Source organism: Thalassospira sp. CH_XMU1420-2, from assembly GCF_037029325.1.
GTDB lineage: Bacteria > Pseudomonadota > Alphaproteobacteria > Rhodospirillales > Thalassospiraceae > Thalassospira > Thalassospira povalilytica.
Window position 1 is genome coordinate 1 of the sequence record NZ_JAYMEG010000005.1, and the last position, 57,671, is coordinate 57,671.

At 56.1% G+C, this 57,671-nt stretch carries 47 protein-coding genes (1 of these 47 running past the window's edge); 32 read left to right on the forward strand and 15 right to left on the reverse strand.

The features are described 5' to 3' along the window. Positions 1-207 precede the first annotated feature (207 nt). Both WA429_RS15325 and WA429_RS15330 read right to left on the reverse strand, forming a co-directional pair. Positions 208-2,169: an FAD-dependent oxidoreductase gene (locus tag WA429_RS15325; protein ID WP_287466501.1), complete on the reverse strand. Its 1,962-nt coding sequence runs from the start codon at positions 2,167-2,169 to the stop codon at positions 208-210. Between the two features lies 1 nt (position 2,170). Then, positions 2,171-3,007, reverse strand: coding sequence for an alpha/beta hydrolase (locus tag WA429_RS15330; protein WP_287466500.1), 837 nt, complete (start codon positions 3,005-3,007; stop codon positions 2,171-2,173). Positions 3,008-3,212: 205 nt separating this feature from the next. Between WA429_RS15330 and WA429_RS15335 the strand changes: the two genes are divergently transcribed. From WA429_RS15335 to WA429_RS15415, 17 genes are all read left to right on the forward strand, one after another. After that, entirely contained in the window at positions 3,213-5,507 is a 2,295-nt protein-coding gene (locus WA429_RS15335; RefSeq protein WP_287466499.1) for a bifunctional salicylyl-CoA 5-hydroxylase/oxidoreductase, read from the forward strand. 6 nt (positions 5,508-5,513) lie between these two features. Further along, the gene (locus WA429_RS15340; RefSeq protein ID WP_114113810.1) at positions 5,514-6,272 is read left to right on the forward strand and encodes an SDR family NAD(P)-dependent oxidoreductase; all 759 of its coding nucleotides are present in this window, start codon (positions 5,514-5,516) and stop codon (positions 6,270-6,272) included. Beyond that, positions 6,269-6,769, forward strand: coding sequence for a MarR family winged helix-turn-helix transcriptional regulator (locus WA429_RS15345; protein WP_068518469.1), 501 nt, complete (start codon positions 6,269-6,271; stop codon positions 6,767-6,769). Before WA429_RS15340 ends, WA429_RS15345 begins: the two co-directional genes overlap by 4 nt. Then, a complete protein-coding gene (locus WA429_RS15350; protein ID WP_068518468.1) occupies positions 6,762-7,574 on the forward strand; it encodes an enoyl-CoA hydratase family protein in 813 nt (270 codons plus the stop codon). Before WA429_RS15345 ends, WA429_RS15350 begins: the two co-directional genes overlap by 8 nt. Then, complete coding sequence (locus WA429_RS15355) at positions 7,574-8,728, forward strand: acyl-CoA dehydrogenase family protein (RefSeq protein ID WP_287466498.1); 1,155 nt, start codon at positions 7,574-7,576, stop codon at positions 8,726-8,728. Before WA429_RS15350 ends, WA429_RS15355 begins: the two co-directional genes overlap by 1 nt. Before the next feature lie 22 nt (positions 8,729-8,750). After that, positions 8,751-10,376 (forward strand): AMP-binding protein, encoded by a 1,626-nt coding sequence (locus WA429_RS15360; RefSeq protein ID WP_287466497.1) that lies wholly within the window; start codon positions 8,751-8,753, stop codon positions 10,374-10,376. Then, positions 10,373-11,566, forward strand: a complete 1,194-nt coding sequence (gene kynU, locus WA429_RS15365) for a kynureninase (RefSeq protein WP_287466496.1) — start codon at positions 10,373-10,375, stop codon at positions 11,564-11,566. Before WA429_RS15360 ends, kynU begins: the two co-directional genes overlap by 4 nt. Before the next feature lie 2 nt (positions 11,567-11,568). Next, positions 11,569-12,414, forward strand: a complete 846-nt coding sequence (gene kynA / locus WA429_RS15370) for a tryptophan 2,3-dioxygenase (protein ID WP_287466495.1) — start codon at positions 11,569-11,571, stop codon at positions 12,412-12,414. A gap of 137 nt (positions 12,415-12,551) precedes the next feature. Beyond that, the gene (locus WA429_RS15375; protein WP_101247813.1) at positions 12,552-13,691 is read left to right on the forward strand and encodes an ABC transporter substrate-binding protein; all 1,140 of its coding nucleotides are present in this window, start codon (positions 12,552-12,554) and stop codon (positions 13,689-13,691) included. A 78-nt stretch (positions 13,692-13,769) separates the two neighbouring features. Next, on the forward strand, positions 13,770-14,687 hold the full coding sequence (locus tag WA429_RS15380; RefSeq protein WP_068518462.1) for a branched-chain amino acid ABC transporter permease: 918 nt from the start codon (positions 13,770-13,772) through the stop codon (positions 14,685-14,687). A 1-nt stretch (position 14,688) separates the two neighbouring features. Further along, complete coding sequence (locus WA429_RS15385; protein WP_068518461.1) at positions 14,689-15,675, forward strand: branched-chain amino acid ABC transporter permease; 987 nt, start codon at positions 14,689-14,691, stop codon at positions 15,673-15,675. Next, a complete protein-coding gene (locus WA429_RS15390; RefSeq protein WP_068518460.1) occupies positions 15,668-16,417 on the forward strand; it encodes an ABC transporter ATP-binding protein in 750 nt (249 codons plus the stop codon). The genes WA429_RS15385 and WA429_RS15390 overlap by 8 nt, the downstream gene beginning before the upstream one ends. 1 nt (position 16,418) lies before the next feature. Next, on the forward strand, positions 16,419-17,108 hold the full coding sequence (locus WA429_RS15395; protein ID WP_101247815.1) for an ABC transporter ATP-binding protein: 690 nt from the start codon (positions 16,419-16,421) through the stop codon (positions 17,106-17,108). Position 17,109: 1 nt separating this feature from the next. Continuing rightward, on the forward strand, positions 17,110-17,541 hold the full coding sequence (locus tag WA429_RS15400; protein ID WP_068518458.1) for an acyl-CoA thioesterase: 432 nt from the start codon (positions 17,110-17,112) through the stop codon (positions 17,539-17,541). Continuing rightward, positions 17,534-17,929, forward strand: a complete 396-nt coding sequence (locus WA429_RS15405; RefSeq protein WP_068518457.1) for a RidA family protein — start codon at positions 17,534-17,536, stop codon at positions 17,927-17,929. The genes WA429_RS15400 and WA429_RS15405 overlap by 8 nt, the downstream gene beginning before the upstream one ends. A 229-nt stretch (positions 17,930-18,158) precedes the next feature. Next, positions 18,159-19,610 carry a sigma-54-dependent transcriptional regulator gene (locus tag WA429_RS15410; protein WP_287466494.1) on the forward strand — a complete coding sequence of 484 codons (1,452 nt, stop codon included), beginning with the start codon at positions 18,159-18,161 and terminating at the stop codon, positions 19,608-19,610. Further along, positions 19,607-21,604 carry a HAMP domain-containing sensor histidine kinase gene (locus WA429_RS15415; protein WP_287466493.1) on the forward strand — a complete coding sequence of 666 codons (1,998 nt, stop codon included), beginning with the start codon at positions 19,607-19,609 and terminating at the stop codon, positions 21,602-21,604. Before WA429_RS15410 ends, WA429_RS15415 begins: the two co-directional genes overlap by 4 nt. A 41-nt stretch (positions 21,605-21,645) precedes the next feature. On the opposite strand, the gene WA429_RS15420 is transcribed toward WA429_RS15415, so the two are convergent. Then, positions 21,646-22,068: a VOC family protein gene (locus WA429_RS15420; RefSeq protein WP_287466492.1), complete on the reverse strand. Its 423-nt coding sequence runs from the start codon at positions 22,066-22,068 to the stop codon at positions 21,646-21,648. A 464-nt stretch (positions 22,069-22,532) separates the two neighbouring features. Between WA429_RS15420 and WA429_RS15425 the strand changes: the two genes are divergently transcribed. From WA429_RS15425 to fdhD, 7 genes are all read left to right on the forward strand, one after another. Then, positions 22,533-24,266, forward strand: a complete 1,734-nt coding sequence (locus WA429_RS15425; RefSeq protein ID WP_082817776.1) for an OFA family MFS transporter — start codon at positions 22,533-22,535, stop codon at positions 24,264-24,266. Between the two features lie 302 nt (positions 24,267-24,568). After that, positions 24,569-25,462, forward strand: a complete 894-nt coding sequence (locus WA429_RS15430; protein WP_206927160.1) for a LysR family transcriptional regulator — start codon at positions 24,569-24,571, stop codon at positions 25,460-25,462. Between the two features lie 122 nt (positions 25,463-25,584). Continuing rightward, on the forward strand, positions 25,585-26,058 hold the full coding sequence (locus WA429_RS15435; RefSeq protein WP_068518451.1) for a formate dehydrogenase subunit gamma: 474 nt from the start codon (positions 25,585-25,587) through the stop codon (positions 26,056-26,058). Beyond that, positions 26,055-27,611 (forward strand): formate dehydrogenase beta subunit, encoded by a 1,557-nt coding sequence (locus WA429_RS15440; RefSeq protein ID WP_287466491.1) that lies wholly within the window; start codon positions 26,055-26,057, stop codon positions 27,609-27,611. Before WA429_RS15435 ends, WA429_RS15440 begins: the two co-directional genes overlap by 4 nt. Positions 27,612-27,615: 4 nt before the next feature. Beyond that, positions 27,616-30,495, forward strand: coding sequence for a formate dehydrogenase subunit alpha (fdhF, locus tag WA429_RS15445; RefSeq protein ID WP_068518449.1), 2,880 nt, complete (start codon positions 27,616-27,618; stop codon positions 30,493-30,495). A gap of 95 nt (positions 30,496-30,590) precedes the next feature. Next, positions 30,591-30,815, forward strand: a complete 225-nt coding sequence (locus WA429_RS15450; protein ID WP_287466490.1) for a formate dehydrogenase subunit delta — start codon at positions 30,591-30,593, stop codon at positions 30,813-30,815. Beyond that, positions 30,812-31,621 carry a formate dehydrogenase accessory sulfurtransferase FdhD gene (fdhD, locus tag WA429_RS15455; protein ID WP_101247822.1) on the forward strand — a complete coding sequence of 270 codons (810 nt, stop codon included), beginning with the start codon at positions 30,812-30,814 and terminating at the stop codon, positions 31,619-31,621. Before WA429_RS15450 ends, fdhD begins: the two co-directional genes overlap by 4 nt. A 39-nt stretch (positions 31,622-31,660) precedes the next feature. Here fdhD and WA429_RS15460 read toward each other — a convergent pair whose 3' ends face one another. The 4 genes from WA429_RS15460 to WA429_RS15475 all read right to left on the reverse strand — a co-directional run bounded on the left by WA429_RS15460 (position 31,661) and on the right by WA429_RS15475 (position 36,122). After that, a complete protein-coding gene (locus WA429_RS15460; RefSeq protein WP_197460803.1) occupies positions 31,661-32,665 on the reverse strand; it encodes a LacI family DNA-binding transcriptional regulator in 1,005 nt (334 codons plus the stop codon). Positions 32,666-32,939: 274 nt separating this feature from the next. Next, positions 32,940-34,430, reverse strand: a complete 1,491-nt coding sequence (locus WA429_RS15465; protein ID WP_068518446.1) for a tripartite tricarboxylate transporter permease — start codon at positions 34,428-34,430, stop codon at positions 32,940-32,942. Positions 34,431-34,488: 58 nt separating this feature from the next. Continuing rightward, positions 34,489-34,914, reverse strand: coding sequence for a tripartite tricarboxylate transporter TctB family protein (locus WA429_RS15470; RefSeq protein WP_068518445.1), 426 nt, complete (start codon positions 34,912-34,914; stop codon positions 34,489-34,491). Positions 34,915-35,075: 161 nt separating this feature from the next. Beyond that, positions 35,076-36,122: an ABC transporter substrate-binding protein gene (locus WA429_RS15475; RefSeq protein WP_101247823.1), complete on the reverse strand. Its 1,047-nt coding sequence runs from the start codon at positions 36,120-36,122 to the stop codon at positions 35,076-35,078. A gap of 350 nt (positions 36,123-36,472) precedes the next feature. On the opposite strand from WA429_RS15475, the gene araD reads away from it, so the two are divergent. The 4 genes from araD to WA429_RS15495 all read left to right on the forward strand — a co-directional run bounded on the left by araD (position 36,473) and on the right by WA429_RS15495 (position 41,555). Then, positions 36,473-38,218, forward strand: a complete 1,746-nt coding sequence (araD, locus tag WA429_RS15480; RefSeq protein ID WP_068518444.1) for an L-arabinonate dehydratase — start codon at positions 36,473-36,475, stop codon at positions 38,216-38,218. Between the two features lie 92 nt (positions 38,219-38,310). Beyond that, complete coding sequence (locus tag WA429_RS15485) at positions 38,311-39,222, forward strand: dihydrodipicolinate synthase family protein (RefSeq protein ID WP_068518443.1); 912 nt, start codon at positions 38,311-38,313, stop codon at positions 39,220-39,222. 28 nt (positions 39,223-39,250) lie between these two features. Further along, positions 39,251-40,765 carry an aldehyde dehydrogenase (NADP(+)) gene (locus tag WA429_RS15490; RefSeq protein WP_287466489.1) on the forward strand — a complete coding sequence of 505 codons (1,515 nt, stop codon included), beginning with the start codon at positions 39,251-39,253 and terminating at the stop codon, positions 40,763-40,765. Between the two features lie 64 nt (positions 40,766-40,829). Further along, positions 40,830-41,555: a ribonuclease activity regulator RraA gene (locus WA429_RS15495; protein ID WP_287466488.1), complete on the forward strand. Its 726-nt coding sequence runs from the start codon at positions 40,830-40,832 to the stop codon at positions 41,553-41,555. A gap of 99 nt (positions 41,556-41,654) precedes the next feature. On the opposite strand, the gene WA429_RS15500 is transcribed toward WA429_RS15495, so the two are convergent. The 5 genes from WA429_RS15500 to xylF all read right to left on the reverse strand — a co-directional run bounded on the left by WA429_RS15500 (position 41,655) and on the right by xylF (position 47,560). Continuing rightward, the gene (locus WA429_RS15500) at positions 41,655-42,908 is read right to left on the reverse strand and encodes an ROK family transcriptional regulator (protein ID WP_287466487.1); all 1,254 of its coding nucleotides are present in this window, start codon (positions 42,906-42,908) and stop codon (positions 41,655-41,657) included. 162 nt (positions 42,909-43,070) lie between these two features. Then, the gene (locus WA429_RS15505; protein WP_228195694.1) at positions 43,071-44,252 is read right to left on the reverse strand and encodes a fumarylacetoacetate hydrolase family protein; all 1,182 of its coding nucleotides are present in this window, start codon (positions 44,250-44,252) and stop codon (positions 43,071-43,073) included. Beyond that, entirely contained in the window at positions 44,249-45,151 is a 903-nt protein-coding gene (locus tag WA429_RS15510; protein ID WP_287466486.1) for an ATP-binding cassette domain-containing protein, read from the reverse strand. Before WA429_RS15510 ends, WA429_RS15505 begins: the two co-directional genes overlap by 4 nt. Positions 45,152-45,162: 11 nt before the next feature. Next, positions 45,163-46,428 carry a sugar ABC transporter permease gene (locus tag WA429_RS15515; RefSeq protein ID WP_287466485.1) on the reverse strand — a complete coding sequence of 422 codons (1,266 nt, stop codon included), beginning with the start codon at positions 46,426-46,428 and terminating at the stop codon, positions 45,163-45,165. Between the two features lie 100 nt (positions 46,429-46,528). Next, a complete protein-coding gene (xylF, locus tag WA429_RS15520; protein WP_068517029.1) occupies positions 46,529-47,560 on the reverse strand; it encodes a D-xylose ABC transporter substrate-binding protein in 1,032 nt (343 codons plus the stop codon). A gap of 243 nt (positions 47,561-47,803) precedes the next feature. On the opposite strand from xylF, the gene WA429_RS15525 reads away from it, so the two are divergent. Both WA429_RS15525 and WA429_RS15530 read left to right on the forward strand, forming a co-directional pair. Continuing rightward, the gene (locus tag WA429_RS15525) at positions 47,804-48,565 is read left to right on the forward strand and encodes an SDR family NAD(P)-dependent oxidoreductase (RefSeq protein ID WP_068517030.1); all 762 of its coding nucleotides are present in this window, start codon (positions 47,804-47,806) and stop codon (positions 48,563-48,565) included. A gap of 91 nt (positions 48,566-48,656) precedes the next feature. Then, a complete protein-coding gene (locus WA429_RS15530; RefSeq protein WP_287466484.1) occupies positions 48,657-50,819 on the forward strand; it encodes a dihydroxy-acid dehydratase domain-containing protein in 2,163 nt (720 codons plus the stop codon). Between the two features lie 199 nt (positions 50,820-51,018). On the opposite strand, the gene WA429_RS15535 is transcribed toward WA429_RS15530, so the two are convergent. Genes WA429_RS15535 through WA429_RS15545 form a run of 3 tightly spaced genes read right to left on the reverse strand, consistent with a single transcriptional unit; the run spans position 51,019 to position 55,702 of the window. Then, the gene (locus tag WA429_RS15535; RefSeq protein ID WP_287466483.1) at positions 51,019-52,506 is read right to left on the reverse strand and encodes a TolC family protein; all 1,488 of its coding nucleotides are present in this window, start codon (positions 52,504-52,506) and stop codon (positions 51,019-51,021) included. Positions 52,507-52,520: 14 nt separating this feature from the next. Beyond that, positions 52,521-54,506, reverse strand: a complete 1,986-nt coding sequence (locus WA429_RS15540; RefSeq protein ID WP_287466482.1) for a MacB family efflux pump subunit — start codon at positions 54,504-54,506, stop codon at positions 52,521-52,523. A 2-nt stretch (positions 54,507-54,508) separates the two neighbouring features. Continuing rightward, positions 54,509-55,702 (reverse strand): efflux RND transporter periplasmic adaptor subunit, encoded by a 1,194-nt coding sequence (locus tag WA429_RS15545; protein WP_242512817.1) that lies wholly within the window; start codon positions 55,700-55,702, stop codon positions 54,509-54,511. A 165-nt stretch (positions 55,703-55,867) separates the two neighbouring features. On the opposite strand from WA429_RS15545, the gene WA429_RS15550 reads away from it, so the two are divergent. After that, on the forward strand, positions 55,868-56,650 hold the full coding sequence (locus WA429_RS15550) for a response regulator transcription factor (RefSeq protein WP_101247830.1): 783 nt from the start codon (positions 55,868-55,870) through the stop codon (positions 56,648-56,650). Then, positions 56,647-57,671, forward strand: partial view of a HAMP domain-containing sensor histidine kinase gene (locus tag WA429_RS15555; RefSeq protein ID WP_287466481.1) — the 5' portion only. Its footprint extends 403 nt past the window's final position; the window shows 1,025 of its 1,428 coding nt (coding positions 1-1,025); it begins with the start codon at positions 56,647-56,649; its stop codon lies off the right edge, out of view. The genes WA429_RS15550 and WA429_RS15555 overlap by 4 nt, the downstream gene beginning before the upstream one ends.

Here is a 57,671-nt window from a genome sequence, read left to right on the forward strand (position 1 = left end):
CTGCGCTCATAACTTGAAGGCTGAAGCTGTGAAGAAATCGCTCCAGTGGAGCGATTTTAAGCTGAAGGTCGAGCACGACCGTCAGGTCGCGCGCAGACTGCGCTATCGCCCCTTCGTCAAATCTTACCGCTGCCTGTTTGCAGGTTCTTTGCAAAGACAAGAGACAAGAGCAGCCAGAACCAAATCCCGTTGCCGTCGCCGCAATCCCTACTTGTCAGAGCGCGTCAAAAACATGGGCCCGCCCTTATGTCTTGGGAAGCCATAGCCATTGACCATCACAACGTCGATGGCATCCGGGCTGTTGGCGATGCCTTCGCTCAGGATCTTGTCGCCTTCATTGCGCATGGCCGCGAGGATGGTGTCGATGATTTCATCGTGGGAAAAGTCGCGGCGTGTGATGCTCTTCTTTTCTGACTCGGCAATGACCAGCGCATCGACTTCCGGGTCCGGCTGGGCTTTGCCATGTTCGTCATAACGATACCATCCAAGGCCGTTCTTTTTGCCAAAACGTCCCATTTCGCACAGGTAATCACCCAGTGCGACATAGCGTTCTGCCGGATCACGGAAGGGGGCAAGGCGTTTGCGCGTGGCCCAGGAAATTTCGAGACCAGCCATATCCTGCATGGCAAAAAGGCCCATCGGGAAGCCAAATTCGACCATGGCAGCATCGATCTGATGGGGAAGGGCACCGTCTTCGAGCATATATTCGCAATGCTTGCGATAGGCCGACATGATGCGATTGCCAATAAAGCCGTCACAGACGCCGGATGGAACGGCAATTTTGCCAAGAGCACGGCCAAAGGCAAAGGCGGTCGCAAGGCTTTTGGCATCGGCCTGCTTGGTTCGGACGATTTCAAGTAGCTTCATGATATGGGCGGGCGAGAAGAAATGAAGCCCGATCACGCGCCCAGGATTAACGCATTTTGCCGCGATTTCGTTGATATCAAGATAGGACGTGTTGGATGCCAGAACCGCATCGGGTTTGCAATGAAGGGACAGTTTGCCAAACACGTCGTGCTTGACCGCCATATCTTCAAAGACGGCTTCAACCACCAGATCGGCCGAAGCCAGGGCCGCATAGTCCGTACTGGTTGAAAGGGCAGCCATCAACTGATCAAAGCGGTCCTGAGTGATCAATCCGCGCTTGAGGCTTCCTGAAAGATGCTTTTCGACCGTGTTGCGGCCATTCGCACAGGCATCTTCATTGCGTTCGATGATCGTGACCTTAAAGCCCGCAAGCAGGGATGCGGTTGCAATGCCCGCCCCCATGATGCCGCCGCCGATCACGCCGACATCGGTAATGGGTGCGGGATCGACACCGGAAAGCTCGGGCAATTTGCCAACCGAACGTTCGGCAAAGAAGATGTGGCGAAGCGCCTTTGACTGATCGCTGTCGCGCAGTTTGACAAAAGTTTGACGCTCATAAGCAAGACCGTCTTTGGCGCCCTTTTCAAGGCCGGTACGCAGGACGTCAATGGCCGCAAGCGGTGCAATCTGGCCGCGGGCGTTTTTACGGGCGGATGCGACAATGTCGTCCCATGCGGAACTGTCGGGTACATCGACCGGCGGACGATCAACAAGGGCGACCGGCATCTCCCGATCAAGGATCGTCTGGGCAAAGTCCTTGGCGGCATCAAGCAGCGCGCCGTGGCAAATCGCATCGATCAGGCCAATTTCGTTGGCCTTGGTGCTTGAAACAGGTTTGCCGGACGTGATGATGTTGATGGTCTCAGTCACAGGGACCAGACGGGGCAGGCGAACAGTGCCGCCCGCACCGGGGATCAGGCCAAGATTGACTTCCGGAAGGCCAAGCTTGGCCGATTTGTCTGCAATCCGGTAATGACATCCCAGCGCGACTTCGAGCCCGCCGCCAAGGGCATGACCGTGAATGGCGGCAATAACCGGTTTGGTTGCTGCTTCGAGCCGTTTGATCACATCGGGAAGGATCGGGTCTTTGGGCGGTTGACCAAATTCCGTCACATCGGCCCCGGCGATAAAGGTTTTGCCGCCACAGATCAGGATCGCGATCCGGATGGCCGGATCATGATCGACTTGATCAAGGGCATCAACGATGCCGGCCCGCACCGGATGGCTGGTGGCGTTGATCGGCGGGTTGTTGATTGTGATGATGCCGATATGGTCTTCACGGGTCAGGGTGACGGTGGTCATATCAGTCATCCTCCCCGCTGATCGGTGTCAAAAGGCAGGCCGTCAGATCAGACTCGGGATCGGCAAGATCGGCAATGACATCGAAATGATGCTTGTCCGGGGCATGAACCGAACGGGTCGATGCGCCAAGCCCGGTCCAGATATTGGCAAGCAAATCATTCTGGCGGACAAATTCCGGACGTTCATCGGCACCAACCCAGCAGGTGATCGAGCAGGGCAGGGCTGGTTTGAGAAGGGCTGCACTTTCGGTTGCCGCTTCTTCTTCATCAAGGCCCAAGACATCATTCATCGACGTGTTCAAAAGCGGTCGCAAATCATGCAGGCCGGAAATTGACACCGTGTTTTCAACCCGTGCCATAACACCGGGTGCTAAGGGCGAGGTGTTTGAAACCATCCGGCTGACAAGATGCCCGCCCGCCGAATGTCCGGTCAGGTGAATGGGACCAGATATGCGGCCCGCAACATGATTGATTGCCAAGGCAACCTGTCGGGTGATCTGGGACAGGCGGGCATCGGGTGCGAGCGTATAGCTTGGCAGGCAAACAGCCCAACCCTTGGCGACCGCACCATTGGCAAGATGCGACCAGCTTGATTTGTCAAAGGCCTTCCAATAACCGCCATGAACGAAAACGACCAGGCCCTTTGGGGCGCCGACAGGCAGGAACAGATCGTATTTTTCGCGATCAGCCGTACCATAGGGAACATCAAGTTCGGCTCGGCCATCGGCAATCAGGGCATCGCGGAACCGGGAGGATTGTTCAGCCCACATGCCCGGAAAGGATCCGGCATCGGCAATATGGTCGCCATTGGCATAAGCATCATCCCAGTCGGTAATCATGTGACTTCTTCCCTGATATTCGATGTGGTGGCGGTTCGGTCCCGCGGTCAAAGGCGGGCTTGCGCATTCTGGTTATAGGACAAATTCTAGGCAACTTCACAGATATTTCAAACTTAAAATATTTGTGCTTGAAATAAAACAGAACGAGGCGTACCGTTTTATCAGTTTCCCGAAACAACCAAACAAATCAGGAAGGGAAAAGCTGGTGAGAGTAGCTTGTCTGGGTGGCGGTCCTGCGGGACTTTATTTTGCAATCTCGATGAAATTGCGCGATCCCGCCAATGAGGTGGTGGTGATTGAACGCAACAAGCCCGATGACACATTCGGCTGGGGCGTGGTGCTGTCTGACGAGACGCTGGATAACTTGGCCGAAAATGATGCCAAAAGTGCCGAGGCCATTCGTGCCAACTTTTCCTATTGGGATGATGTTGCGGTTCAGTATCGCGGCGAAAAGACTGTTTCGACCGGTCATGGTTTCTGCGGTATTGGCCGCAAAAAGCTTCTGATCCTGCTTCAGCAACGTGCGCGTGAACTTGGTGTTGAATTGCGGTTCGAGACCGAGGCCGAAAGTGCGGCAAGCTATGCCAAGGAATTTGATCTTGTGGTTGCCAGCGACGGGTTGAATTCCAAAACCCGCAGCGAGTTTGCCGATCAGTTCCAGCCCGATATTGATACCCGCAAATGCAAGTTTGTCTGGCTGGGCACGCATCAGAAGTTCGACGATGCCTTTACCTTCATCTTCGAACAGACCGACAAGGGCTGGGTCTGGGCGCACGCCTATCAGTTTGATGACGAAACCGCGACTTTTATTGTCGAATGCTCGCAGGAAACCTGGGACGCATATGGCTTTGGCGAGATGTCCAAGGAAGAGTCGATCGCAACCTGCGAGGCGATTTTCAAGGATCATCTTGGTGGTCATGCCCTGATCAGCAATGCCCATCATATTCGTGGTTCGGCCTGGCTGAGTTTCCCGCGCGTTCTGTGCAAAAGCTGGTCCCATGAAAATATCGTCCTGATGGGCGATGCCGCTGCGACCGCGCATTTTTCGATCGGGTCGGGAACCAAGCTTGCGCTTGAAAGTGCGATTGCGCTGGCCAATTACCTGCATTCCGAGCCCGATCTGAAATCGGCCTTTGGCAAGTATGAGGACGAACGCCGTCTTGAGGTGCTGCGCCTGCAGTCAGCTGCGCGCAACTCGATGGAATGGTTCGAAGAGATCGAACGTTACTTTGATTTTGACCCGGTCCAGTTCACCTATTCTCTTTTGACCAGATCGCAACGTATCAGCCACGAAAACCTGCGCATGCGCGATGCCAAATGGCTGGAAGGTGCGGAAAGCTGGTTCCAGCGCAAGGCAGGATTGCCGGCATCCGAACCGGTCCGTCACCCGATGTTTGTGCCGTTCAAACTGCGCGATATGGAACTGAAAAACCGCATCGTTGTTTCCCCGATGGCGCAATACAAGGCCGTTGATGGTTGCCCGACCGACTGGCATCTGATCCATTATGCCGAACGTGCCAAGGGCGGTGCGGGGCTGGTTTATACCGAAATGACCTGTGTCTCGGCCGATGGCCGGATCACGCCGGGCTGCCCGGGTGTTTATGATGGTGCCCATGAAGCGGCCTGGAAACGGATCACCGATTTCGTGCATGGCGAAACAGATGCGAAAATCTGCATGCAGATCGGTCATTCCGGACGCAAGGGGTCAACCCAACTGGGTTGGGAAGAAATGGATGCGCCGTTAAAAGACGGCAACTGGCCGCTTTTGTCGGCATCCGCCATTGCCTGGTCGGATCGCAATGCGGTTCCCAAGGCCATGACGCGCGAAGATATGGATACGGTCCGTGACCAGTTCGTTGCCGGGGCCAAAATGGCCGACCGCGCCGGATTTGACATGATCGAAGTCCATGCCGCGCACGGGTATCTTCTGTCATCCTTCATCAGCCCGGTCAGCAACACGCGTGATGATGAATATGGCGGATCGCTTGAAAACCGGATGCGTTACCCGCTTGAAGTCATCAATGCCGTGCGTGCGGCCTGGCCTACCAACAAGCCGATGTCGGTGCGTATTTCGGCCAATGACTGGGTCGGGGATGCCGGGGTCACACCCGAAGAAGCGGTTGAGATTGCCCGCATTCTTCAGGCCAATGATGTTGATATTTGCGACGTTTCGGCCGGTCAGACGACAAAGGATGCGCGCCCGGTTTATGGCCGCATGTTCCAGACGCCGTTTTCTGATCGTATCCGCAACGAAGCCAAAATGGCGACCATGGCAGTTGGCAATATTTACGAACCCGATCACGTCAATTCGATCCTGATGGCGGGGCGTGCGGATCTTGTCTGTCTGGCTCGTCCGCATCTGGCCGATCCGTACTGGACGCTGCATCAGGCAGCCCAGCTTGGCAATCGCACCGAAAACTGGCCGGCCCCTTATTATGCCGGGCGTGATCAGATGTGGCGTCTTTCTGAGCGGGCCGATGTCATGACCGGAAAGGTGTAATTCGTGATGGGTGATCTTGCCATTCAGCGTGCATTGATAACCGGGGGCGGTTCAGGTGTCGGGGCGGTTATGGCCCGGATGCTGGCCGATGCCGGGGTCAAGGTTGCCGTTTCAGGCCGCCGGACCGATGTTCTGGCCGAGGTCGCCCAGCATGACAACATCATGGCGATCGCAGCAGACGTTACCGATGAAACATCTGTGCGCGACATGTTCACCACCATGGTCGAAACCATGGGGGCGCCCGATCTGGTGATTGCCAATGCCGGTATGGCCGAAAGTGCACCGGTCGGCAAAATGTCGGTCGATCTTTGGAAACGCACCATTGATGTCAATCTGACCGGCACGTTTCTGACCTTCCGCGAAGGGCTTGCCGTGATGGACAAGGCCAAGCCGGGGCGACTGATTTCGATTGCCTCGACCGCGGGGCTTAAAGGTTATGCCTATGTCACGGCCTATTGCGCGGCAAAGCATGGCGTTGTCGGCCTGATAAAGGGGATGGCCGTTGAACTTGCCAGCAGCCCGATCACCGTCAATGCGGTTTGCCCGGGCTTTATGGAAACACCGATGCTTGAAAAGTCGGTGGCAAACATCGTTGCGAAAACCGGCATGACCCGTGATCAGGCCCGCGCAAGCCTTGCCAAAATCAATCCGCAGAACCGGTTCATTCAACCAGACGAGGTTGCTGAAACCGTGATGTGGCTGTGCAGCCCGAATGCGGGATCGATCACCGGCCAGACGATTTCGGTGTCGGGAGGAGAAGCATGAATATGAACAAATCCGAAAATGCCACCGGACCGGGCGGAAACGAAACGTCTGATATCTCCAAGGCGCGCCTGCGGGCCTGGCTGCAAATCCTGAAAGTGTCGCGCAAGATCGAAGGCGAACTTCGCGAAAAAATGCGGGTCGAGTTCGGATCGACCTTGCCGCGCTTTGATGTGTTGGCCGCCCTTTATCGCGAACGCGATGGCATGCGCATGAGCGAACTTTCAAAATCGCTGATGGTTTCGAACGGCAATGTCACCGGCATCGTGGACCGGCTTGTGGCAGAGGGACTGGTGGTCCGCCTGCCGGTCGAAAATGATCGCCGGGCATCCATCGTACGCCTGACCGAGGCAGGCGAAAAGGATTTCGCCGAACGCGCATTGGTTCATGAAAGCTGGGTTTCCGATCTGTTTTCCGATCTGTCGTCATCGGATGCCGATGCCCTTATTCGTATTCTTCGCACCATCTCCCACCATAACGAGGCGCCCCACCATGACTAGGATGGCCAACATCACACCGACCCATTTCAATTGGCGTATGGAAGGCGACGTTGCCGTCATTTCACTGGACCGGCCGGATCGTAAAAACCCGCTGACCTTTGAAAGCTATGCCGAGCTTCGCGATACGTTCCGCGATCTCGTCTATGCCGATGACGTCAAGGCCGTGGTGTTCGGATCAAACGGTGGCAATTTCTGCTCTGGCGGGGATGTGCATGACATTATCGGTCCGCTGATCAAAAAGGACATGAAGGGCCTTCTGGAATTCACCCGCATGACCGGTGATCTGGTCAAGGCGATCATTGGCTGTGGCAAGCCGGTGATTGCGGCTGTGGATGGCGTTTGTGTGGGTGCGGGGGCAATCATTGCCATGGCATCCGACCTGCGTCTGGCAACCGCAGCATCCAAAACGGCCTTCCTGTTTACCCGTGTCGGTCTTGCCGGATGCGATATGGGCGCATGTGCGATCCTGCCGCGCATCATCGGTCAGGGCCGTGCCGCCGAACTTCTTTATACCGGTCGTTCCATGTCGGCCGAGGAAGGCGAACGGTGGGGGTTCTATAACCGTCTGGTCGAAGCCGATGTTCTCGAAGCAGAAGCCATCGCCCTTGCCACCCGTATTTCCCAGGGCCCGAATTTCGGTCACATGATGACCAAAACCATGCTGGCCCAGGAATGGAACATGTCGATTGAACAGGCCATCGAGGCCGAAGCACAGGCGCAGGCGATCTGCATGCAGACCGAAGATTTCAACCGCGCCTACAAGGCCTTTGTCGCCAAGGAAAAACCGGTGTTTGAGGGCAATTGATGGCTGATACATCCTACCTTGACTGGCCGTTTTTCGAAGATCGCCACCGTGAACTGGCGACGCGTCTTGATGCATGGGCATCGGCCAACCTTGATGGCATTGATCATGGTGATGTCGATGCCGCGTGTCGGGATCTTGTGGGGCGTCTTGCCGGGGGCGAATGGCTTCGCCATGCCGCGATTGATGGCACTGATCCCAATTCGAAACTGGATGTCCGATCGCTGTGCCTGATCCGCGAGACACTGGCACGCTATGACGGTCTGGCCGATTTCGCATTTGCAATGCAGGGCTTGGGGAGTGGCGCGATCTCCTTGTTTGGAACGGAAGCCCATCAGAGGGAGTGGCTTCCAAAAGTACGTTCCGGCAAGGGGATCGCTGCCTTTGCCCTGACCGAACCAAAGTCGGGATCAGACGTTGCCAATATCGCCCTGGATGCCCGGCGCGATGGCGATGACTTTGTTCTGAATGGTGAGAAAACCTGGATTTCCAATGGTGGCATTGCCGATTTCTATTGCGTTTTTGCGCGCACCGGCGAAGCACCCGGGGCAAAGGGGCTTTCGGCCTTTGTGATCCCGGCCGGTATTCCCGGGTTTGAAATTGCCGAACGTTTGCACACCATTGCCCCGCATCCGCTTGCACGGCTGAAATTTACCGATTGCCGTATACCGGCCTCAAGCCTGATCGGCAAGGGCGGGGATGGTTTCAAGATCGCCATGTCGGTGCTTGATGTTTTCCGTTCGACCGTTGCGGCGGCGGCCCTTGGCTTTGCGCGGCGTGCCCTTGATGAAACCATCACGCGGGTTCAGGAACGCGAACTGTTTGGCGCGCCGTTATTTGATCTTCAGATGGTGCAGGGACATGTCGCGGACATGGCACTTGATATCGATGCGTCGGCACTTCTGGTTTATCGGGCCGCGTGGTTGAAAGACAATGGTGCCGCCCGCGTCAGCCGCGAAGCGGCGATGGCCAAACTTTATTCCACCGATCATGCACAAACCGTCATAGACAAGGCGGTGCAAATTCATGGCGGCGATGGTGTGCGCAGTGGCCACATCGTTGAATCGCTTTACCGGGAAATTCGCGCCCTTCGCATTTATGAAGGCGCATCCGACGTCCAGAAAATAATCATCGCACGGCAAACGCTGGCGCAATAATGGCTGTATCAGGGACTTCACAATGCTCGGACCAACCGCACATACCGATAGCTTCACCCGGGACAAGCTCCCGCCGCTCAATGAATGGCCGGAAATCAATCTGGATGGGTTCGACTATCCCGAATATCTGAATGCCGGTGTTGAGCTGACCGATAAAATGGTCGAACAGGGTTTTGGGGATAACACCGCCCTGATCGGCAATGGTCGCCAGCGTACCTATAAGGAACTGGCTGACTGGACCAACCGCATTGCCCATGCGCTGGTCGAAGATTACGGCCTCAAGCCCGGCAACCGCATTCTGATCCGTTCGGCCAACAACCCGGCAATGGTGGCCTGCTGGCTGGCGGCGACCAAAGCCGGCGCGGTTGTGGTCAATACCATGCCGATGCTGCGTGCCGGCGAATTGGGTCAGATTGTCGATAAGGCCGAAATTGAATTTGCCCTTTGCGATACGCGTCTGATGGATGAACTGGTGGCCTGCGCCAAGGACAGCAAGTTCCTGAAAAAGGTCATCGGGTTTGATGGCACGGCCAATCATGATGCCGAACTTGATCGCATTGCCCTGACCAAATCGGTCAAGTTCGAGGCGGTTAAAACCGGGCGTGACGATGTGGCATTGCTTGGTTTTACGTCGGGCACCACCGGCAGCCCCAAAGCCACCATGCATTTCCACCGTGATCTTCTGATCATTGCGGATGGCTATGCCAAGGAAGTGCTCAATGTGACGCCCGATGATGTGTTTGTCGGTTCGCCGCCGCTTGCCTTTACCTTTGGTCTGGGCGGGCTTGCGATCTTCCCGCTGCGTTTCGGGGCAACGGCGACACTGCTTGAAAAGGCATCCCCGCCCAACATGATCGAAATCATCGAAACCTATAAGGCGACGGTGTGCTTTACCGCCCCGACCGCCTATCGGGTGATGCTTTCGGCGATGGATGACGGGGCGGATCTTTCATCCTTGCGTGCCGCTGTTTCGGCCGGTGAAACGCTTCCGGCCCCGGTCTATGAGGCATGGATGGCCAAAACCGGAAAGCCGATGCTTGATGGCATTGGCGCGACCGAGATGCTCCATATCTTTATTTCCAACCGCTTTGGCGACAGCCACCCGGCCTGTACCGGGCGTCCGGTTTCCGGGTATGAGGCCAAGATCGTCGATCATGACATGAACGAAGTGCCGGTTGGCACGGTCGGGCGTCTTGCCGTGCGTGGTCCGACGGGGTGTCGTTATCTGGATGATGTTCGTCAGGCCGTCTATGTCCGCGATGGCTGGAACCTGACCGGGGATGCGTTCTTTGTCGATGAAAAGGGCTATTACCATTTCGCGGCGCGCAATGACGATATGATCGTTTCATCGGGCTATAACATTGCCGGTCCCGAAGTCGAAGCGGCGCTTCTGTCCCACGCGGCCGTGGCAGAATGTGCCGTGATCGGTGCCCCCGATGAAGAACGCGGCACCATCGTTCAGGCCCATATCGTTCTGGCGGACGGTTTCCTCCCGACACCCGAGATGGCCAAACTGCTTCAGGATCATGTAAAAGCGACGATCGCGCCGTTCAAATATCCGCGCTCCGTCGTCTTTATCGAGACACTGCCAAAAACCGCGACTGGAAAAATCCAGCGCTTCAGACTGAAACAGGAAATGTCTGCATGACCGACTTTGCCGCCACCAAATCCCTGTTCCATATCCCCAAAGGTGTGATTTACCTTGACGGGAACTCGCTTGGCGTGCTGCCGAAAACGGCTGCAAACCGCGCCAAGGCGATGATCGAGGATGAATGGGGGGAAATGCTTATCCGTGGCTGGAACGAAGCCAAATGGATGGAGCAACCCGAACGTGTCGGCAATCTTGTCGCACGTTTGATCGGGGCGGCACCCGGTACGGTCGTGATGGGCGATACCCTGTCGATCAAGGTCTATCAGGCCTTGGCAAGTGCGCTTGAAATGCGCCCGGATCGCAAGGTTGTTGTTTCTGATAACGGCAACTTCCCGACCGATCTTTATATGGCCGATGGCCTGATCAAAAGTCTGGATAAGGGGCATGTTCTTAAAACCCCAAATCCCGAAGATGTCGAAAGCCTGATCAACGAAGATCTGGCTGTGCTGATGCTGACCCAGGTGGATTATCGCACGGGCCGCATGCATGACATGAAACGCATCACCGAACTTGCGCATGCTGCGGGTGCCCTGGTGATCTGGGATCTTGCCCATTCGGCTGGTGCGGTGCCGGTTGATCTGGCCGGGTGCAATGCCGATTTCGCAGTGGGATGTACTTATAAATATCTCAATGGCGGTCCCGGTGCGCCGGCCTTTATCTATGTCCGTCCCGATCATGCCAAGATTGCCCGTCCGGCATTGTCGGGCTGGCTTGGTCATGCCGCCCCCTTTGCCTTTGACCCGGATTACACCCCGGCACCCGGTGTGTCGCGCATGCGGGTTGGCACCCCGCCGGTGATCCAGATGACAGTTCTGGAAGAAGCAATGAAGGCATGGGACGGCGTTGAAATGGCCGATATCCGTGCACGCAGCATCGAACTTTGTGAACAATTCATCGCCGGGGTCGAGGCAAGCTGCCCGATGCTCGAACTTGCAAGCCCGCGTGATGCCGCAAACCGTGGATCACAGGTGTCGTTCAGGTTTGATCAGGGCTATGCGGTGATGCAGGCATTGATCGCACGCGGGGTGATTGGTGATTTCCGTGCCCCTGATGTGATCCGTTTTGGCTTTACCCCGCTTTATATCGACAATGCCGATGTTGATGGTGCGGTCAAAATCCTTGCTGAAATCATGGAAACCCGGGCTTGGGACAAGCCGGAATTTCACAAACGCAATGCGGTGACCTGATCATGGCAAAACCGACCACCCCCTATGATCCCGGCACCGAAGGTGCCCGCACGGATTTCTCCGATCAGATGTCCTATGGGGATTATCTGTCCCTTGATGCGATCCTGACCGCTCAGCATCCGCAATCGGATGCCCATGACGAATTGCTGTTCATCATTCAGCACCAGACATCCGAACTTTGGATGAAACTGGCGATCCGCGAAATTGCGGCTGCGCGCAAGGCCATTCGGGGTGGGGATTTGCGCCCGGCCTTTAAAATGCTGGCCCGTGTGTCGCGGATTTTCGAACAGCTTAATAACGCATGGGACGTTTTGCGCACCATGACGCCAAGTGACTATACGACGTTCCGTGATGCGCTTGGCCCGTCTTCTGGGTTCCAGTCCTATCAGTATCGTCAGATCGAATTCATGCTGGGCAATCGCAATCACGCGATGTTGCGCCCGCATGCACATCGCGAAGACATCATGGAAATGCTCAAGGCCGAACTGGCAACGCCAAGCCTGTATGACGCGGCGCTTAATCTTGTCGCGGGCGAGGGGATTGATATTCCCGATCATATTCTGAACCGCGATGTTTCGGCCCCTTATACGCCAGATGATGCGGTGATTGCCGCCTGGCACAAGGTTTACAGCGATCCGGCAAAGCACTGGTCGCTTTATGAACTGGCTGAAAAGCTGGTCGATTTCGAAGATTACTTCCGTCGCTGGCGCTTTAACCATGTGACCACGGTCGAACGCGTTATTGGTTTCAAACGCGGGACCGGCGGAACCGGTGGTGTCAGTTATCTTAAGAAAATGCTGGAAGTAGAACTGTTTCCGGAACTCTGGCGGGTGCGAACCACGCTTTGAGGATGGACGGACCCGATGCAAATACTGCAAGATCAGGGGCAGGCATCAGGTTCACGAAAACCACGACGCAAAAAGACATAAATGTCGTGGGATCAACGTGTTGCTAAATGAAAAATCGTATTAACACGGAGGCTTTAATGAAGGGTATCAAGACAACCATCGCAGCAGTTGCTGCTTTGCTTGCAGCCGGGTCGGCGCACGCTGATCCGGTCAAGGTCGGCATGATCACGACGCTTTCGGGTGGCGGTGCCGGTCTGGGGATCGATGCACGTGACGGCTTTATGCTGGCTGTCAAACAGGCAAACAATCCGGACCTGCAGGTCGTGATCGAAGACGATCAGCGCAAACCGGACGTTGCGGTTCAGCTGGCTGACAAAATGATCCAGCAGGAAAAGGTTGATGTTCTGACCGGTATCATCTGGTCGAACCTGGCCATGGCGGTTGTACCGTCCGCAGTTGCACAGGACAAAATCTATCTGTCGGTCAACGCTGCCCCGTCGCAGCTTGCCGGCAAAGGCTGCAACAAAAACTATTTCAGCGTTTCCTATCAGAACGACAACCTGCATGAAGCAGCCGGTGGCTATGCATCAAGTGCCGGTTACCAGAAGGCCTTCATTCTTGCGCCGAACTATCCGGCCGGTAAGGACTCGCTGGCTGGTTTCAAACGCTTCTTCATGGGTGATATCGCCGAAGAAGTTTACACCAAGCTTGGCCAGACCGACTATGCCGCCGAAATCGCACAGATCCGTGCATCGGGTGCAGATAGTGTCTTCTTCTTCCTTCCGGGCGGCATGGGCATCGCCTTCATGAAACAGTACGCCCAGTCCGGTGTTGATATTCCGCTGATCGGTCCGGCATTCTCGATGGATCAGGGCATTCTCGGCGCGGTTGGTGACGCAGCACTTGGTGTGAAAAACACCTCGAACTGGTCAAAAGACATCGACAACCCGACGAATGCGGCATTCGTTGAAACCTTCCAGGCCGAATACGGTCGCCTGCCGTCGCTTTATGCATCCTATGGCTTTGACACGGCAAACCTGCTGCTCTCAGCAATGGGCAAGGCAAGCATTTCCGATAAGGAAGCGTTCCGTGACGCCCTGCGTTCTGCCGATTTCAATTCGGTGCGTGGCAACTTCATCTTTGGCCCGAACCAGCACCCGATTCAGGACATCTATGTTCGTGAAGTCGTGAAGGAAGGTGACGTTCTGACCAACAAGATCGTTGGTGTCGCCCTTAAAGACCACTCTGACGCCTATGCGTCGGAATGCTCGATGTAATGACGAGCTGACAAGACGGTGGGGGCCGGTCACGGTCAATGACCGGTCCCCGACCACCTTGTGACGGAGTTTCCAATAATGTTCTCTCTTTTTCTGGAGCAGCTGTTAAACAGCCTTCAGTCCGGTCTGATGCTGTTTTTGATGGCATCGGGGCTGACGCTGGTTTTCGGTGTGATGGGGCTGATTAACCTTGCCCACGGCTCGCTCTATATGGTTGGTGCGTTTGCCTGTGCTGCTGTTGCGGCCTGGACCGGCTCATTCTGGCTTGGTCTTGTTGCAAGTCTGATGGCCGCTGCACTTGCCGGTGTTCTGGTTGAAATGCTGATTATTCGCCGCTTGTATAACCGTGATCATCTTGATCAGGTGTTGGCGACTTTTGCCCTTATTTTGGTTTTTTCCGAAGGGACCCGCTGGCTTTTCGGTTCCTTCCCGCTTTTCCTGAGCGTCCCTGATATCCTGACCGGTACGGTCGTTCTGCCCGGCGCGCTTGAATATCCGATTTTCCGTCTGGCGATCATTATTGCCGGGCTTCTGGTTGCGGTCGGCCTGTTCCTTTTGATTGGCAAGACCCGTCTTGGGGTGCGCATCCGCGCGGGTGAGGCAGATCGTGGCATGATCGCTGCCCTCGGGGTCAATATCGACCGTCTTTATACGGTTGTCTTTGCGCTCGGCGCGGCGTTGGCCGGGCTTGCCGGTGCCTTTGTCGGCACGACCCAGTCGGTTCAGGTCGGCATGGGTGAACCCGTGCTTATTCTGGCCTTTGTCGTGATTGTTATTGGCGGTATCGGCTCGATCAAGGGCGCGCTGGTTGGATCGCTTCTGGTCGGGTTTACCGACACGATGGGGCGTTTCCTGTTGCCGCATGCCTTTGCCACCTTCCTTGATCCGTCAAGTGCGACGGCAATCGGGTCGGCACTTGCATCCATGTTGATTTATATCGTGATGGCGCTGGTTCTGTTCCTGCGTCCAAGCGGTTTGTTCGGGACGGAAGCCTGATATGACCATGAACCGCGAAACACTTATCAATTCCATTCTGGCCATTGCACTTGTGGCTGTGCCGCTGATTGCGATGGGGATGGATGAACCCTTTATCATTACCCTTGCAACCAAGGTGGCGATCTTTGCCATGGCCGGGGTCGGACTTAACCTTGTTCTTGGTTTTGGCGGCCTTGTGTCATTCGGTCATGCGGCGTTCTTTGGCATCGGCGGCTATGCGGCGGGCATTCTTGCCAGTCATGCGCTCAATTATGAACCGATCATGGAAAGCCCGTTCCTGATCGAAGGCACCACCCAGATGATTGTGATCTGGATCGTGGCCCTTGTGGTATCGGCCCTTGTTGCGCTGGCGATCGGGGCGATCACGCTTCGGACCAGTGGTGTCTATTTCATCATGATCACCCTGGCCTTTGCCCAGATGATCTATTACTTCGCCATTTCCTGGCCGGCTTATGGCGGCGAAGACGGATTGTCGATCTATGTGCGCAATGGCTTCCCGGGGCTCAATACCCTGGATCCGATCAGCTTCTTTGCCCTTTGCGCGGTGATGCTGGGGATTGTCATGCTGTTTTCGGCAGTTCTGATCCGGTCACGCTTTGGTCTTGCCCTTCAGGGCGCGCGCCAGAATGCGCAACGCATGACGGCGGTGGGCATTGCGCCGTTCCGTATCCGTCTGGTTGCCTTTGTGATTTCGGCAATGATTACCGCCCTTGCCGGGGCGCTATATGCCGATCTTAACCGCTTTGTCAGTCCGACCATGCTGTCCTGGCATATGTCGGGCGAAATCATGATCTTTGTCATTCTGGGCGGGGTTGGACGTCTGTTTGGTCCGCTGGCCGGTGCGGCACTTTATATCATTCTCGAACATCTGCTTGGCGGTGTCTGGGAATTCTGGCAACTGCCGCTTGGTGTGTTGTTGCTGATTGTGGTGCTGTTTGCCCGCGGTGGTTTGGTCGGTGTTCTGGCCGGGGAGCGTAAACATGCCTGATGCCATTCTTTCGCTTTCAAACATCACCAAACAGTTCGGATCGTTACTTGCCAGTGATGATGTGACCCTTGATCTGCGTCCCGGTGAAATTCATGCCCTGATCGGTCCGAACGGGGCGGGTAAATCGACCCTGATCAAACAGATCGCGGGCGAAATCCAATCTGACAGCGGTAACATTCATTTCGATGGTCAGCTGATCAACGAATTTGATGCAGTTGCCCGCTCGCGCATGGGCCTTGCCCGAACATTTCAGGTGTCCTCCCTGATGCCGGAATTCTCGGTTCTGCAAAATGTGATGCTGGCGCGCCAGTCGGTCAGTGGAAAGGTATTTCGCTTTTTCCGCCCGGTTCTTGGTGACAAATCACTTGTCGAACCGGCCATGGCACAGCTTGAACGTGTTGGTCTTGCCGATCGTGCGCAGATGCGTGCGGCCGATATTTCGCATGGCGAACGCCGTCAGCTTGAAATGGCCGTGGCCCTTGCCCTTGAACCCAAGGCGTTCCTTCTCGATGAACCGATGGCCGGTATGGGGCCGGAAGGTTCCAAACGCCTGACCGGGTTCCTTGATGGTTTGCGTGCGCAGGCCCCGATCCTTCTGGTCGAACATGACATGGATGCGGTCTTTGCGCTCGCCGACCGGATTTCGGTTCTGGTCTATGGCCGGATTATCGCGACCGGGACGGTCGATGAAATCCGCGGCAACGAAGATGTCAAACGTGCCTATCTCGGGGAGGAAGCCTGACATGACTGCACTTCTCGAACTTAGCGGCGTGACCGCCTTTTACGGCGCATCGCAGGCGCTTTTTGGCATTGATTTGACGCTCAATGAGGGCGAGGCAGTTGCCCTTATGGGCCGTAACGGCATGGGCAAGACCACCACGATCAAAACCATCTGTCGCATGATGGAACATCGTGATGGTTCGATCCGTTTTGCCGGTCATGATCTTGCGAAAATGCCATCGCATAAGGCCGCCCGCCTTGGCCTTGGTCTGGTGCCCGAAGGGCGCCGGTGCTTTGCCCGCCTCAGTGTGACTGAAAACCTGATTGCCGCGGCCCGTCCCGGGGAATGGGATTTTGACAAGGTCGCCGAACTGTTCCCGCGCCTTGCCGAACGGCGCGATCAAAAGGCCATGACCCTTTCAGGCGGTGAACAGCAGATGCTGGCCATCGGGCGCGCATTGATGACCAATCCGCGCTTGCTGATCCTGGATGAAGCAACCGAGGGGCTGGCCCCCGTGGTGCGTCAGGAAATCTGGGCGGCGATCAATCAGCTCAAACAATCGGGTCTGACCATCCTTGTGGTCGATAAGTCGCTTAAGGAACTTTCCGGGGTGGCTGATCGCTATGTCGTCGTTGAAAAGGGCGTTACCGCCTGGACCGGTGCGGTGAACGAACTGACCGACGATCTGGCCGACCGGTATCTGGGGGTCTGATATGGCTGTTTTCACCTATCGGCAGAAAGTCCTGTTTCAACATTGCGACCCGGCGGGGATTGTCTTTTATCCGCGCTATTTCGAAATGGTGAACGCGACGGTCGAAGAATGGTTTGACGCGGTCATCGGATGCGGGTTTCCGACCATGCATGGCCCGATGCAGGCCGCCGTTCCGACGGCGGGGCTGACCATCGCCTTTACCGCGCCAAGCATGTTGGGTGATCAGCTGGAATTTCGTCTGGAACCGATCCGGATCGGACGATCAAGTCTTGAGCTGGAAATCGCAGCTTTCGCAGGTGACGAGCAACGCCTGAAAACAACGGTAACACTGGTCTTTACCAAAAAAGGGGCCGGAAAGTCAGTGGCCTGGCCAGATGATTTGCGTGCCAAAATCGAAAAAGAAATCAATCAAGTGGTAGAAAACAATGCATAAAATCGTTCAGCCAGACGGATGGAAAGAGCCCAAGGGATATGCAAACGGTGTCCTTGCACAAGGTGCCACCCTGTATATCGGCGGACAAATTGGCTGGAACGAAGATCAGGTCTTCGTTGCCAAGGACTTTGTCGGACAGATGGAACAGGCGCTTAAAAACATTGCCGCTGTTCTTGATGCGGCGGGCGGCAAGCCCGAACATCTGACCCGCCTGACCTGGTATGTCACCGACAAACAGGAATATCTCGCCAAGCAGCGCGAAGTTGGCCGTGCGTATCGCGATGTTCTTGGCAAGAATTTCCCGGCCATGACCATGGTCGTGGTCAGCGCCCTTGTCGAAGACGAAGCCCTGCTTGAAATCGAAGCCACGGCGGTTATTCCGAACTAGTTAACCCGGGTAATTCAACCAGATAGTGATGCAAAAGGCGGCTTTAAGGCCGCCTTTTGTGATTTCTGGAAACATTTGCAAATATCGCAAAGCCTTGCGAACCGGCGGGGTTCGGGGGCAGGGGGCGACGTTTTGCATTTCATGTATAGCTGCACTAAGCTTTTGCGAACTGTACTCGACTGAGTAAGACCTATAATAAAAACAATAATAAGTTTCTGCGGAGGACGTCATGAGATCGACCGTTATGGGCGCATCGGACGGGACGGCGCCAACTGTTGGCAATGACACGGCTTTTAACGCGCCGGGACCGGAATTCGGTCCCTGGCTTGAAAAGGCATCAATTCTGATCGTCGATGACGAACCGGGCATGCGCAACTTTCTGGTCCGCACATTGGGCCCGCGCGCCAAACGGGTCGAAGAAGCCGCCGATTGCGAACAGGCAACCGCCTTGCTGGATCAGCACCATTTTGATGTCGTGATCCTTGATAACATCATGCCGGGCAAAAGCGGCGTCGAATGGCTGACCGAACAACGCGAAATCGGCTTCTTTTCCGACGCCATCCTGATGACGGCCTATGCCGATCTTGATACCGCGATCAAGGCCCTGCGCGCCGGGGCGGTTGATTTTGTTCTCAAACCTTTCCGGTCCAACCAGATTTTGAACGCGGTCGCCCGTTGCCTGGACCGGATGCGCCTGCGGCGTGAAAACCACGTATTGCGCCATGAATTGCGCGCAACATCCGATCACGTGCTGCTGCGTGACAAACTGATCGGCTATTCCCCGCAAATTCAGGAAATCCGCGAAACCATTGCGCGTGTGGCACCGCTTCCGACATCGATCCTGATTTCGGGACAAAGCGGTACGGGCAAGGAAGTCACCGCCCGTTCGCTGCATGCCCTGTCGGATCGCGCGCAAAAGCCGTTTGTGCCGATCAACTGTGCCGCCATTCCGTCCGAAATGATCGAGGCGGAGCTGTTTGGTCATGTCAAAGGTGCCTTTACCGGTGCACAGACGGCACGCGACGGTCTTTTCATGCATGCCCAGGGCGGCACCCTGTTTCTTGATGAAGTCGGCGAATTGTCACTGGCCACCCAAAGCAAGCTTTTGCGTGCAATCGAAAGTCGCCGTATCCGTCCGGTCGGGTCCGAACGCGAAGCGCCGGTCGATCTGCGCTTTATCTTTGCGACCAATGCCGATCTTGAGGCCGAAGTCGAAGCCGGGCGTTTCCGTGCCGATCTGTTTTACCGCATCAATGTCATGCATATCGAAATGCCGCCTTTGCGCGAACGCGGGGATGACGTGCTTGAACTGGCTGAATTGTTCATGACCAAATTGTCCAAACAGCTTGGCGTGCGCCAGGTCGCGATGGACAGTGCCGTGCGTGCCGGACTGACGCGCTATGACTGGCCGGGCAATGTGCGTGAATTGCGCAACCTGATTGAACGGACATTGATCCTTGGGCGGTTTCCCAACGAATTCCGCGACGAAACCGCCGATCACGGGGACCATGGCGATCAGGATACAGCGGTCGAAAGCGACGAAACCCTTGATGAAATGGAACGCCGTCACATTCTGGCGATGTTGCACAAAACCGGTGGCAACCGGAATGAAGCGGCCCGGCGGCTTGGCGTTTCGCGCAAGACGATCGACCGCAAATGCGCCAGCTGGGAACAGGAATGATACTGTTTTCCGGATCATCTGTTGATCGGCCAAAACGCACACGTTCTGTGCGCTTCAAGCTTTTGGCGATTGCGCTTTTGCCAACGCTTGTCATTTTGCCATTATTGCTTGGCGTGATGATGGTGCGCTGGAATTCCAAGTTTGATGCGCTGCTGACCTCGAAAGTCAGTGGCGATTTGACGATTGCCCATCAATATTTCACCCACATTCTTGATAATACCGGCGAACAGATCGCTGCCCTTGGACAATCTGTCGCCTTTCGCAATGTCCTGACTGCGGATGATCCCGATGCGCGGGCATCGCTTCTGGCGCAACGCAAACAGACGCTTGGTCTTGATTTTCTTTATCTTGCCGATGGCGGAACATCGGGACAAACGACGGGCGACTGGCCGGTCATTGCCAGCGCCTTTGCCGGGCGGTCATCAACCAGCATCGATATTTTCAGCAATACCGACCTGATGGGGTTTTCACCCGACCTTGCGGCACGGGCGCGCGTTGATCTGATTGATACGCCCAACGCGGTTCCGACCACGCGCAATGCCGAAACCCGCGGCATGGTGGTCCATTCGGCAAGTCCGGTTGAATTGCCATCGGGCAAACGGGCGGCCCTGGTCGGCGGGATATTGCTGAACCAGAATTTGGGCTTCATCGATACGATCAATGATCTTGTCTATCGTCAAAGCAGCCTGCCCGAAGGCAGTCAGGGGACCGCAACCCTGTTTCTTGATGATGTGCGCATCAGCACCAATGTCCGGCTGTTTGCCGACCGTCGTGCGCTGGGCACCCGTGTTTCAAGTGTCGTGCGCAAAACTGTTCTGGAAGACGGCCGGGTCTGGCTTGATCGCGCCTTTGTGGTCAATGACTGGTATATTTCGGCCTATGAACCGATCAAGGACAGCTTCGGCAAGCGGGTCGGGATGCTGTATGTCGGTTTCCTTGAGGCCCCGTTTGCCCAGACCAAATATGAAAGCCTTTTGATCCTGATCGGGGCATTTTTGTTTGTGGCGGCAATGTCGGTGCCGATCTTCCTGCGCTGGGCGCGCGGCATCTTCAAACCGCTTGAACGCATGGCCAACACCATCGGCCGGGTTGAAAGCGGTGATCTGTCGGCGCGAACCAACCTTGATCAGGTGCAGGACGAAATCACCCTGGTTGCCGATCATCTTGATGATCTGCTTGATCAGGTCCAGGAACGCGACAAACGTCTTCGTGCCTGGAATGATCAGCTCAATGCCCGGGTCGATGCGCGCACCCGCGAATTGCGCGATGCCAATCGGGCGCTTGAAACCACGACCAAACAGCTGATCATGTCCGAAAAACTGGCCGCGATCGGCGAAATTACCGCCGGTGTGGCCCATGAAATCAACAATCCGGTCGCCGTTCTTCAGGGCAATCTTGATGTGGTGCGTGATCTGCTTGGCGATCATGCAAAGATCGCCAATACGGAATTTCGCCTGATTGATGAACAGGTCAACCGGATCAATCTGATCGTGACCAAGCTTCTGCAATTTGCCAAACCCGAAGAATACGCAGGCTTTGTCGAACGTCACAGTGTCGCACAGGTGATTGATGACTGCATGCCGCTGGTTGCCCATCTGCTCAGCCGTGCCGATATCGAGGTCGTGCGCGAACATCAGTCAACCCGACTGGTTCTGATGAACCGGACCGAATTGCAGCAGGTGCTGGTCAATCTGATGGTCAATGCCCTGCACGCAATGCCGGACCGCGGCACATTGACCCTGATTGACGAAGACGCCGATCACGATGGCCGTCCGGGGATACGCATCACCGTGCGCGATACCGGCATTGGCATGAGCGAAGATGTCCTGAACCGGATTTTCGATCCGTTCTATACAACCAAGCGACAGCAGGGAACGGGTCTTGGTCTGTCGATCACCAAGACCCTGATTGATCGCCAGGGCGGCCGACTTGATGTTCAAAGCGCATCGCAAAAGGGCACAACCTTTACCATCTGGCTGCCCGAAGCAGGCTAGGGCAAAGCACGGCCACCGGTTTGCGGGCGTAACAGATGCCCTCAAACACCAAAACGGACATGTCCGTTGGCATCAATGGTCCAGGCCGGGTTCCAGGCGATTTCCCACGCATGTCCGTCCGGGTCGGCAACATAGCCCCGCAATCCGCCATAGGGTGGTGCATCGGCCGGGCGCAACATTTTGCCACCCGCCGCGATCAGCCGGTCCATCAGTTCACCGACCTGATGGCCATCTGCGACATTATGGGCAAGTGAAAAGGCCGATGGACCATCGCCTTCGGGGCGTTGCATATCATCAAGCAACGCGTCCTTTAACCAGGTCCCCAGAACGAACCCGTTCATCTGGTAAAAACTGATATCGGCATTTTCAAACACCGGGACCCAGCCAAAGCCGCGCTGATAAAAGCGCCGCGACCGGTCAAGATCGTTGATTCCAAGCGTAATGACAGAGATTTGCTGTTGCATGGCCATTCCTTTCTGTTGGCGTGCGCACATTGCACACATCCTGAAAGTCATGGGCCGTTACAGTGCAACGGAAGGACCCGCATCTGCGGGGGCCGGGCCAACCGCACCGACCTAACCTGTTTTTGACCCTTTATCGCTACCAGATCGGTGTGAAAAAGCAAGGTCCGTATCACCGAAATTCCTGCTATCCGGGCAGAGATGCACTGTGAAATGTTGCATTTGCGAGTGGACATTTTGTCTTGATACCACCTTGGCGGGTGGAAAAAGTTGGACATTTTGTCCATGCGCGTGCGGTGCAATATGGGCAATTTAAGGACGAAGTGGCGGAAATCATGACATTTTTTCGGATGGCACAGCGATTGCGATAAAGAGGGTTCGGGGTTCTACCGTGGTTGCCCTGCACAATGCCTTCAACCGGGGGTGGGCAAGGCAAGAAGATCAAAATGCCGGGAGGTAACAACGACATGTTTGATAAGCTTAAAAAAGAACATATCGTCGCCAGCGACGATTTTAACCGCTGGAAGGTGCCGCCAGCGTCTATTGCAATTCATCTATGTATTGGCTCTGTGTATGCATGGAGCATTTTTAACCCGCCACTGATCAAGGAATTCGGCGTGGTTGCAGCAAGTTCCGGTGACTGGGGCCTGCAATCCGTTGTCTGGATTTTCTCTGTTGCGATCGTAAGCCTGGGTCTTGCTGCTGCATTTGGCGGCAAGTGGCTTGAAGAAGTCGGCCCGCGTATGGTTGGCGTTGTCGCAGCTTTCTGCTGGGGCGGTGGTTTCATTATTGGCGGTCTTGGTATTGCCAGCCATCAATTGTGGCTTGTCTATCTTGGCTATGGCGTGATTGGCGGGGCCGGGCTTGGCCTTGGCTATGTGTCGCCGGTCTCGACCCTGATCCGCTGGTTCCCGGACCGGCGCGGGATGGCAACGGGCATGGCCATCATGGGCTTTGGCGGTGGTGCGATGATCGCAACCCCGATCAAGGAAGGCCTGCTTTCGGCTTTCTACAAGGTTCCTGAATATCTTGGCCCGGAAAGTGCGGTTAACCTTGTTACCGAAGGTGGCAAGCGTATGGCCGAAGTCGGTGGCCAGATGGTCGAAGTCGTTGTGGCAGGTGCCGCACAGGTTGCTGCCGCACCGGTTCCGATCGAAGAAGGCGTCTATGTTGCCGGCACGGGTAATACCGGTGCTGCCAGCACCTTCTTCACGCTCGGGATTGCCTATTTCATTGTCATGATCATCGCATCCTTCTCGTATCGTGTGCCGCGTGATGGCTGGCTGCCCAAAGGCTGGACCCCGCCGACCGCAGACACCGCATCCAAGCGCATGATCACGCAGAAAAACGTCCATATCGATCAGGCACTGAAAACCCCGCAATTCTATCTGCTGTGGATTGTTCTGTGCTTCAACGTGACGGCGGGCATCGGGGTGATTGGCGTTGCCAAAACCATGATGTCGGAAATCTTCGGCACGACCTTGCCGCTGGTGGTCAACTCGGCCTTTGCGGCGACCTATGTGTTTATGATTTCGGTCTTTAACATGTGTGGCCGCTTCTTCTGGGCGTCCATGTCGGACTATATCGGTCGCAAGAACACCTATTACTGCTTCTTCATTCTGGGTATCGCACTTTATCTGTCGATCCCGTTTGCCGCAGAACAGGTCAGCATCAACCCGGCTGTCACCTGGCTTGTAATGTTCTATGCCGCAACCATGATCATCTTCACGATGTATGGCGGCGGTTTTGCAACCATTCCGGCCTATCTGGCGGACGTGTTCGGCACCAAATATGTCGGCGGTATCCATGGTCGTCTTCTGACCGCATGGAGCACGGCTGGCGTTCTTGGCCCGCTGGCAATCACCCAGCTGCGTCAGACCTCGGTCACCAATTCGATCAAGGACCTGGCAAGCAAGGTCGACCCGGCGGCATTCCAGGCCAAATTCGGTGCCGGTATCGAACAGCTTGATCAGCTGGTTGCGGCCAAAACCGTGACCATCGGTCGTCTGATGGAAATCGCACCGGCCGGTACGGTTGATCCGACGTCGAGCCTCTATAACACCACCATGTACGCGATGGCGGCACTTCTGGCGATCGCGCTTGTTGCCAACAAGCTGGTCCGTCCGATTGACGACAAGCACTACATGGAAACGCAGGACGGTGGTGCAACCACCGGACAGGAAGCAACTTCCAAAGCGTAACGGCCTTGGGCGTCGATTGCCGCACCCTGTGATCGACGCCCGTTTGACTGACGCACCAATTTGTCAGTCATTTTTGGGGCATGATTGGCACAGTCATGTCTTGGGTCCGGGTTCCGTTCATCCAGCCCGGACCTGCGTTCTGTTGCAGGAATAACCTTTTTGCCCGTCGGGGTAATCGGTTATCCTGCAACCAGAACACACAAGCGTCACAACGCATGTTTTCCAATCTCGCTTCGGCCCGACAATTGGCCGACTTCAACGCCCGATAAAAGCATGCCGCGAAACCGGTTGCCGGAAGTGATATGATCGACAAACTCGAAATGTTTATGGTGCTCGCCCGTGAGCAGCATTTTGGACATGCCGCCGAAGAATGCGGCGTGACCCAGCCGACTTTGTCCAGCGCACTCCGTCAACTTGAAGACCATCTTGGTGTGGTTCTGGTCAAACGCGGTTCGCGCTATCAGGGCCTGACGCCCGAAGGCGAACGTGTTCTGGAATGGGCGCGCCATATTGTTGGCAGTACCCGATCCATGCGCGATGAAATGCGCGCCATGCGCTCTGGTCTGACCGGGCAGGTGCAAATTGCCGTGATCCCGACGGCACTTGCCATGGTTCATGAACTGACCACGCCATTTCGCGAAAAACATCCCGATGTCAGTTTCGCCATCCTGTCGCGCACCTCGACCGAAATTCAGGCCCTGCTTGACAATCTTCAGATCGATGCGGGCATTACCTATCTTGATAACGAACCGCTTGGTCGTGTGACGTCGATCCCGCTTTATCGCGAACGCTATCAACTGGTGACATCAAATCTTGATGATCTCGGGGATCGCAAAAACATCACCTGGCACGAAGCAGCCAAACTGCCGCTGTGTCTGCTGACGCCTGACATGCAGAACCGCCGGATCATCGACCAGCACCTTAATGCCGCCGGGGCCAAGGTCAGTGCGACACTGGAAAGTGATTCCATGATCGCATTGTTTACCCATGTGCAGACCGGCAACTGGGCCAGTATCATGCCCGAAAAAATGGTCGACAGTTTCGGGATGCGCGATCGCGTCAAATCCATCCCGATCATCGATCCCGACGCCAGCCATACCGTCGGACTGATCACTGCAAAACGCGAACCGGCAACGCCGGTGGTCTCTGCCCTGCTGAAAGAGGCAAAGCTGATTTCGGAACTCGAAACCGCCTGATTGCGCCTTGATAGGTTTTCGCTATCGCGTAACGGGATGGCTTTATTGAACGGGCACCACAGATGCCCGACACTATTAAAAACAATAAATATAACTGTAACATGCTTGAGAGAGAGGCTTGCATGTCGGAAACGACCGAGGACCAGAATGTCCGCGTCGAGGCCATTTGTGATCAGATGATCACGATGGAAGGCCCGCTCCTTCCCATTTTGCACGAAGTGCAGGAAGAGTTCGGCCATATCCCCGAAGGCGCACTTCAAACAATCGCCAAGAAACTGAACCTCAGCCGGGCCGAAGTCCACGGGGTTGCAAGTTTCTATCACGACTTCCGCGAAGAAAAGGCCGGCAAACATATCATCAAGATTTGCCGTGCCGAGGCCTGCCAGGCAATGGGGGCCGATGCGCTCGCCGATCAGGTGCGCCGTCATCTTCGCGTGGATTGGTCGCAAACCACAGCGGATCGCAAGATCACGCTGGAACCTGTTTTCTGTCTTGGCCTGTGTGCCTGTGCACCAGCGGCCATGGTCGATGGCAAGGTGGTCGGGCGCGTGACCAGTGATCGTATGAACCGCATTCTCAATGAGGTGGGCGCATGACGATCAAGGTTTATGTCCCGCTTGATTCCGGTGCGGTGGCCCTTGGGGCCGATGATGTCGCAACCGCGATTGCCACCAAGGCCGCAAAGTCCGGTGCCGATATCAAAATCGTGCGCAACGGATCGTTTGGCATGTATTGGCTTGAACCGATGGTCGAGGTGGAAACACCGCGCGGTCGCGTTGCCTATGGCCCGGTCAGCACCGATGACATCGATGCCCTGTTTGATGCAGATTTTCTGACCGGCGGCGATCACAAGCTTTATCTCGGCCGGACCAGCGATATTCCATTCCTGAAAAGCCAGTCGCGTCTGACTTTCCAGCGTTGCGGCATCATTGATCCGCTTTCGCTTGATGATTACCGCGCCCATGATGGCCTGTCCGGTCTTGAGAACGCGTTGAAAATGTCGGCAGCCGACATCGTCAAGGCCGTAACTGACAGCGGCCTTCGCGGACGCGGCGGGGCCGGTTTCCCGACCGGGATCAAATGGAACACGGTGCGCGAAGCCGACGGCGATCAGAAATACATCGTCTGTAACGCTGACGAAGGCGACAGCGGCACCTTTGCCGATCGCATGATCATGGAAGGCGAACCCTTTGTCCTGATCGAAGGCATGATCATTGCCGGTCTCGCGACCGGGGCGACCAAGGGATATGTCTATACCCGTTCGGAATATCCCGATGCCATCCGCATCATGACCGAGGCCATAAAAGTTGCCCGTTCTGCCGGGGTGTTGGGCACCAATATCCTCGGATCGGGCAAGACCTTTGATATGGAAGTCCGTATGGGGGCAGGGGCCTATGTCTGTGGCGAGGAAACCTCGCTTCTTAACAGCATGGAAGGCAAGCGTGGTGTCGTCCGCGCCAAGCCGCCGCTTCCCGCCCTGAAAGGTTTCCTTGGCCGTCCGACGGTTGTCAATAACGTGATTTCGCTGTGCTCGGTGCCGGTCATTCTTGAAAAGGGGCCGGAATATTACCGTGATTTCGGCATGGGCCGGTCACGTGGCACCATCCCGATCCAGATTGCCGGCAATGTCAAACATGGCGGGCTTTATGAAATCGGCTTTGGCATGACGCTGGGTGAAATCGTCGAACAGATCGGCGGTGGCACCACATCGGGACGCCCGATCAAGGCGGTTCAGGTTGGCGGTCCTTTGGGGGCCTATTTTCCCCGCGAACTGTTTGACACGCCCTTTGATTACGAAGAATTCGCCAAGCGTGATGGCCTGATTGGTCATGCCGGTGTGGTCGTTTTTGACGACACGGTCGACATGATGAAACAGGCCCGTTTCGCCATGGAATTCTGTGCCATTGAATCGTGCGGTAAATGCACACCGTGCCGGATCGGATCGATCCGTGGCACCGAAGTGGTCGACAAACTTGAACGTGGCGAAGATCCGGAATTGCAGATCGATCTTCTGCGCGATCTTTGTGAAACCATGAAGTTCGGATCGTTGTGCGCGCTCGGCGGATTTACGCCCTATCCGGTGATGAGCGCGATTACCCATTTCCCTGATGATTTCAAGCCGCGTGCGCTTGATATAGCTGCGGAGTAATACGATGTCCTTGATCAAAGAAGTCGACTACGGAACTCCTGCCGCCAAATCCGAAAAAACCGTCACGCTGACCATCGATGGCAAGGACGTGACCGTGCCCGAAGGCACATCGGTTATGCGGGCCTCGATGGAAGCAGGCATTCAGGTGCCCAAACTCTGTGCGACCGACATGGTCGATGCATTCGGTTCCTGCCGTTTGTGTCTGGTCGAAGTCGAAGGCCGCAACGGAACCCCGGCATCCTGTACCACACCGGCGGCAGACGGCATGGTGGTCCACACCCAGACCGAGCGGCTTAAAAAAATCCGCAAAGGGGTGATGGAACTTTATATCTCCGATCATCCGCTTGATTGCCTGACCTGTGCGGCCAATGGTGATTGCGAACTTCAGGACATGGCAGGCGCGGTTGGCCTGCGCGATGTGCGCTATGGCTATGACGGCGGCAACCATGTCGAGGTGCGCCAGAATGGCGAAGAAAATCCGCGCTATATGGCAAAGGATGAAACCAACCCGTACTTCACCTATGACCCGTCGAAATGCATTGTCTGTTCGCGCTGTGTGCGGGCCTGCGAAGAAGTGCAGGGCACCTTTGCCCTGACCATCGAAGGTCGCGGGTTTGAATCCCGTGTGTCACCGGGCATGCACGAAGATTTCCTTGATTCCGAATGCGTATCCTGTGGTGCATGTGTTCAGGCCTGCCCGACCGCAACGCTTCAGGAAAAATCGGTCATTGAAATCGGTCAGCCCGAACATTCGGTCGTTACCACCTGTGCCTATTGCGGGGTTGGCTGTTCGTTCAAGGCCGAAATGCGTGGCGAGGAACTGGTGCGCATGGTCCCCTACAAGGACGGCCGGGCCAACCGGGGGCATTCCTGTGTGAAGGGGCGCTTTGCCTATGGCTATGCCAATCACAAGGACCGCATCCTCAATCCGATGATCCGCGAAAATGTCAATGACCCCTGGCAGGAAGTCAGTTGGGAAGAGGCACTTCGCTTTACCGCTGACAAGTTCAAGGGCATCCAGGCCAAATACGGCAAGGGTGCGCTGGGCGGGATCACGTCATCTCGCTGCACGAACGAGGAAACCTTCCTCGTTCAGAAACTGATCCGTGCCGGGTTCGGCAATAACAACGTCGATACCTGTGCGCGTGTCTGTCACTCGCCAACCGGGTATGGCCTGAAAACCACGTTTGGGACATCGGCCGGGACGCAGGATTTTGATTCTGTCGAACATACCGATGTGGTCATCCTGATCGGGGCCAACCCGACTGACGGGCATCCTGTTTTTGCCTCGCGTTTGAAAAAACGCCTGCGTCAGGGTGCGAAACTGATCGTGATTGATCCGCGCCGGATTGATCTGGTCCGTTCCCCGCATATCGAAGCTGTCGCGCATCTGGCGCTGCGTCCGGGCACCAATGTCGCGGTTCTGACGTCACTTGCCCATGTGATTGTGACCGAAGGCCTGTTTGACGAAACGTTTGTGCGCGAACGCTGTGACTGGGATGAATTCCAGGATTGGGCAACATTTGTTTCTGATCCGCGCCACAGCCCCGAAGCCATTGCGGGTGTCACCGGTGTTGATGCCCAAACCATGCGCGAAGCCGCACGGGCCTTTGCCACGGGTGGCAATGGTGCGATCTATTACGGGCTTGGCGTGACCGAACACAGTCAGGGCTCAACCACCGTGATGGCGATTGCCAACCTTGCCATGGCGACCGGCAATATCGGCCGTCCGGGCGTTGGCGTGAACCCGCTGCGTGGTCAGAACAACGTGCAGGGTTCCTGTGACATGGGATCGTTCCCGCACGAATTGCCGGGCTATCGCCATATTCAGGACAGTGCCACCCGCGATATCTTTGAAGATATCTGGGGGGTTAAACTTGATGACGAACCGGGGCTTCGGATCCCCAACATGCTTGATGCCGCTGTCGAAGGCACGTTCAAGGGCATCTATATTCAGGGCGAGGATATCCTGCAATCCGATCCCGATACCAAACATGTGGCAGCCGGTCTTGCGGCGATGGAATGTGTTGTCGTCCACGACCTGTTCCTGAACGAAACCGCGAACTATGCCCATGTGTTCCTGCCCGGTTCGACCTTCCTTGAAAAGGATGGCACATTTACCAATGCCGAACGCCGCATCAACCGCGTGCGCAAGGTGATGACGCCAAAGAACGGATTTGCCGATTGGGAAGTGACCCAGAACCTTGCCCGTGCGATGGGCCAGAACTGGAATTACACCCATCCGTCACAGGTCATGGCCGAAATTGCGGCAACCACGCCAAGCTTTGCCAATGTGACCTATGACCTTCTTGAACGCGAAGGTTCGGTACAATGGCCATGCAATGACAAGGCCCCGCTGGGGACACCGGTCATGCATATGGACGGTTTCGTACGCGGCAAGGGCAAGTTTGTGGTGACCGAATATGTCGCTACCGATGAACGCACCGGGCCGCGCTTCCCGCTGCTTCTGACGACCGGCCGTATCCTGAGCCAGTACAATGTGGGCGCACAGACCCGCCGTACCGAAAATACCGCCTGGCACAAGGAAGACCTTCTGGAAATCCATCCCCATGATGCCGAACAGCGCGGCATTCGCGAAGGCGACTGGATCCGCCTTGCATCGCGATCGGGCGAAACATCCCTTCGCGCCACCATTACCGATCGTGTGGCACCGGGCGTGGTTTACACCACATTCCACCATCCGGGGACACAGGCCAACGTGATCACCACCGACTTTACCGACTGGGCAACCAACTGTCCGGAATACAAAGTCACCGCCGTTCAGGTTTCCGCATCAAACGGACCATCCGAATGGCAGGTGGAATATGATCGTCAGGCCGAACAGGCGCGCCGGATCAAACCGCGTGTCGATGCCGCCGAATAGGATGCCCTGCCAGATATTGTGCTATACTCCCTTGCGCACAGTATCTGGCAAATCCTGTATCCGTTAAAAAGACCATAGCCAAAGAGTAATGAACAATGGCACCTGACAAGCTTGTCTATATGGCCAATCAGATCGCGACATTTTTCAAATCCAAACCCCACGAAGAAGGGGTGGCCGGTGTTGCCGGTCATATCAGTGATTTCTGGGAACCGCGCATGCGCAAACAATTGTTTGCCCTGATTGCGGACGGGTATGACGGGATTGACCCGCTTGTGCTTGAAGCCGCCCCGATGATCCGCAAGGTCAAGGAATCTGCATGACCCCCAAGCCTTCCGAGAACCGCATCCTTGACGGGCGCGATGTTGATCTTGCCCGTGCCATTTCGCGTGATGATGCCAATGACGATGCCCCGATGATGTTGCAGCCGGAAGTTCCGGCTGCATTGACTTTCAATGGCAAATCCCATGCGGTGATGATGGTGTCGCCCCATGATCTCGAAGATTTCATGATCGGCTTTGCCCTGTCCGAAGGCATCGTTGATGACATTTCCCAGATCACACTGCGCGAAGTGCGCAAAACCCTTCAGGGCTATGTGATCGAAGCCGACCTGCATGAAGATGTGTTTGACCGTCTTGATGAACGTCAACGCACCCTTGAAGGCCGGTCGGGATGTGGTCTGTGCGGGGTGCAATCACTTGAAGCCGTCGCGATGGACAAGATCGGCAAGGTCACGCCGGGCAATATGGCACAGGATGTCGTGTTACAGGCCATCGACGCCTTACCCGATCATCAGACCCGCAACCGCGAAGGCGGCGGGCTTTTGCATGCCAGCGCCTTTGTCGATGTTAGCGGTAACATCAAGCTGGTCCGCGAAGATATTGGACGTCATAACGCCCTTGATAAGGTGCTCGGTGCGGTTGCCCGTCAGGGCATTGATACTGCCGGTGGCTTTGTGCTGATGACCAGTCGCTGTTCCTATGAAATCGTCACCAAAACCGTGCAATGCGGGGTGGGTGGGCTTGTGACCCTGTCGGGGCCGACCCTGACGGCGGTGAACCTTGCACGGCAGGCGGGGCTTACCCTGATTTGTCGTGAACGGCGCGGGCTGTTTCGCCGGTTTGCCTGATCCGCGCACTTGCCTGATCCGGTCGCGATCAGATTGCGATCAGGTTGATGCGCGTTCGATGATTTCAAATCCGACATCGATTGATTTGGTCGGCAGCGGTTCGTTTTCGATCCGTGCCACCAGCGCCTCGGCGGCGCGTCGGCCAAGATTGGCGCGATTGACTTCGACCGTGGTCAGGGCTGGCAGGGTAAAGGGCGAAAAGTCCTGATTGCCAAAACCGAGAACCGCCATGTCTTGTGGTACGCGCAGGCCGCGTGCCTGCGCCTCGATCAGGATGCCATGGGCCAAAAGATCCGAACTGCACATGATGATGCCGTTGCGAAAACCTTTTTCCAGACCGGTGCTCAGGCCATTGCGACCGCGTTCGATGGTCGCACCTGCTTCATAAAGCACTTCAATCGGCGCATTGCCGGTCATTTGTTTGAACTGACTGGCAAAGGAATCCTTGCGGCGCAGGGCGCGTTCATCACCGGCGGATACGATCAGTGCCTGCTGATAACCTTTGCCTGCCGCATAGCGCGCCATTTCCTCGCCGGCCTTGATGTGCGAAAAGCCGATACAGACATCAAGCGGGTTTTCCGTCGTATCCCACACTTCGATCACCGGAATGCCGGCCCCCAGCAACATGCGTTTGCAGCCGGCCGAATGGTGGATGCCGGTCAAGAGGATGCCGTCTGGGCGACGGCTGAGCATCGTGGAGACAACCGCCTGTTCCTCGTCCTGGGAAAAGCCGGTTTCGGCCATCAGAACGTGATAGCCCGATCCGCGAATGACATTGATGAAATTCTGCATCAGATCGGCATAGATGACGTTGGTGATCGATGGCACAAGGGCCGCAATCAGTTTGCTGCGCCGTGATGCCAGTGCACCGGCGACCATATTGGGCACATAGCCGGTCAGCTCGATCGCATCCTGGATGCGTTGCAGTGTTTTGGCGGAAACCTTTTTCGGGTCATTCAGCGCGCGCGATACCGTGACCTGCGAAACACCTGCTATCCGTCCGACGGTTTCCATCGTGACGGTGCCGCTTTTGATTTCGGCCATGGTGGTCTGGTCAGTATTTTTCGGCGCGAGTGACAAAGGGTTACGGTCTCTTGATCTGATGCCCGAACCGGGAATGGTCGGGCTTTGGTTTTGGTCCGACGTCAGTCAATCTGTTCTGCTTCGGACATTACATCAGCACAAAAAGGTGGGCAAGAAGCGCGGTTTGGCTGAGAACCACTTTACAGCACAGGGAGGGAGCTGTTGCTTCTTGCCCGATGGTGTCGTGGGGTGGCCGGGCTGCCGTGACAGCCCGGCTATGGGCACGTATTCTGGTTTAGTCGGTCATGCGCTTTTTCTTGCGGGCGACAGAAATCGAAAACGCAATCGACAGCGCAATCAGGATCCACAGCAACACCGCGATCCAGCTTTTGGTAAAGAAGATCGAAAACGTGCCAAAGGATTCCAGGCTTTTGACGAAATAGATTTCCGCCGACGGTCCCAGAATAAACCCGATGATAAAGGGCGCAATTTCAAGCCGGATCTTGTGGGCGAGATAACCAAACAGCCCAAAGATCAAAAGCGTCCAGACATCAAACATCACCCCGTAATTGATGGTGTAGGCGCCGACCACACACATCATCAGAATGATCGGGAACAGGATGTTTTTCGGAACCGTCACAACCTTGGCCAGATGGCGAATGGCAAAGACCATCACCAGGAACATGATGATATTGGCAGCCAGCATCGCGATGATCATCGCATCCCACGTCACCGGATTGTTGCCGATAAACAGCGGGCCGACCTGAATGCCCTGAAGGGTAAAGGCACCAATCAGAATGGCGGTGGTGGAATCCCCGGGAATGCCAAGTGACAGCAACGGCACCAGTGCGCCGCCCGTCAGGCCGTTATTGGCACTTTCCGATGCAATCACCCCGGCTGGCGCACCTTTGCCGAATTTTTCCGGTGTCTTGGAAAAGTTCTTTTCCTGGCTATAGGCAAGAATGGATGCCGCACTGCCGCCAACGCCGGGCAGGATGCCGACAAAGGTACCGATTGATGACGACCGGATCAGGTTGACGATCTGGCCTTTGAAGACGGAAATCTTGAACGGCTTGCCGCCGATCTTTACCCCCGAAAGACCTTTTCCTTCCTTCATGCCTTCTTCGGCTTCGATCAGGATGGTGGCAAGGCCGAACAAACCGATCAGAACCGGCAAAAGCGAAAAGCCGCTTTCAAGGTAATATTCAAGGAATTCCGGCACCAGACGCAATTCGCCATTGCCGCCGCGCGAAATGTCATAGGCCCCGATCAGGCTGATGAAAATGCCCAGAAACCCGCTGAAAATGCCGACCAGCAGGCTGTTGGAAAGGGCCGCCATCACGGTCAGGGCAAAGAAGATGATCAGGAATTTCTCGATATAGGAAAACTTGATGGCAAAGTCGGCCAGTGCCGGGGCAAACAGATAAAGCGCGGCAAGACTGATCAGTCCGCCAACCAGTGACGATGTGATCCCGATCTTGAGTGCGCGTTCGCCTTCGCCATTCTGGGTCATCGGGTACCCGTCAAGGGTGGTGGTGATCGATGACGGCGTTCCCGGGATGTTCAGAAGAATGGCCGGGACCAGGCCGCCGGAAATACCCCCGACATAAAGCCCCAGCAAAAGTGCCAGACCGTTTTCAAGACCCAGCGAATAGGTCAGTGGCAAACAGACAGCAACCGCCATGGTCGCCGTCATGCCGGGGATTGCACCGAAGATGATGCCGATCACGGTGCCCGCGGCTACCAGCGCAAAGAACATCGGTGTCAGAATGGATAGGAGTTCCATGGTAAATCTCTTGGATTATACCGCGCCAAACAGGGACCAGAACCGGGTTCCGGTCGCCTTATGGCAGCGAAATATTGAAAAGTTCGGACAGGATGTACCAGACCAGGCTTGGTGCAATCAGCGCATTGGCACCTGCGATCATCAATGTTCGACGGCTGCGCTCGTGAAGGTAAAGCGTGCTAAGCGCGAACAGATACGGGATAGAGCAAAGGTAAAATCCAAGTCCGGTATTGGGGAAAATGTCCCCGACTGCCGGCATGGCCATGAAATAGATCACGGTCAGGGCAATCGTGCCAAAGAAACGCTTGTGGTCGATGCCGGCAGGCCACCAGTTGCCATTGCTAACGGTGGCAAGAATGGTGCTGCCGCGTGTGATCAGAATTGAAACGAAAAGAATTCCCAGGATCACGGCGATAATCGTCGGGAAAATCATATGCGACGTGTTGAAATCAATCGTCACATGAAAGGGGGAGTCAAACGACATGGGACGCCTCCGGATGTGCCTGTTTTTCCCCATGGTACTGATTTCCAACCAGAATGGAAATCATGTCGGGGTGTTATGGCGGGACATGCGGGTGGAAGAATATCCATCCACCTGATCAGGCAAAAGGGGCCCGGCATTGATATGCCGGGCCAACCGGGAAGTTAGTTGGTTGCAATCGCGTCGATGACCTGGCGGTACTGGTCGCGTTTCGCCTTAAGGTAAGCTGCGGCTTCTGCCTGCGGCTTGTAGTTCGGAATGAAGAAGGATGCCTTCTGCGTTTTCTGGATCTCGCCTTCGGCATAGATTTCCTTCAGCGCATTGTCGATCGTGGCAATCTGTTCTGCATCCATGTCCTTGTTGAACAGGAAGAAGAATTCCTTGTCGAAGGTAAAGTCTTTCGACCCGTCAAACGTGACGCTGACATTCGGAGTGGTAAATGCCAGAAGTTCGTCACGGGTGGTGTCGCCCATGCCTTCCGGATTTGCCTGTTCAATGGTTTCTTCACGTGCGGTCAGCCAGATAAAGCGCATGGCTTTCTGGTCGTCATTGGCAAGCTGGGTGAACTGTTCGTTGGCCTGAACCGATCCGTTGATCACATCAGCCTGACCATCAAACATCAGCTGGTTTTTGTCTGCCTGCGAACCGGTATTGACCGGAACGATGTTTGCTTCCGATCCCGGATGCATGACCTTGGCCGCATTTTTCATTGCCGAGAAACCGATCTCGGAAACGCCACCGGCCTGAATGGCAACGCGAACGCGCTGGCCGGCAGCTGCTGCTGCAAACACGTCTTCCATCGACTGCATCGGCGAATTCTTGGCAACCAGATACGCATTGCCCGGATTGATCGCGACCGTCGGTCCGACAACGTAGTTTTCAAAGATATCGTCATAGCCGCGAACGCCATACAGGTTCGCAAGATAGGACTGATCATGGAAAATCATGATCGTGGTGCCGCGCGAATCGCGCTGCAATGCCTTGAATGCCTCGCCCGCGCCAACTGCATCAACCTTCACATTGATGTCGAGTTTCTTGGCAAGCGCTTCTGCAACAATGGCACTGTTCTGATAGGTGTCACCACCGGTCGATTTCGACCCGATGACAAGGCGAACATTGCTTGGCAGGTCAGCAGCAGACGCCAGAACAGGCGTTGCAACCATGGCGGCAAAGCCGGCAGCGGCGGCGATGGATTTAAAAAGTCCGGTCATAAGATTCCTCCCGAATGACGCATTCCTGAATGGTGGGGATGTCCCCGTGATGCCTTCTGGTGTGGTTCCCATAAGGCGTTGGTGTTGCTTGTTCTTGTTGTTAGTCAGCTTGTAAACTTTCAAGCTTTATGTATGCGCATACATATTTTGATACATCTTGTTGCAAAGCCTGTCAATTGCTGAATCTCTCGGCGGTTTTGCGTAAGATAAATCTACCTTTTTGACATGTAAGTTTGCTTGACATCTTGTTAGTGTATGCGCATACATAAAGCATCAATCAAAAGTGCAGGTCGTCCTGGTCAAGCCGCTGGCGTTAAGATCAGGGACGATCGCGAGACGGGAGGAACGCCATGTCCGACAAAATCAAAAAATCCGCAGAAGATCTTAGAAGTGCGCGCTGGTTTGCGCCCGATGATCTTCGTTCGTTCGGGCATCGCTCACGCCTGATGCAGATGGGGCTTGATCCCGAAGACTGGACCGGTCGCCCGGTGATCGGCATCCTCAATACCTGGTCTGAAATCAACCCCTGCCATCTGCATTTCCGTGAACGTGCCGCCGACGTCAAAAAGGGCGTTCATCAGGCCGGTGGTTTCCCGGTTGAACTGCCGACCATTTCGGTCGACGAATCCTTTACCAAGCCGACTTCGATGCTCTATCGCAACCTGCTTGCGATGGAGACCGAGGAAATGATTCGCTCCCACCCGCTTGATGGCGTGGTGCTGATGGGCGGCTGCGACAAAACCACACCGGGTCTGGTGATGGGCGCGCTTTCGGCCGGTGTTCCGATGATCTATCTTCCGGCCGGTCCGATGTTGCGTGGCAACTATGCCGGTAAAATCCTGGGATCGGGCTCGGATGCCTGGAAATACTGGGATGAACGCCGTGCCGGTAACATCAGCGACGAAGAATGGGTAGGTGTCGAAGGCGGGATTGCCCGTTCCTATGGTCACTGCATGACCATGGGCACGGCATCGACCATGACCGCAATTGCCGAGGCCATGGGCCTTTGCCTTCCGGGGGCGTCGTCGATCCCCGCACCGGATGCCGGTCATATCCGTATGTCGACCCAGTGTGGTCGTCGCATCGTTGATATGGTGTGGGAAGATCTGACCCCGAACAAGGTCGTCACCCCGGCATCTGTGCGCAACTCGGCCGTGGTTGCGATGGCAACCGGCTGTTCGACCAATGCTGTTGTGCATCTGCTGGCCATGGCGCGTCGTGCCGGAATTAAAATCACCCTTGATGATCTTGATGAACTTGGTCGCACAACACCGCTGATCGCCAATATCCGCCCGTCGGGCAAGGGCGACTACCTGATGGAAGATTTCTTCTATGCCGGTGGCCTGCGCGCTCTGATGGCGCAGCTTGGTGACAAGCTCGATACATCCGTCACCACGGTCACGGGCAAAACCCTTGCCCAGACCCTCGAAGGTGCGACGGTTTATAATGATGACGTCATCCGCCCGCTTTCAAATCCGGTCTATCATGAAGGGTCGCTTGCGGTTCTGCGCGGCAATCTCTGCCCGGACGGGGCGGTGATCAAACCGGCAGCCTGTGATGAACGGTTCCGCAATCATCAGGGCCCGGCACTTGTTTTTGACAGCTATCCGGAAATGAAAAAGGCGGTGGATGACGAAAATCTCGATATCACGCCCGATCATGTGATGGTGTTGCGCAATGCCGGTCCGCTCGGTGGTCCGGGCTTCCCGGAATGGGGCATGCTTCCGATCCCCAAAGCCCTGATCAAACAGGGGCACCGTGACATGTTGCGTATTTCGGATGCCCGTATGTCGGGAACCTCCTATGGCGCTTGCGTGCTTCATGTCGCACCGGAATCCTATATCGGCGGTCCGCTTGCCCTTCTGAAAACCGGCGATATCGTCAAGCTTGATCTTGATAATCGTCGCCTCGACATGCTGGTCGACGAGGAAGAGCTCGAGCGTCGCCGTGCAGCCTGGCAAACGCCCGAGCCGCGCTATCAGCGTGGATATGGATGGATGTTTGGCAAACATGTCACCCAGGCCAACGAAGGGTGCGACTTTGACTTCCTGTCGCCGGAATTTGGCGAAACCGCGGGCGAGCCGGATATTTTCTAGGCTTGCCGCAAACCATCATCAGAAACAGCAACGGGGCGTGATTTGCGCCCCGTCGCAATGACACGAACCAAATCAATCAGGGATATTGACCCATGGCACTTTCCAAAGCCGATCTGCGTGGCGTGCTGTCAGGTATTTCCGGCATTCTTGTCACCCCTTATGACGAGAATGGCGACATTGCACCGGCCAAGCTGAAACCGATTATCGACCGTGCGCTTGCGGCGGGTGTTCATTTTCCGGTGGTGAATGGCAATACCGGCGAATTTTACGCGCTGACCACGGCTGAGGCCATCACCATGGCCAAATCGGTCGCCGAAATGCTTGACGGTCGTGCGCCGATGCTGGCCGGTATCGGTCGTGGCGTACAGGATGCCTGCGCACTTGCCAAGGCATCTGCCGAAGCTGGGGCCGAAGCATTGATGATCCATCAGCCGCCAGATCCCTTTGTCGCCCCGCGTGGCGTTGTTGAATATATCAAACGCATTGCCGATGCATCGGGCGGGCTTCCGATGATGCTGTATCTGCGCAATGATGCGATTGGCACCAAGGCGATTGCCGATCTTTGTGCCATCGAAGGTGTGGCTGGTGTAAAATGGGCAACCCCGAACCCGATGAAACTGTCCGAGGCGATCAATGCCTGTGATCCGGATATTGTCTGGGTCGGTGGTCTGGCTGAAACCTGGGCGCCGGCATTCTATGCGGTTGGCGCGCGTGGCTTTACATCGGGGCTGATCAATGTCTGGCCGGAACGGTCCATGGCGATCCATGCAGCCCTTGAGGCCGGTGACTATGCCAAGGCCCGCGATCTGATCCGCGATATGAGCGCCTTTGAAGAAGTCCGCGCCGAAGAAATGAACGGCACGAACGTGACCGGTGTCAAAGCGGCCCTTAAGCTTCTTGGCGATGATTGCGGTGCGACCCGCCCGCCGTCTGCCTGGCCGTTGACCGATAAGCAGCATGACAAGCTGGTTGGCTTCATGCGTCAAAACAATCTTGTGAAATAAGCGGCCCCGCCGCACAGAGGAGACATCCATGTCCTATACCCTGACAGGAAAACATCTGATCGCGGGCGACTGGGTCGCCGGAGCCGCAACCTTCCAGTCCGAACCGGCCCACGGCCCGGCCAATACCTTCCCGGTCGGCACCCCCGATCTGGTCGATCGGGCCGCCAAGGCCGCCGAAGAAGCATTCTGGACTTTCGGGTATTTCACCCGCGAAGACCGCGCCAAGTTCCTCAATACCATTGCCGATGAAATCGATGCCCGTGGTGATGAAATCACCGAAATCGGCACCCAGGAAACCGGCCTGCCCGAAGCCCGCCTTCAGGGGGAACGCGGCCGCACGGTTGGTCAGCTCCGCCTGTTTGCCAGCCACATCCTTGATGGTGCCTATCTGGATCGTCGTTATGACGAAGCATTGCCTGATCGTACGCCGCTGCCGCGTCCCGACCTGCGTTTGATGCAGCGTCCGATTGGTCCGGTTGCCGTTTTTGGCGCGTCGAACTTCCCGCTGGCATTTTCGGTTGCCGGTGGTGATACCGCATCAGCACTGGCTGCTGGTTGCCCGGTCGTGGTCAAGGGCCATTCCGCCCATCCGGGTACCGGTGAAATCGTTGCCCAGGCCATTGATGCCGCGATCAAGAAATGCGGTGTCCATCCGGGCGTCTTCAGCCTTATTCAGGGTGGCAAACGTGATGTCGGTCAGTCGCTTGTGCAGCATCCGCTGATCAAGGCGGTCGGCTTTACTGGATCGCTTGGCGGTGGTCGTGCGCTGTTTGATCTGTGCGCATCGCGCCCGGAACCGATCCCGTTCTTTGGCGAACTGGGTTCGGTCAACCCGATGTTCCTGCTGCCCAAGGCTGTTGCCGCACGTGGCGCAGAGCTCGGCAAAGGCTGGGCAGGGTCGCTGACCATGGGGGCGGGGCAGTTCTGCACCAATCCGGGGATTGCGGTTGTAATTGATGGTCCGGATGCCGATGCCTTTGTTAGCGCTGCCAAGGAAGCCCTTTCGGGTGTGGCGGCCCAGACCATGCTGACCGATGGCATGGCGGAAACCTATCGTGCCGGTGCCAAACGCGTTGCGGCAACCGCGGGCGTGAAAGAGGTTCTGACCACGTCATGCGATCTGCGCAATGCGACGCCGTATCTGTTTGAAACCACCGGTGAAAACTGGCTTTCGAACCATGAACTGGGCGAAGAAGTCTTTGGTCCGCTTGGTCTGGTTGTTCGGGTCAAGGATGTTGCGGAAATGCGCACCATCGCCAAGGCGCTTGAAGGCCAGCTGACCTGCACGCTGCATCTTGATGCGGGCGATGCTGCCGATGCGCGTTCGCTTCTGCCGATCCTTGAACACAAGGCGGGCCGTGTTCTTGCCGACGGTTTCCCGACCGGTGTCGAAGTATCCGACACCATGGTCCATGGCGGACCATATCCGGCATCGACCAACTTTGGTGCGACTTCGGTCGGGACCATGGCGATCCGCCGCTTCCTGCGCCCGGTTTGCTATCAGAACATCCCGACCGACGTGCTGCCGGCTGATATCGCGTAACCAACTGCTTTTTCCAAGATACGGCCCGGCGCAAAGCCGCCGGGCAAACCCACGGAGACAAATAATGAGTGACTATGTCCTGAGCAGTGCGACGCGCGACAAGCTCAAGAAAATCAGCACCGCTTCGCTGTGCACGGCACTTTTCAAACGCAACCTGCGCAACCAGTTCATCCAGAATGTCCATCAGGTTGCCCCCAAGGACGAAAACATGGTCGGGCAGGCCTATACGCTGCGCTATATCCCGGCCCGCGAAGATCGCAACCCGATCGAAGTGTTCCGTGATCCCAAACATCCGCAGCGCGTTGCCGTCGAAGAATGCCCGCCCGGTCATGTTCTGGTGATGGATAGCCGCAAGGATGCTCGCGCGGCCTCTGCTGGCTCGATCCTTGTGACCCGCCTGATGAAGCGCGGTGTCGAAGGCATCGTAACCGATGGCGGTTTCCGTGATGCCGAAGGCATTGGCAAGCTTTCCATTCATTCCTATCACTCGCGCCCGTCCGCGCCGACCAACCTGACCCTGCACGAGGCCTATGACCTTAATGTGCCGATCGGATGCGGTGATGCGCCGGTCTTCCCGGGGGATGTTCTGGTTGGGGACAAGGATGGCGTTGTCGTCATTCCGGCCCACCTGACCGATGAACTGGCCGAAGAATGCGCAGGCATGGAAAGCTTCGAGGATTTCGTTCTTGAAGAAGTTCTTTCGGGCAAGCCGATCATTGGTCTTTATCCGGCAACCAAGGATGAAACCAAGGCCAATTACGAAGAATGGCGCAAGAAAAACGGGCGTTGATTTCCACCCGTTGCGTCACAGACAATGCGTCGCAAACGACAAAAGCCGCTCCGATGGGGCGGCTTTTTCATTGGTGGCCGGTTTTGCAAGCGGGGGCTGCTAGTTGGCGGTGGTTGCCTGAAACATGTTTTCATCATGACGCAACAGGCTTTGGCCAATCGCTCCCTGAAGCGCAAGGTCCTTGTCCCAGGCCAGATGGGTGATTTCGGGGCCACGGCGCAGTTCGGGAACCTGTGCTTGTGCAAGGCCGCGCATCAATTCCGGTTCCATCATGTCATAGGCGCGTGCGCCCGATCCGGTGATGAAAATCTGTTTGGGGCCCAAAAGCGCGATCAGATTGGCAATGCCATATCCCAAAACCTTGCCCGCGTGGCGGAACAGATCAGTCAGGTCCTGATCCCCGGCGCGGGCGCGCGCCACCAGATCCATCATCTGTTCTTCACTTGGATGCAGGCTGTTGGTATCGGGCAGGTCAATCAGGCCACGGGCATCGCGCAATATGGCGTAATCCCCGATATAGGCTTCAAGACAGCCGCGCCTGCCACAGTTGCAAAGCGGCCCGTCGGGTTGATATTTGGTGTGGCCGAATTCGGCTGCTGTACCGAAATCGCCATTGTAAACCGACCCGTTCAGAACCAGCCCCATGCCGATGCCATAGCCCAGCATGATCACGGCAAAATCGCCGCCGCGATGCAGATTGGTGTTTTGGGAAATGGCGGTGGCAATGCAGTTGGCATCGTTTGACATCTGCACAATCCCGCCAAACCGTTCGCCCAATGCCTTGGCAAGTGCGATGTTGCGATGGCGCAGGGCCGGGGACCAGATAATTTCGCCGCTATTGCTGTCGCATACCCCCTGAACCGCAAGGCTGATGCCAACCGGTGGCCGGGCTGAAAAATCCTTATGCCGGGTGATGAATTCCTCGATCAGCCCGATCAGGGTCGTGACCAGACCATTTTCATCAAGATCGCGGGTATTGATGCTGTGTTCCGAACTGCATTCAATTTCACCCTTGAAGTTGCCCAGGGCAATTTCGATCAGATTGATGGTGATCTTGACGCCAATCACACAGGCCGCATTGGGCACAAGATCAAGCAGCACCTTGGGGCGGCCGCGTGTTGATCCGCCATTTCCACCGCCATTGCCGGTCGCGTTCCCGTTTGCCGTTCCCTGACTTTCCTGCACCAGCCCCTGTGCCATCAGATCGGCGGTCAGGGATGTTACCGTTGCCGGGCTTAACCCGGTTGCGGTGCCGATATCAATGCGCGCAGCAGGGCCGTGAATGCGCAAATAGCGCAGAATGGCAATCTGTGACGGCTGGCGTGGGGTTTCGGCTTCTTTACGGCGGCTCATGAAGCGGATCTGCATCCTTTGAAATGGCGGGGCGGGCTTTGTGCGCGCCGCAGGATCGGGACGGATCGATGCCGGGTGGCATATCAATACGTCCTGATCCTTGATATGGGCATTTTTTATCCCGCTTTGGCAAGGGGATAGAACACCCGGGGCGTCTGTTTGTTACAGAAGCCCGCGGGCAGCAAGGTTGGTCATCAGGGCGGTAATGCCGAATTGCCACGGATTGATGGCATCGGACCGGTCAACCTGATTGATCAGTTTGCCAAGGCTTGGCGTCGAGATGGTCACAAGATCGCCCATCTCGTGGGTGAAGCCCTTGCCAGCACCGCCGCGATCATCGGTGGGGGCAAACATGGTGCCCAAAAACAACATGAAGCCATCCGGGTACTGGTGATGTTTGCCAATCGCCTGACCGACAAGGCTTTCGGGTGTGCGGCTGATCTGGCTCATCGAACTGACCGCATCAAGGTGATAGCCATCCGTACCATCAACCGCCATGGCAAGATCGGCACCCTTGACGGTTTCAAGGGTAAAGTGGTCATCAAACAGGCGGATGAACGGCCCGATGGCGCATGATCCGTTATTGTCCTTTGCCTTGCCCAGAAGCAACGCGGACCGGCCTTCGACATCACGCAGATTGACGTCATTGCCAAGTGTCGCGCCGACAATCCTGCCCTTGGAGGTCACGGTCAGAACCACTTCGGGTTCCGGGTTGTTCCAGTTTGAAATCGGATGCAGGCCAACATGGGCCCCATGGCCCACAGCCGACATCACTGGGGATTTGGTAAAGATTTCCGCATCCGGGCCGATCCCGACTTCAAGATATTGCGACCAGGCACCTTTTTCGATCAGGACCCGCTTGATCTCGGCGGCCTTGTCTGATCCCGGTTCGATCTGTGACAGGTCATCACCGATAATGCCGGTGATTTCGGTGCGGATCTGATCGGCCTTGCTGGCGTCCCCGCGTGCCTGTTCCTCGATCACCCGTTCAAGCAGGCTGGCAACAAAGGTCACGCCACTTGCCTTGATCGCCTGAAGATCATTGGGGCTCAGAAGATGGGCGGTCTTGCCATCGGCACCCGGTTTTGACTGTTCGATGATGTCGCCAAGCGATGCGGCGGTCGGGAAACTTGCCGGGTTCGACAGCCGGGCCAGAACATCATCGCGTTCAAGCAGCTGGCTGATGGTCGGCGCAAGGCTGCTGATATCACGCAGATTTTCACCATCGACCAGAACCGGGGTCGGGCCGGAAACCCGCGGGTCCCAGATGCGTCCGATCAGAATGGCACGATTGGCGTCATCGGGCAGGATATCGGTTTGGTTTGCCGGAAAGCCTTGGGTCATCGGGGCGTCTCGCTTGTTTCGTTCGGGGTCAAAGGGGCGGGGTGTGGTTGTTCGGTGTCAGTTTTATCCGGTGTTGTCATGTCCGATGCTTTGGATGCGGCCGGACGGTTGGTTGCACCCGGACCAGCCAGATGCAAAAGATGTTCGGGCATCTTGCCCAGAATGATCATGCCAAGAACATCATCATGTGTGACATCCTTGGTTCTGACGCTGCCGACCAGCTTGCCGTTTTTCATCACATGCAGCCGGTCGGAAAGATCAAACACATCATGAAGATCGTGACTGATCAACAATATACCGAGCCCGTCACGTTTCAACTGATCAATCAGTTCGCCGACCATTTTGGTTTCATGCACGCCAAGCGCGGCGCATGGTTCATCCATGATAAGCACGCGGGCTTCGAACAAAAGCGCACGCGCAATCGCAACCGATTGCCGCTGCCCGCCCGACAGGGCCGAAACGGGTGATGTGAATTTCTTGAAATTCGGGTTGAGGCGATGAAGGACTTCGCGCGCCTTGTGTTCCATCGCCGCATCATCAAGGAAGCCAAGCTTGTCGATGATTTCGCGCCCCAAAAACAGGTTCTGGGCGGCATCAAGGTTATCGGCAAGGGCAAGGTTCTGATATATCGTCTCGATATTGTTGTCGCGCGCATCCCGCGCATTTTCGATTTTGGCTTCCTTGCCATCAACAATGATCTGGCCACTATCGGCCTGATAGGCACCTGACAGGATCTTGATCAGGGTCGATTTGCCAGCGCCATTGTGGCCCAATACCCCGACCACTTCGCCGGGATAAAGGTCAATCGAAACCCCGTCGACGGCCTTGACCCCGCCAAAGCTGATATGGATGTCGCGCATTTCAACAAGCGGATCGGTATTTGTGGTCATGTCGGTCATATCCGGTCTCCTTACGCGGTCGGGTCGCTGTAACGACGGTGGAAATACTTGTCGCTAAAGACAGCCAGAACAAGAACCAGCCCGATGACAATGCTTTGAAGCGATGTATCGACCCCCAAAAGCGCCATGCCGCTTTGAAGGCTTTGCATCACAAGCGCACCGATCAGCGCGCCATAAATCGTGCCAACACCCCCGGCAAGCGACGTTCCGCCAATCACCACCGCGGCAATGACGCGCAATTCATCAAGGGTGCCAAGATCATTGCCCGCCGATTGCAGGCGTGCTGATGAAATCGCCGCACTGATCGCGCACAAAACCCCCATCAGGGCAAAGACCGCAACCGTCATGCGTTTGACATTGATGCCTGCAAGCTCGGCGGCCTGCGGATTGCCACCAATCGCAAAGACATAGCGCCCGAACCGGGTCCGCTTGACCACAATGGTCAGGATGATCGCAACAAGGGCGACAATCAGAAGCGGGATCGGAATACCGTGCGAGATTTCAAGATTTTCCGGGGTGACCGGAATGCCCTTGTTCTCAAGCAGGCGTTCGGCAGCGCGCGTCGGCAGGTGATAGGCATTGAGAGTCGCAATCGCGGCCAGAACCAGCCCGCCCTTGATGATGGTATTGGTATATTCCGCCCAGACCGGCTTGACCGGGAATTCGAATGAAAGACGACGGCGGCGTTCCATGATCGCGGCATAGATGATCGCAAGAATGGCGATCAGGGCGACGATCCAGCTCCATGTCGCGCCAATCGTGCCTTCGATCCCGCCGCCCAGCAAAATGAAATTGTGATCAAGCGGGGCAACCGTGCGGCCCTGTGTCACCCACCAGGCCGAACCGCGCCACACCAGAAGACCGCCAAGTGTTACGATAAAGGCCGGAACACCGAGATACCCGACGGCAAGCCCCTGAAGCCCGCCAATAGCCGCGCCAAGGATAATGCCGACCAGAAGGGTCAGGATCCAGGTCAGCGGATGATTGTAATCGAGAAACTGTGGCAGGACATCGGTCTGAACCACGCCCATGATCATGGCCAGAACGCCCAATATGGCGCCGACCGAAAGGTCAATATGGCGGGTAACGATAATAAGAACCATGCCGCAGGCCATCACGGCAACCGATGCGGTCTGGACCGACAGGTTAAAGATATTGCGCGGGGTGATAAATCGCCCGCCCGATGCGATATCAAAGCCGACCCAGATGATCAGCAAAACAACGGCAAGGCCAACCAACCGGCGGTCGACTTCCATTTTCGTAAGCAGTCGTGACATGAAAACGCTCGTAAGGCAGCGGGGCCGGCATGCTGTGTTCTGCGCACGCGAACAGCAGCCGACCCCGGGTTAAGCAAGGCAGGAGGAAATAAAGACTGCCCTAGTTACAGGCAGATACCTTGCCGCTCGGAACGCCTTTGCATACGACGTCTTTGGACACCCAACCGGCATCAATCACCAGATCAAGCTTGTTCTGGGTGATGGCAACCGGATCAAGGAAGAAGGATTTCATGGTCACGCCATTCGGGCTTTGCCAGTCTTCGGTGCCCGAAACGTCGGCAAGCTTGGTGCCCTTTGCCAGATCGACCGCGATTTCAGCGGCCCGTTTGCCAAGAAGACGCGCATCCTTCCAGACCGAAACCGTCTGGGTGCCAAGTGCAACACGGTTCAGGGCCGCATGATCGCCATCCTGACCTGAAACCGGGATACCCTGCATGCCCTGTGCGGAAAGGGCGGCAACCACACCGCCAGCCGTACCATCGTTGGAGGCAACAACAGCATCAACCTTGTTATCCGCAGCCGTCAGGAACTGCTCCATATTGCGCTGGGCGATCGCCGGCTGCCAGCTGTCGGTATAGGCTTCGCCGACAACCTTGATGTCACCGGAATCGATGGCCGCCTGAAGAATTTCAAGCTGGCCTTCATGCAGGATATTGGCATTCGGATCGGTCGGAGCACCCTTGATAAAGACGTAATTGCCTTTGGGCTGGGCGCCAAACACGGCCTCGGCCTGAAGGCGGCCGACTTCCTTGTTGTTGAATGTAATGTAATAGGCGTTCGGATCTTCGATCAGGCGGTCATAACCGACCACCGGGATGCCTTCATTGGTTGCCATTTCCACCGCCGGACCGATCGAGGCGGAGTCTTGCGCCAGAACGATCAGCGCATCCGCGCCGCGCGCAATCAGGCTTTCAATATCGGAAAGCTGCTTGGACGGATTGCTTTGGGCGTCCGCGCTGATGTATTCCGCGCCGGCTGCTTCAAGGGCGGCTTTGATCGCGGCTTCATCGGTTTTCCAGCGTTCTTCCTGGAAATTCGACCAGCTGACGCCAACCGTAAGATCGGCCGCAAAGGCATTGGCAGACAGCAATACGCTACCGGCCAGCATGGCCGTGGAGAGGAGTTTTTTCATTGGTTTCTTCCCTGAATGAATGTGTCTTGTTGCGACATTTATTTTTGTTGTCGAAAAAATGTTGACGTGAAGAAGCCGTCCTGTCAAATTTTTTTTAGTGATTAAATTAAAAACAGCTCTTTAGGCGATCAATTCGTCCCGTAAATCCGCATTTTTGGTTGATTCATGGGGTGATTTTCAATGATGCACTGCATCATTTAATTCGGTTGTCTAAAATAAAGCAAAGATATGACAGGGAACGTTATGACAGCGAGTTATCACGACATTGACGGGAAATCCGTGCTTGTGACCGGCGGTGCGTCGGGAATCGGGGCATCAATTGTGCGTGCCTTCTGTGCCCAGGGGGCGCATGTCGGTTTCTTTGATATTGATGATGGTGCCGCACAAAAGCTGATTGACGAGATCCGCGATGAAACCGGCCGGGCCCCGGTCTACAAATCCTTTGATCTTCGCCAGCAATCGCTGATTGCCGGTGCGGTGCGCGAAATGTCGGCGGCAATCGGGCCGATGGATGTTCTGGTCAATAATGCCGCCCGTGATGACCGGCATCGCCCCGAAGAAATCGGACCGGAACAATGGCGCGATGGTCTGGATGTTAACCTTGCGCATCATTTCTTTTGCGCCCAGGCCGTGGCCCCGGACATGAAGAAAAAAGGCGCAGGCAGCATCATTAATTTCAGTTCCGTAAGTTATATGATGGGGCTTCCCGATCTGGTGGCTTATGAAACGGCCAAGGCCGGGGTGATTGGCCTGACGCGTGCGCTGGCGCGTGACTGGGGGGCTGATGGCATTCGCGTGAATGCGTTAACGCCGGGCTGCATCATGACCCAGCGACAGCTTGATCTGTGGATTTCCCCCGCCGACGAGGAACGCATTCAGCAACAGCAATGCGTCAAACGCCGGCTGGTCGGTGATGATGTCGCGCAGATGGTGCTGTTTCTGGCATCCGATGTTTCATCGGCCTGTTCGTCGCAAAACTTCATTGTTGATGGCGGCATCGTCTGAATAATGCCAATGTCAATACGGTAACGTCGCCGTCCGGATTTGTATGACCAAGCCTGTCCCGCCACGCCTTTGCGATTGAGAAACAGCCATAATGTCACCGACCAATCTTCCCGCATCCCCGATCATCATTGATGAAAAAGCAAACCCGTACCGCGATTGCATTCAGGGGCTGGCCAATCAGCCGATCACGGTCGTCAAACTGTTACGCGACGCGGTGAATGAAAACCCGGTGGTTGCCCGGGATCGTGATTTCAGCGTCCCGGAAATCAGGGATGTGGTCGGGCGTCTGGTGGAAAACCGGCCACGCATTGCGATCATTGGCGGCGCGCCGGATCATCCGGCCCATCTGCTTGATCGGCCACAGGCCCTGATGGCGGCAATCCGCATCTGGGAAATGGGCGGGGTGCCGTTCCTGTTTCATGTGCCCGTAATCTGTGATGGCACCGCGCAAAACAATATCGGACAAAGCTATTCCCTGGCGTCGCGTAATCACACGGCTGCTGCGGTCAATATCACATTCGAAGGGCACAGCTATCACGCGGCCTATGTCATTGCCGGCTGTGACAAATCACCGGCTGCCGTGGTTGCCGGTCTGGCAGCTGCTGATCATGCACGTGCCTATCGCGGCGATCAGGCCCCGGTCTGGGCGGTTTTTGCCCCGTCCCATGTTCTCAAGGGCGGTGAAATTCCCGAAGGCACGCGGCGGTTGCTTGATGATATCGCAGCCAGTGCGGACGCCGCCGGGCATGATGATCTGGGATCGGATATTCGTGAAAACATGCGCTATATCCTGCAATGCACCTCGGACGAGGCCTTTGCCGGGTTGCTGGAACGCGCCCGGTTGCTGGGGCTGATTGATGGCGCACTTGAACGCCGGGTGCTTGATCAGCTTGCCACCGCGACCTGTGATTCAAAGGGCGGCATTTGTGCCTTTAACGGCACGGGAAATTCATCGCGCACCATGTTGGCAGCCTTTGGCCTGACGCCCCCTGAACTGGAACTTCTGACCGATGTTCCGCCCTTTAGTGCGGTGGCGGCCGGGGTGGATGCCTTGTTTGATGTTTTCAACAAACCGCAATATGCGATCGGCAATCTGCTAAAAGCCAATTTCGCCAATTTCGTGCGCATTCATAATGCGACCGGATCAAGCAGCAACATGCTTTTGCATCTGCCTTTCATGATGCGCTATGCCGGGTTTGATGTGTCGATTGATGATTATCAGGATGTGCGCACCAAAACGCCGGTGCCTGAAATCTTTGCCCACAGCCTGACCGAAAATCGCGATACCTTTGTGCTGGCCCAACAAATGGCCGAAGGCAAAAATCGCGGCATGGAAAGCATTTATCGCATTCTTTCCGATCTGGGGGTGGCGATGGATCTTGATGCGCCGACGGTCCTTGGCAAAACCTGGGCCGAACGTATTGCCGGTCTTGAAAATCCGGTTGATCTGTCGCTTGGTGATGCGTCGGTCATTCGCGCCACCCCGGTGCGCAAACGATCGGGTGTCGATGTTCTTACCGGCAGTTTCTTTGAAAATTGCGCGGTCAAAACATCGGGTATGAGCGACCATTTGCTGTCGCATTTCGACGATCATGTTTTCATCGTTCGCTATTACGAAAACGAACATGTCTGTAATGGGGATTTTGCATCCCCCGATCTGGTGACGCGCCTGATTGAAACCGATGGCGTGGACGAAGAACTGATTGCCGCAGTGGTTCGGCGCAATGGCGGGAACAGTGTTGATATGAACGCGCCCAAGGACATGCTGGCACAGGGGCATTTGTCCTTTGCCTTTGTCATTGGCGGGCAGGGGCCCGAAGCCTATGGCATGCCGGAAATGTTTTCACCGTCCCAGAATCTCCGTCATCACCGCATTCTTGAAGCATCCTCGATGTTGATTACCGACGGGCGCTATTCCGGGGTGACCAAGGGCGCGTGCATTGGTCACATGGTGCCCGAAGCATTCACGGGCGGCGGGATCGGTTATCTGCGTGACGGGGATGTGCTGCGTCTGAACCTGACGACGCTGAAACTTGACTGGCTTGATCCGGTGGCGTTTCTGGACGGGGTGGAATTACCCGCCGATCCACGGGGGATCAAAGAACGGATCGAACTCTTCGAAGGGCGGCTTGGGCGGATGAAAGCCCGGCAATGTGATATCGCTGCGAGCAATGTCCTCGATGCGATTGGAAATGCGGCGTGCGGCATCGTCCCACGGGCAGTTGACCGCCGTGCAATCAAGTCCTGGCGATAGGCGTTGCGCGCTGTCGCGTTCAAATATGATTTCACCGCGCGTCACGCTGTTGGATTCCCGAACCGTCAAAACAAGTGCCGCAAAGCACAGCCCGCCACCGACAAGCATCATAAGCCGTCCAAGCATTGGTGCTTTTTCACGATGAAATCGGGGCATGTCCTGACCTTTCAAATATTGCCAATATCCGCGCGCACTGTGATCAGGTCGGGCTGACCTGATCGGTTGCCGCATCGGACTGCGATGCGTCTGGTGTCGCATCCCCGCCCAGCGCCTGATAAAGCGTGATCAGGTTGGTGATGCGATCAAGCTGGTTTTCAAGGACGGTTTCCTCGGTGGTGCGCCGGTCTTCCTGCGCATCAAGCCAATCCTGCATCGCGACCGCCCCCGACCGGAACCGGGTTTCATAGATCGCCTCTGCGTTAAGTGACGCTGCAAGTGCTGCTTCAAGTCTTTCAGCCCGGCGATCATAATTGGTCCGCGCAGACAGGGCATTTTCGACATCCGCCATTGCTTGGTACGTGGTCTGGCGGAACTCGGCGATGGCCTGTTCATATTCGGCTTCGGATACCTTGATATTCAACTGCCCTTCATTCCAGTTCAGGAATGGTAACGCCAGGCTGGCGCCAAGTGTTCCAACCGGATTGGACAAAAGATTGCGCAACTGATCACTGCTTGATCCAAGCGTCCCGGTCAGGCTGATGGTCGGCAACAAGCTGGTCTTTACGGAATTGAGTTCCTCGACACTTTCGCGCAGGCGCAATTCGGCGGCCCGGACATCGGGACGCCGTTCCAGAAGACCCGATGGCAACCCTTCGGGAATGGTGGGCAACATACCGGCGGGCAGTGTCTTGCGCGTGATTTCAATATCTGATGGCGGCTGGTTGAACAGAATGGACAACGCATTCTTGGTTTCGGTCAGGCTCTGTTCAATCTGGGTATAGGCCGCGCGCTGGTTTTCAAGGTTGCTGCGCGCTTCATTGACTTCAAGCGATGATGTCGAACCCGATGCATATTGCACATCCACCAGATCAAGGGTTTGCTGTGCGTAATCAATGCTGGCCTGCGCGATATCAAGACGCTGCTGATAGTAGACTGCCTGCCAGTAAAGGGTCGCCGTCGTCCCGATCAGCGAAAGCGCAGTGCTTTCGCGATCTTCAAGGGTGGCAAGGGCTTCCCACTTGGCGGCATCATAATCGTGGCCAAGCTTGCCCCACAGATCAAGCTCGTAACTGATCCCGGCATCAACGCCATAGCTGCGCGTAATGTCGCCATTGCTGCGACCATCTTCGCTGTCAAACTGGCGCGATGTCGAAATATCGCTGCCTGCTGAAAGATCGGGATAAAGCGCATCTTCGGCAAGTCCGGCTGTAAGCTGTGCCTGGCGGACTTTGATGGTGGCTGCGGCCAAATCGTTGTTGGTTTCAAGCGCGCGCGCAATCAACCGGTTAAGCTGCGGGTCGTCAAAATTCTTCCACCATCCGGTCTGTGCAAGAATTTCTGCCCGGGTTGCGGTGTCATCCGTGCCAATGTCGTATCCAATGTCGTTTCCGGTGGCGGTATCTGTTGACTGGCCCCACGATGCCGGCATGGTCATGTTGGGCCGGTCATAGCTGACTTCCGACAGGCTTGAACATCCGGCAAGCATCAGCACCGACAGGATCGTTCCGGTTTTCAGAATGTTTTTCATGATCTTTTTCTTTCCTAGTCGCGTGACAGGGCATCGACCGGATCCAGTCGTGCCGCATTGCGGGCGGGCAAAAAGCCGAACGTGATCCCGATCATGGTCGCGCAGGCAAAGGCACCGATGATCGATGTCGGTGAATAGACCATCGAAAAACTGCTGCCGATCAGATCAAACAGCTCGCCGATGGCAAGGGCACCAAGAACGCCAAGTCCGCCACCCAGAATGCACACCAGAACCGCTTCGATCAGGAACTGGCGCAAAATGTCGCTTTGACGGGCGCCAACGGCCATGCGGACCCCGATTTCACCGGTGCGTTCGGTGACCGAAACCAGCATGATATTCATCACCCCGATCCCGCCGACGACCAATGAAATCACCGCAATCGACGAAATCAGAAGCGTCATGGTGCTGGTGGTTTTCTCGACCGTCTGGCGGATGCTGTCACTATTGACGGTAAAGAAATCCTTGGTGCCATGGCGCTGGGTCAAAAGGTCGGTGATCTGGCTTTCGGCAAGGGCGGGGGCGACATTGTCGGCCACCCGTACCGTGATGCTGCTCAGATAGGTCTGACCAAGAATACGGGTCAAAGCCGTGCTGTGCGGCACCCAGATATTCAGGCTGTCCTGATTGCCAAACGTGCTGGTCTTTGGCGCAGTTACCCCGATGATCTGTACCGGCACCGATCCAAGAAGGATCACTTCGCCAACCGCACGTTCCCCGTCCGGGAAAAGTTTCTGCACGGTATTGTCATCAATGATGGCAACCTGGGCACGTTTCCCGATTGCCGCCTGGTCAAACCAGATGCCGTCGGCAATTTCATAGCCTCGGACACGGTAATAATCGGTGCCAACACCGGTGACATTGGCATTGACCTCGATATTGCGATATCGCAGTGCGACGGTGCTTGAAACCCGGGGCGTGACGCTGTCGACATAATACTGGCTGGCCAGAACGTCGGCATCACCGGCGGTCAATGTGCGGATCTGATCGGCATCCCGGTCTCCGAAATCCTTGCCGCGATTGATGTCGATCGTGCTGGTGCCGATGCTGCTGATATCGGAAAGGATGCGTTCCTGTGACCCGGTGCCAAGGGCCACGACCGAAACCACCGACGCAATGCCGATAATGATGCCCAGCATGGTCAGGAAAGTGCGCAGGCGATGCGCATTCATCGCAATCAGCGCCATTTTGAACGCTTCGCCAAACCGGCCAAGTTGCGACAGATAACTGCTTTGACCGCTGCTGATGGTGTTGATCGCAACGGTCGATGCGTCGTCATCGGATTTTGGCGTGATGCGTTCATCGCGGATGATTTCGCCGTCGCGGATTTCGATGATGCGTTCGGCATGGGCTGCCACATCATGGTCATGGGTCACCAGAATGACGGTATGTCCGTCCCGATGCAGATCGCGCAACAGATCAAGCGTCTGCTTGCCGCTTTGCGTATCAAGTGCGCCGGTCGGCTCATCGGCCAGAATGACATCGCCGCCATTCATAAGCGCACGGGCAATACTGACACGTTGCTGCTGTCCGCCCGAAAGCTGGCTCGGGCGATGATGGATGCGGTCACCCAATCCGACACGGATCAGGATTTCAGTTGCGCGTCTGGCCCGTTCGCTGGCATCGGTTCCGGCATAGATCGCCGGAACTTCAACATTGCCAAGCGCACTAAGATCCGACAACAGGTGATATCGCTGAAAGATGAACCCGAAATATTCGCGGCGCAGGGCGGCAAGCTCGTCAGGTTCAAGATCTCCGGTCAGGCGACCATTGACACGATATTCCCCTTCGGTCGGGCGATCCAGACAGCCAAGGATATTCATCAATGTCGATTTGCCCGATCCCGACGCCCCGATGATGGCGACCATTTCGCCACGCTCGATCGTCAGATCAACGCCCTTAAGCACGGCGATCTGTTCTTCACCGGCCGGGTAATGACGCCACAGATTGCGAATTTCGATCAGTGGGGCGGTGGTGCTGTTTGACATGGTTTCATCGCGCATGATCAAAACATCCCGCCCGGAGGACCCCGGCGTCCCGATTGTGTGCTTGTCGGCAATTCGGCCCCGCTGGCCATGCCAATGACGATCTCGTCATCTGCACTCAGGCCGCTGGTGATTTCGGCATTGATGTTGGTATTCAGTCCGACGGTGACGGCACGTGGTTCCGGGTGGCCATCGTCGGTCATGACATCAAGAAAATAACCGCCATCTTCGGTCGGGCCTTTCAGGGCCGAGGACGGAACAATCAGGGCATTTTCCGACTGATCCAGAATGATGGTGACTTCGGCTGTCATCCACAGACGCAAAAGATGGTCGGGATTTTCAACATCAAACAGCGCGTTGTAATAGACCGCTTCGTCATCGGTGTTTTCATCATCGTCCTCGATCCCGGTCGGGGCCGGTTCAATGGCGCGAAGGGTGCTTTTGTAAACGGTGCTGGAATCCCCCAGAACCGTGAATTTCACAGGCAGACCTTCCTTGATGCGGATGATATCGGCTTCGGAGACCTCGGCCTTGACGGTTACGGTATCAAGTTTGGCAAGCTTGATGATGGTCGGGGTGGATTGTGATGCGTTGACGGTCTGGCCTTCCTTGACCGGAAGGGCGACGACCGTGCCATCCATCGGCGCTGTGATCTTGGTATAGCCAAGATCGATCCGCGCGGTATCCACCGCGATTTCGGCCTGGGTGATCTGGGCATTCAACGCATCGACATCGGCCTTGGCAATCGCAAGGGTGGCTTCGGCCGCGTCATAGTCTTCCTGCGGGGATGCATCAAGTGCGCGCATCTTCTTCTGGCGGGCAAAATCAAGTTCCGCCTGTTTGAGTGTCGCCTTCTGGGCGGCAAGCTGGGCCTTGATATTGGCAAGGGATGCCTCGGCCTCCTGCAGATCGTTTTCCTGGGTTGAAGGATCGATCTCGGCAATCAGGTCGCCTTCGCGGATCCGGTCGCCAAGTTCCACATGCAGGGCCATGATCTGACCGGAAACCTGCGCGCCGACACTGACCAGCTTCGAAGCACTGACCGCCCCGGTGGCAAGCACGGTATCTTCGATTGTGCCCATGCGCGGCTTGGCCGTGATAAAGGCGGTATCGGCACTGCCGGGGAACAGATAGGCCTGCAACCCCCACGCAGCCCCGGCCAGGGCGACAATCAAAATGACGGCGTTGCGGACACGTTTTCCGGATCTACTCATCTGGCATTCATTCCTGACATTGCTCAGTGGCGCAACATGCGCATTCCTGATGAGCAACAGATAACAAGCCAACCCGGGCTTGAGGGTGAGGGCGGCGAAAATGATCTGTAAGGAATGTGTAAAGATGGCCTTCGGGCTCTTTTAACGGGCGCAACGATGGGTAGAATGGCATCATCCAGACCGCAAAAACAAACCGGCCCGTTATACCGTGCCGACGCCAAGGAAAGACGCAAACAATTGACCCGCATATTGCTTGTAGATGACGACGCCGAACTGGGGGCGATGCTTGCCGAATATCTTGATGGCGAGGGCTTTGACGTTTCCCAGGCCTATAACGGCAAGGAAGGGCTGGCGCGCGCGCTTCAGGGGGAATATGCCGTCATCCTGCTTGATATCATGATGCCCGGCATGGGCGGCATTGACGTGTTGCGCGAACTGCGTGTCAAAAGCCGCGTACCCGTCATCATGCTGACCGCCAAGGGTGATGACGTTGATCGGGTCATCGGGCTTGAACTGGGGGCGGATGATTATATCCCCAAACCCTATTATCCGCGGGAACTGGTGGCCCGTATCCGTGCGGTCTTGCGCCGTGCCGAACCGGTCGTCCCCAGTGATCCGGACGGGGCGGGGGACAATCCGTCCGATGAACTTGTTCATGGCAAACTCAAACTCAAACCGGCCAGCCGCGTGGCAAGTTTTGATGGTGTGGCGTTTGATTTGACCGTGTCGGAATTCAATCTGCTCGAAGTTCTGATGCGTGCGGGCGAACGTGCCCTTTCCAAGGACGAATTGTCGCGCAAGGTGCTGGGTCGCCCGCGCGAGGTTTATGACCGTTCGATTGATGTGCATATGAGCAACCTGCGCCAGAAACTGCAAACCATCAGCGGCGATGCCGGCATGATCGAAACCGTGCGCGGCTTTGGCTATCGTTTAAGGCAGGACACATGAAAAGACGTCTGTTCTGGAAAATCCTGATCGGGTTTATCATAACCTTTACCGGTATCTCGGTCGGGGTCTGGTCGCTGCTGATGTTGTATGGCGGGCCGCCCGAACCGTTCCATATCGGCTATCTCAAACGCACCGCCCCGGGATATCTGCAAACTGCCGCCGAAGTCGCCCGCCATGGCGGTGTTGACGAACTCGAAGCCACCATTGCCCATTGGCCAAAATCCGAACGCAGCCGCCTGATCATTGATCTGGGCTCCCCCGGTTCGGGCGGCACTGTCGATGGCGCCAATAGTGCCGATAATGCCAGCGCTGCCAATAGTACCGATATGGTTGCGCGCGTCTTGCCGGATAATGGTTCCCCCGAATGGCTGGATGCGCTCAAAGAATACCCCGCCTTTGAACAGGTCGTGACCGGACCCGGCGGTGAAAATATCCGCCTGATCTTTGATGTCAGTGATGTGATTGCCGAAATCCCGCAACGTTCACGCTGGAAAGTCCCCAATCCCCTGATCATTCTCGGATCGATTGGCGGCCTTGTCTTTAGTGGTGTACTCGCCTGGTATCTGACGCGCCCGATCCTGAAAATTAGTGACGGGTTCGAAGAATTGTCGCGCGGCAATCTGGATTATCGTCTGGGCAAAACCATCGGGCGGCGGCGCGATGAAATTGCCGATCTGGCCCGTGATTTCGATGTCATGGCTGACCGGTTGCAACGGCTTGTCGCGGCGCGTGACCGGTTGCTTAATGACGTCTCGCACGAATTGCGCTCCCCGCTTGCCCGGATGCAGCTTGCCGTCGGGCTGGCGCGCCAGTCACCGGACAAAAGTGCCACTTCGCTTGATCGCATCGAAAAGGAAGCCGTCCGGCTTGATGAACTGGTGGGGGAACTTCTGACCCTGTCGCGGGCCGAAAGCGGTGCGGCACGCCATCAATCATGGATCGATCTTGATCATCTGCTGGGCCGTGTGGTCAGCGATGCCCGGTTCGAAGCCGATGCCACCGGTGTGATTGTCGATGCCGA

What these genes read in the sequence shown, in the direction of transcription:
- WA429_RS15325 (WP_287466501.1), bottom strand. Translation starts at nt 2,169, where the DNA reads ATGACCACCGTCACCCTGACCCGTGAAGACCATATCGGCATCATCACA.
- WA429_RS15330 (WP_287466500.1), bottom strand. Translation starts at nt 3,007, where the DNA reads ATGATTACCGACTGGGATGATGCTTATGCCAATGGCGACCATATTGCC.
- WA429_RS15340 (WP_114113810.1), top strand. Translation starts at nt 5,514, where the DNA reads ATGGGTGATCTTGCCATTCAGCGTGCATTGATAACCGGGGGCGGTTCA.
- WA429_RS15345 (WP_068518469.1), top strand. Translation starts at nt 6,269, where the DNA reads ATGAATATGAACAAATCCGAAAATGCCACCGGACCGGGCGGAAACGAA.
- WA429_RS15350 (WP_068518468.1), top strand. Translation starts at nt 6,762, where the DNA reads ATGACTAGGATGGCCAACATCACACCGACCCATTTCAATTGGCGTATG.
- WA429_RS15355 (WP_287466498.1), top strand. Translation starts at nt 7,574, where the DNA reads ATGGCTGATACATCCTACCTTGACTGGCCGTTTTTCGAAGATCGCCAC.
- WA429_RS15360 (WP_287466497.1), top strand. Translation starts at nt 8,751, where the DNA reads ATGCTCGGACCAACCGCACATACCGATAGCTTCACCCGGGACAAGCTC.
- kynU (WP_287466496.1), top strand. Translation starts at nt 10,373, where the DNA reads ATGACCGACTTTGCCGCCACCAAATCCCTGTTCCATATCCCCAAAGGT.
- kynA (WP_287466495.1), top strand. Translation starts at nt 11,569, where the DNA reads ATGGCAAAACCGACCACCCCCTATGATCCCGGCACCGAAGGTGCCCGC.
- WA429_RS15375 (WP_101247813.1), top strand. Translation starts at nt 12,552, where the DNA reads ATGAAGGGTATCAAGACAACCATCGCAGCAGTTGCTGCTTTGCTTGCA.
- WA429_RS15380 (WP_068518462.1), top strand. Translation starts at nt 13,770, where the DNA reads ATGTTCTCTCTTTTTCTGGAGCAGCTGTTAAACAGCCTTCAGTCCGGT.
- WA429_RS15385 (WP_068518461.1), top strand. Translation starts at nt 14,689, where the DNA reads ATGACCATGAACCGCGAAACACTTATCAATTCCATTCTGGCCATTGCA.
- WA429_RS15390 (WP_068518460.1), top strand. Translation starts at nt 15,668, where the DNA reads ATGCCTGATGCCATTCTTTCGCTTTCAAACATCACCAAACAGTTCGGA.
- WA429_RS15395 (WP_101247815.1), top strand. Translation starts at nt 16,419, where the DNA reads ATGACTGCACTTCTCGAACTTAGCGGCGTGACCGCCTTTTACGGCGCA.
- WA429_RS15400 (WP_068518458.1), top strand. Translation starts at nt 17,110, where the DNA reads ATGGCTGTTTTCACCTATCGGCAGAAAGTCCTGTTTCAACATTGCGAC.
- WA429_RS15405 (WP_068518457.1), top strand. Translation starts at nt 17,534, where the DNA reads ATGCATAAAATCGTTCAGCCAGACGGATGGAAAGAGCCCAAGGGATAT.
- WA429_RS15410 (WP_287466494.1), top strand. Translation starts at nt 18,159, where the DNA reads ATGAGATCGACCGTTATGGGCGCATCGGACGGGACGGCGCCAACTGTT.
- WA429_RS15415 (WP_287466493.1), top strand. Translation starts at nt 19,607, where the DNA reads ATGATACTGTTTTCCGGATCATCTGTTGATCGGCCAAAACGCACACGT.
- WA429_RS15420 (WP_287466492.1), bottom strand. Translation starts at nt 22,068, where the DNA reads ATGCAACAGCAAATCTCTGTCATTACGCTTGGAATCAACGATCTTGAC.
- WA429_RS15425 (WP_082817776.1), top strand. Translation starts at nt 22,533, where the DNA reads ATGTTTGATAAGCTTAAAAAAGAACATATCGTCGCCAGCGACGATTTT.
- WA429_RS15430 (WP_206927160.1), top strand. Translation starts at nt 24,569, where the DNA reads ATGATCGACAAACTCGAAATGTTTATGGTGCTCGCCCGTGAGCAGCAT.
- WA429_RS15435 (WP_068518451.1), top strand. Translation starts at nt 25,585, where the DNA reads ATGTCGGAAACGACCGAGGACCAGAATGTCCGCGTCGAGGCCATTTGT.
- WA429_RS15440 (WP_287466491.1), top strand. Translation starts at nt 26,055, where the DNA reads ATGACGATCAAGGTTTATGTCCCGCTTGATTCCGGTGCGGTGGCCCTT.
- fdhF (WP_068518449.1), top strand. Translation starts at nt 27,616, where the DNA reads ATGTCCTTGATCAAAGAAGTCGACTACGGAACTCCTGCCGCCAAATCC.
- WA429_RS15450 (WP_287466490.1), top strand. Translation starts at nt 30,591, where the DNA reads ATGGCACCTGACAAGCTTGTCTATATGGCCAATCAGATCGCGACATTT.
- fdhD (WP_101247822.1), top strand. Translation starts at nt 30,812, where the DNA reads ATGACCCCCAAGCCTTCCGAGAACCGCATCCTTGACGGGCGCGATGTT.
- WA429_RS15460 (WP_197460803.1), bottom strand. Translation starts at nt 32,665, where the DNA reads ATGGCCGAAATCAAAAGCGGCACCGTCACGATGGAAACCGTCGGACGG.
- WA429_RS15465 (WP_068518446.1), bottom strand. Translation starts at nt 34,430, where the DNA reads ATGGAACTCCTATCCATTCTGACACCGATGTTCTTTGCGCTGGTAGCC.
- WA429_RS15470 (WP_068518445.1), bottom strand. Translation starts at nt 34,914, where the DNA reads ATGTCGTTTGACTCCCCCTTTCATGTGACGATTGATTTCAACACGTCG.
- WA429_RS15475 (WP_101247823.1), bottom strand. Translation starts at nt 36,122, where the DNA reads ATGACCGGACTTTTTAAATCCATCGCCGCCGCTGCCGGCTTTGCCGCC.
- araD (WP_068518444.1), top strand. Translation starts at nt 36,473, where the DNA reads ATGTCCGACAAAATCAAAAAATCCGCAGAAGATCTTAGAAGTGCGCGC.
- WA429_RS15485 (WP_068518443.1), top strand. Translation starts at nt 38,311, where the DNA reads ATGGCACTTTCCAAAGCCGATCTGCGTGGCGTGCTGTCAGGTATTTCC.
- WA429_RS15490 (WP_287466489.1), top strand. Translation starts at nt 39,251, where the DNA reads ATGTCCTATACCCTGACAGGAAAACATCTGATCGCGGGCGACTGGGTC.
- WA429_RS15495 (WP_287466488.1), top strand. Translation starts at nt 40,830, where the DNA reads ATGAGTGACTATGTCCTGAGCAGTGCGACGCGCGACAAGCTCAAGAAA.
- WA429_RS15500 (WP_287466487.1), bottom strand. Translation starts at nt 42,908, where the DNA reads ATGAGCCGCCGTAAAGAAGCCGAAACCCCACGCCAGCCGTCACAGATT.
- WA429_RS15505 (WP_228195694.1), bottom strand. Translation starts at nt 44,252, where the DNA reads ATGACCCAAGGCTTTCCGGCAAACCAAACCGATATCCTGCCCGATGAC.
- WA429_RS15510 (WP_287466486.1), bottom strand. Translation starts at nt 45,151, where the DNA reads ATGACCGACATGACCACAAATACCGATCCGCTTGTTGAAATGCGCGAC.
- WA429_RS15515 (WP_287466485.1), bottom strand. Translation starts at nt 46,428, where the DNA reads ATGTCACGACTGCTTACGAAAATGGAAGTCGACCGCCGGTTGGTTGGC.
- xylF (WP_068517029.1), bottom strand. Translation starts at nt 47,560, where the DNA reads ATGAAAAAACTCCTCTCCACGGCCATGCTGGCCGGTAGCGTATTGCTG.
- WA429_RS15525 (WP_068517030.1), top strand. Translation starts at nt 47,804, where the DNA reads ATGACAGCGAGTTATCACGACATTGACGGGAAATCCGTGCTTGTGACC.
- WA429_RS15530 (WP_287466484.1), top strand. Translation starts at nt 48,657, where the DNA reads ATGTCACCGACCAATCTTCCCGCATCCCCGATCATCATTGATGAAAAA.
- WA429_RS15535 (WP_287466483.1), bottom strand. Translation starts at nt 52,506, where the DNA reads ATGAAAAACATTCTGAAAACCGGAACGATCCTGTCGGTGCTGATGCTT.
- WA429_RS15540 (WP_287466482.1), bottom strand. Translation starts at nt 54,506, where the DNA reads ATGCGCGATGAAACCATGTCAAACAGCACCACCGCCCCACTGATCGAA.
- WA429_RS15545 (WP_242512817.1), bottom strand. Translation starts at nt 55,702, where the DNA reads ATGAGTAGATCCGGAAAACGTGTCCGCAACGCCGTCATTTTGATTGTC.
- WA429_RS15550 (WP_101247830.1), top strand. Translation starts at nt 55,868, where the DNA reads ATGGCATCATCCAGACCGCAAAAACAAACCGGCCCGTTATACCGTGCC.